The sequence below is a fragment of the Cobetia sp. Dlab-2-AX genome (genome assembly GCF_024124625.1).
In the GTDB taxonomy this organism is placed as follows: Bacteria; Pseudomonadota; Gammaproteobacteria; order Pseudomonadales; family Halomonadaceae; genus Cobetia.
Window position 1 is genome coordinate 287,713 of the sequence record NZ_JAMXRV010000002.1, and the last position, 57,671, is coordinate 345,383.

Here is a 57,671-nt window from a genome sequence, read left to right on the forward strand (position 1 = left end):
ATCGGGGTCGCGCCCTCCTCGCACTACACCATCGGCGGCATTCAGGTGGATATCAACGGCCAGACGCGACTGCCCGGTATCTACGCCTGCGGCGAGGTGGCCGGCGGGATCCACGGTGCCAACCGCCATGGCGGCACCGCCCTGGTGGAGGCCATCACCTACGGACGCATCAGCGGACGCCACGCCGCTCACCACCTTCGTCCCAGAACGCCCGCCAGCCTCGCGCGGGAGGATGCACCGGTCACGACAAGCGCCGGTACGCCGGCGAGGGTGGACGAGGCGCTTGATCGCATTCGCCGCATCAACCAGCACGCCCTGGGGCCCTTCCGGTCGGCAGCGCTGCTGCAGGCGGCGCGCGGCGACATCGCGGCGCTGCAGCGCGAGGTCGATGGCTTTGGCTGGCAGAGCCTCGATGAATACGCGGCCATCCTGCGCGTGAAGCGGGTGCTCATGCTGTCCGAGGCCATGAGGCAAAGCATGCTGAGGCGCACGGAGACCCGCGGCACCCATACCCGCTCCGACTACCCGGAGGCGAGCCGCGGCTGGCTGAAGAAACAGCTGGTCAGGCTGTCCCGGGACGACGGGCTGGTGTTGGACGACGTCATTCTCAGCCAGTACAGCGACTCGCCGGCAGGCTCCGTCCACGAGAGGGAGGCCAGCCAAGCCTGAGTCGTTCAGGGCCTGACAGCGCTCAGGCCCTTCCACAAGATCTTCTGGATCGCCCATGCACCACGACACGCAAGGAGACGTCATGAGCCTATCGGACGTCCAAGCCCTCACCTTCGACACGGGAGGCACGGTCCTCGATTGGCACCGAGGCTTTAAAGAGGCGTTTCATCGAGTGGGAATACGCCACGGCCTTGAGCGCGACTGGTCGTCTCTGACCAACGAGCTACGCCGCCGCTCCATGAACAGGATGCTGAATGCCGGAGAAAAGCATCCGCCGAGTCAGAACATGGATGGGGTGCATCGCGAAGTGCTGGATGCCTTGCTCGACGATGCCGGACTGGAGTGCTTCAGCGAGGCAGATCGCCACCACATAGCCTACGATGCGCCGCACGCCTTCGAATGCTGGACGGGCTTCGCCGAGATGCTTGGGGAATTGCGAGGCAACTTCATGGTCGCTTCGTTTTCCATCCTCAGCTACCGCATGATCCTGGATACGGCGAAGCACAATCGCCTCAATTGGGATGCAGTGTTCTCCTGTGAGGGCCTCGGCAAGTACAAGCTCCTGCCCCAGGCCTATCTGACGGTCGCCGAGTACCTGCAGCTGCAACCCGAGCAGTGCTGCATGGTGGCCTGCCACGAGTACGACCTGGACGCGGCACGCGCCGTCGGCTTCAAGACGGCGTATCTTCATCGCCCAGAAGAGTGGGGCACAGACATGCCCCCGCCACTGCCCACCGCGCCCGATATCGTGGCAGAAAGCCATGCGCAGTTACTCGACGCGCTCACGATTGGCCAGTGAGGTGCCGCATGAAGACACCATCAAGCGACATGGCGACGAGAAGTGTCAATGACCATCAGAAGTGAACCACCAGCGGTTGTTATTTACCAAGCGGGTGGTCAATCACACGGGACCCGACACCTAGAGATTAAAGATCCTGGCGAGGAGCCGATAGTGGGTCAATCAGACAAGAACGTGACCCGACCGCCACTCACAAGATTTGACGATAACTCATTTTTTTTATTGAACCTTTCCAGGTATGCGCCATTGCGGGGCGGTTGGTTACCAAAAGGTAACTAGTTGGAGCCCCGTGATTCGTCCGCTATATAGATACCTACACCCACTCCACTTGCAGCCCCCCACCCTGCCGCCGGTCCAGACGCATCGGCCGATAGCGGATGCTAAAGATGGGATTTGAAAACTTATGGGAAATCACATAAGCCACATTCTTTCAACATGGATCGGTTTGAAAGATACGACAGACTGGGTGCTCGGAACGGTATTCAGCACCGTGGGCTCCAGCTACCGCAAGCCCGGAGCGATGATGATGTTCAGCGGCCAGGGCCATCAACTTGGCTTGCTGAGCGGCGGCTGCCTGGAAAGCGACATCCAGCGACACGCCCGGCGCGTCATGCTCTCCGGTAAGTCTCTCCAGCTTGAATACGATGGCAACAATGAAGACGACATCTCGTTCCAGCTCGGCATTGGCTGTGGCGGGGTTGTGCGCATTCTTCTGCAGCCAGTCTCTGTCAGCAACGGATATCTGCAACTGGAAGACATGTTCTACGCCCTGGCCGGAAAAAGAACCGGCTACTACCACGTTGACCTCGCGCAACGGGTTAGTGAATTCACCAATCGATTTCAGACCGGATCCGTCGGCCAAGGGGACAAGGCGTCTCTGAACACCTCGGTTGGCGCCTCGGAGCTGCGCATTCCGGTGCGTCCCGTGCCTCACCTGTTGATCGCCGGTGGCGGCGTGGACGCAAGACCACTGGCACGGATTGCCACGGAACTGGGGTGGTCCGTCACAGTCTGGGACCCCCGCCCCGCCAACGCCAGAGAAGAGTACTTCGAAACCGTCTCCCACCTGGTAAGGGGTGACCTGTGGGCTCTCGCCACTCATGTGTCCACCCACCCGGTGAACGCTGCCGTCATTATGACACACAGCATATCGCTGGATGCTGCCGCGCTGGGCTTTATAGCCGACCTTAACCCGGCTTATGCAGCCTTGCTTGGGCCATCACACCGACGCCAGGAGGTGCTCGCTAAAGCCGGGCTTGAAAAGTCGGTAACGGCACAGATCCTGGCAGGTCCAGCGGGCCTGGATCTTGGAGGCGAGCTACCGGAAACCATTGCCCTGGCAATTCTTGCCGAATGCCAGGCGAAACTGAGCGGGCATTCCGCTGCAAGCCTGAGCTTTCAGCTCGCTACGCCCTCGCCCGCGTTCGATGCGGCCGAATCGTTCCATCCACATTTTCCGTATCAGGGGACTTGCCCAACCGGGCCGTCTTAAACCGCTAATAATTACGACGCCCTGATGGGCAAGGAGCACCTGATGATTGAGTTTATCCTGAACGGAGAGAAAGTTGTCTCCGAAGCGTCGGAAGACACCCCTTTGCTGTGGGTGATCCGTGATGAATTCAAGCTGAAAGGCACCAAGTTCGGCTGCGGCATTGCCATGTGTGGTGCTTGCACGGTTCATGTCAACGGCGGCGCAATGCGTTCCTGCTCGTTCCCGGTCGGTCAGGTACGAGGCGCCCATGTCACCACCATTGAAGGCCTCAATAACGAACATCCGGTCCAGAAAGCCTGGGTTGAAGAGCAAGTCCCACAGTGCGGTTACTGCCAATCCGGCCAGATCATGCAGGCCGCCACCCTGCTGGAATACAATTCCACGCCTTCTGAGAGCGATATCGTTAATCACATGAGCGCGAATCTTTGCCGGTGCATGGCCTACAAGCGAATCAAGAATGCAGTGAAACGCGCGGCGGCAGAAATAAATGCTGGTATTTACGACCCCAAAACCGACCAGCAGCGGGAGGCCTAAAATGCAATCCATTAAGGCACTGAAACAAAAAGGTACCAACCTGTCCCGGCGGAATTTCCTTATTGGATCCGTCTCCAGCGCTCTGATGATGGCGTTCGCTCCCGGAGCGTTGGCAGCCAGCGTGTCCGCTAAGGAGTCACTTCAAGAAAAGGTTTTCTCCCCGACCATCTGGTTTGAAATCGATCAGTCTGGTCAAGTGTTGGTGAACATTGCGAAGTCCGAAATGGGCCAGCACGTTGGCACCGCCCTCGCCCGCATCGTGGCGGATGAACTGGGAGCAGACTGGTCCAGAGTGGCCATCCATCACGTCGACACCGATCCGAAGTGGGGCTTCATGGTGACCGGCGGTTCATGGTCGATTTTCACCTCGTTCAAACCGCTGTCCCAGGCCGGCGCTGCTGGACGCATGGCACTAATTGACGCCGCTGCACGTATCCACGGGGTCGACCCCGCACAGTGCGACACCGAAAACGGCTTCGTTATCACTCCCAAAGGTCGGATTGACTTCGGCGATCTGGTGCAGACAGTCACCTTCGACCAGGTTTTTGATCAGGAAACCCTGGACCAGCTTCCACTCAAGCAAAAAACCAACTACAAGCTGATCGGAACCGACTTCCGGGCCCTGGATATTCCGGCCAAAACCAACGGCACCGCCACCTACGGCATAGACGTTGAAATTGACGGCATGGTGTACGCTCGTCCCATCGTGCCACCCACCCGTTATGGCAGCCGGGTGATAAAGGTAGACGATTCTGCCGCCACCTCCCTGCCGGGATATCTTGGTTACGAGATACTGCAGGACCCTTCCAACGAGCTTCAGGGCTGGGTATCGGTTCTGGCCGAGGATTACTACACCGCACTGAAGGTGGGCAACGCTGTCAAAGTCGACTACGAGGCCGGCCCCACGGCCAATGTGACCGAAGAGGATATCCTTGCCGAAGGCGAGCGCCAGGTACACGATCCGGACTCCGGCTTCCTCTTCGTCAAAGAAGGCGATGTGGAACAAGCCCTGCAGCAGGCCGAAAGCGAGATCAACAGTCTGTACCGAACCAACTCGGCACTGCATTTCGCCCTCGAACCGCTGAACGCTACCGCCCTGTTCAGGGACGGCACCTGGCATATTCACGGTGGCAACCAGTGGCAATCCCTGACCATTCCGAGCATTGCAGCCGCGCTGGAGGTGGATCCTTCGCAGGTGATTATTCACCAGTACTACCTGGGTGGCGGGTTTGGTCGTCGGTTGTGGGGGGATTACATGATTCCCGCCGCACTCACCGCGAAGCAGTTCGGCAAGCCGGTCAAATTGCTGTTCACTCGTGAAGACGACACCCGGTTCGATCAGGTCCGATCGCCCTCTGTGTCGCGTTTCCAAGCTAGCTTCGATGCCGGGCGCAAATTTTCAGGCATGGATCATGCGTTCTCGGCTGGCTGGCCGTCACTGGATATGGCGCCATCGTTCATGCCCGAGAGCCTGGACAAGAAAGGCAAAATCGACCCCTTCTCTGCCAGCGGTGCCGACCACTGGTACACCATGCCGAGTCACCGGGCTCGAGCTATCAACAACGAGCTAGCACAAAAGACCTTCCTGCCGGGGTGGCTGCGCTCCGTCGGCCAGGGCTGGATAGTCTGGGGGCTGGAGTCCTTTATTGACGAAACTGCGCACCACGCCGGCGTGGACCCTCTGGAATTCCGGCTGGGCATGCTCGATGGTGCAGGCCATCAGGCCGGTAAGGCGCCGGAAAGCGTCGGCGGCGCCACCCGCTTGCGCCATACCCTGGAGCTGCTACGGGAACGGATCGACTATGGTCGCGAGCTGCCGGCTGACGAAGGCATTGGCATCTCGGCCACTGCCGGCCAGGAGCGGACCATGCCCGCCTGGATTGCTACCGCGGCCCACGTCCACGTTGATCGTGGAACCGGTCGCATTACCGTTAAGAAAGTCACCATGGTGGTCGACGCCGGTGTGATTGTGCATCCTGACGGCGCCCTCGCCCAGCTCGAAGGCAGCGTTTTCTGGGGCACCAGTCTGGCCCTGCACGAATCCACCGAAATCCAGGATGGTGAGGTCAAGGATCTCAATCTCCATACCTATTTACCGCTGCGAATGAACGAAATCCCGGAACTGGACATCGAGCTGGTGGACAGTGAAGAGTTTCCGACCGGACTCGGTGAACCCGGGGTTATCGGCGTTGCGCCAGCCATTGGCAACGCCGTATTCAACGCCGTGGGCGTGCGCCTGCGGGATCTCCCAATGAGACCTCAGCACGTTCTCGATGCTTTGGCCAACAAGGTGAGCTGATCATGGAAAATAAACGCTTCGGGGGGATTGTGCCCGCCATAACCCTGATGATGGCCAGCCTGTTGACACCGCATCTGGCCCAGGCTGACGCTTATGAGGACTTTATGTCCGAGCCAAGCGAACAAACAGCCTTCTCGTACCTGCACCAGGTGGCCACCCACCCGCGCTGCGCCAACTGCCACGGAAAGATCATTGATGGCTACCACCGTCCCACTGTAGGTGACGAGCAGCGTCCGCATCCGATGAACATTACCTTTGCAAACAACCTCCGCCTTACAGTAGAGGGGCATGAATTCAAGGAGGTTCCGAACAGCAGTCAGCCGGTCAACTGTCGCAACTGCCACGCCGATACCAATGGCCAGAACGCTGGTATGCCGCCTGGAGCCGCAAATGATCTGATGCCCGGTTTCGTCTGGCACATGCCGCCCCCCACCATGATCATCGAGGATGGCATTACCCCTCAGCAGTTGTGTGAGAATTGGCTCGACCCGGCCAAGAACAGCAACCTGGCCTTCCGGGGTGGCAAGGATGATCTGGTGACCTTTGAAAAAGAGTTTGTTCACCATGTTCGCGACGACCCACTCGTTCGGTGGTCGTGGCAGCCCGGTCCCGGCCGCACGGCCGCGCCCGGTGAACACGCTGACTTTGTCCGCGCCATGCAACTCTGGATTGATGGTGGTGCGAACTGCCCTCAAACCATGTAGATGGGTGTTCCGGTGAGCATAGCCCACTCAACAATCTATCTTGATTACGCGGCAACAACGCCGGTCGACGATGCAGTCATTCAGGCGATGAATGACTGCATGTCATTCCGAGGGGCGTTCGGTAACCCTGCGTCCGATCATCACGAATACGGATGGCAAGCCAACGATCTGGTCCAGTTGGCTCGTGAACAGGTCGCTGGATTGATTCAGGCGCGTCCGGCGGAGATCATCTTCACTTCCGGCGCCACGGAGTCCATCAATCTGGCCCTCAAGGGCGCGGCCCTTCATGCCGGGCATAAACGGCGCCATATCATCACCTCGGCGGCGGAACACAAAGCAACTCTGGACACCTGCGCAAGCCTGGAGCAGCAGGGGTTCCGGGTTACCTATCTGAAACCCGGCGCGACCGGCCTGCTGTCCAGAGCACAGCTCGAACAGGCAATGACCGACGACACACTCCTGGTCAGCCTGCTTCACGTAAACAACGAAACCGGCGTGATACAGGATCTGTCTCACATCGATACGCTGTGCCACTCCCGCGGCATCCTGTTACACGTTGATGCTTCTCAGAGCGTGGGTAAGCTCCGTATCGATCTCGCCAACACCTCTATCGATTTCATGTCTTTCTCGGCACACAAGCTTTATGGCCCCAAGGGCATAGGTGCACTATACGTACGCAAATCGTCGAGAAAACACCTGACCCCAATTCTACATGGCGGAGGTCAGCAGTATGGTCTGAGATCGGGCACTCTACCGACACAGCAGATTGTCGGCCTTGGCAAGGCCTGCGAGATTGCAGTGGCCAGAATGCCACAGGACTTCGAGCACCTGAGGACACTGTATAACCTGCTGACTGAACGAGTTGCCGGCCTGGAAGGGATAGTGCTGAATGGCGATCAAATGTCGCACTTCCCCGGCATCCTCAATTTGTCTTTCATCGGACAGGATGGTGAGGCCTTATTGATGAAACTCAAGAGACTGGCCGTTTCAACAGGTTCCGCCTGCTCATCGGCTGATCGCTCACCTTCTCACGTCCTGCTCGCCATGGGGGCCAGCCGGGCTCAGGCTCACAGTTCTATTCGCGTAAGCTTTGGTCGCTTCACCAGTGCGGATGCCGTAACCCAGGCGGCAGATGAGCTCTGCAAGGCGCTGCAAAACTAGCTCTTGCTTCCGCTTGACCAGACATCGGTTGACTAGCGTAGTGTTTCACAATTAAGCAATATAAATATGGCCTATCCTTATACCAGAATTCCGCAGCACTTCTGAAGGTATCATGGCAAAGCGAGGTCGGCCTGCCACCCAAATAACCTTCACAACGATCAGTTGTCTGAGCTGAATCGCCGGGCCGCTGCCCTGAAATGGCGTGCCGATGAGCAGTTTCGCGCCTTGATCATATTGGGTTGCAAATACGGAGAGCCGGGCACGTCTATTGGCAAGAGATTGGGCATTACTGCACAAACGGTCTCGAAGTAGAGGCGTCGCTTTGCTGAGTATGGTCTGGACGGTCTGAATGATGAAGTTCGTAGTGGCCGTCCACGATCAATTTCCGACGAAGTGGCTCAGAAAGTCATTGATCGGGTCCGCCATGAAAAGCCCGAGGATGCCAGCCACTGAAGCCAGAAAACCATGCGCAGTTACTCGACGCGCTAACAATTGGCCAGCGAGGTGCCACATGAAGACACCATCAAACGACATGACGACGAGGGGATCCACCAGCATGGCCGCGATGCTACCGCGGCGTCTTCCCGACCCGCTTCCCACCATACACCCTGTGGCAGAGAGAGAGGCGGATGGGCCATTGCAGGCCACCTATGAAGACACCAAGCGCATACTCCAGGTGCCCTGGATGGGCGTCGTCACCATGGCGTTTGCTCACTATCCACGTTTCTATGCCACGCTCTGGCAGGGGCTTCGCCCCCTGTATGAGTCACGGCAATTCATCGAGGCCTGTCGGCGTCTCCGCACCCGGGTAGAGCACCATGCCAGCCAGCTGGCTCCCAGCCCCCTCGTCGCCGATCTCCTCGAGGAGGGATACTCGCATCGAGAGCTTGAGGAGATTCGAGCGCTCATCGAGGTGTTCTCCCACGGCAACATGCCCTACCTGCTGATCGCCAGCCAAGCGCGCACCTTGATGGAAGGCCTGCCACTCTCCAAGGCGACCGAGGTGACGCCCGCCCCAACGACGTCCCCAACGAAGACGGTAAGACTCATCCTGATGGAAACCCATCACGGCAACAGCGAACTGCAGGCGTTGTACCGGCAGATCCGAACGACGCTCGGATTGCCCTTCGTCAACACGGACTATCGCGCCCTGGCGCGATGGCCCGGCTACTTCACCCGCGCCTGGCACGACCTCGCCCCTCGAATCGATAGCGAGGCGTATCGAGCGATCACCCAGGACGTTCACGTGACCGCCCTAGAACTGGCTGCCGAACTTCCCAACCCCAATCAACTGCTACCCGAGCAGCTCACGGCAGCGGCGGTACAAGATGCCAGCCACGAGGAGGTACTCGAAGTCACTCGGCTGTTCCACTACCTGCTACCTGGCCTGGTGACCAACGTAGCCTTTTTCCGCGCTCAGCTTCTGTCTCCTGAATAGGGAGGGCCTGCCCTGCAGCCCGCAGTCCTGGAGCGGCAAAGCGGCAAAGCGGCAAAGCGGCAACCGAATTGCACCCGGCCCACAAGCAGATGTCACATCACATTCGCCGGTCTCGAGCGTGGCGCGGCACACGAAGAGCGCCGCGCCTAAGGCCTGGCGTATGCTCGTGACTGAGCGCGAGGCGCCCGACCGGCGCCGAAACGTGCTGTTCCCGATAGGACACATGCAAGAGCAGCAGAAGGTGTCGGTCCTTGTCAGCATTATTCGCGTTTCGAATATCCCTTATCGAAATTCATCAGTTCTCGAATACAGCCTCTCCCCTTAGCATGGAGACCAACAATGTCGCCGCCCCGGGCGGCGATCCCCCCTCAACGGCCATCACCAGGAGTCTCGCATGAGCCAACGCATTCTGATGGTACTGACCTCACACGACCGCCTCGGCGACACCGGCAAGAAGACCGGTTTCTAGCTCGAGGAGCTGGCGGCGCCCTACTACGCCTGCCGGGATGCGGGCGCCGAGGTGACCCTGGCCTCGCCCCAGGGCGGCCAGCCGCCGCTGGATCCGGCCAGCGATGCCGAGGACAGCCAGACCGAGTCGACCCGTCGCTTCAAGCAGGACGACGCGGCCCAGGCGCAGCTCGCCAGCACGCATCGCTTGGCGGACATCAACGCCGACGACTTCGACGCCATCTTCTATCCCGGCGGCCACGGCCCGCTGTGGGACCTGGTCGGCGATGCCTACTCGATTCGCCTGATCGAGACGTTCTGGGCACAGCAGAAGCCGGTGGCGGCGGTCTGCCACGCCCCCATCGTGCTGATCAACGCCAAGGACGCCGATGGCGAGCCGCTGATCAAGGGCCGTGAGGTCACCGGCTTCACCAACGGCGAGGAAGCCGCCGTGGGCCTGACCGAGATCGTCCCGCACCTGGTCGAGGACGCCCTGACCGCCGGCGGCGGCCATTACTCCAAGGCCGAGGACTTCGCGCCCTACACCCGCCGCGACGGTCGCCTGATCACCGGCCAGAACCCGCCCTCCTCCGAACCGGTGGCCCGGGCCCTAGGCCTCTGAGCGCCCTCGCCGGCGCCCGTTGCCGGCATCCGTCATCCCGCCCTTGAAGCCGGCGGGATGACCCCAAATTGTTTAGCACGCTATCGACATGGGTCGGGCCACGCCCGCCATGCCCCTTTCGCGATGACGGACACGGAGGTTGCATGACGACGCACACCGCCATTCCCAATCCCGGCCTCGGCACCTTCCGCCTCGAGGGCGATACTCTCAAGCAGGCCGTGACCACCGCCCTCGAACTAGGCTATCGCCATATCGATACCGCCCAGATGTACGGCAATGAGGCCGAGGTCGGTGAGGCGATCGAGGCAAGCCCGGTGCCGCGGGACGAGATCTTCCTGACCACCAAGGTCTGGCATGACAAGCTCGCTCCCGAGGCCCTCAAGCAGAGCGTCGACGAGAGCCTCGCCAAGCTCGGCACCGATCATGTGGACCTCTTGCTGATCCACTGGCCATCGCCGAACGATGCCGTGCCGATGCGCGACTACCTCACCGCCCTTCGCGAGGTACAGGAGGCCGGCAAGGCTCGCCATATCGGCGTCTCCAACTTCACCATCGCGCAGATCGACCAGGCGGTGGATATCCTCGGCGAAGGCGCGCTGCTGACCAACCAGGTCGAGGTGCACCCCTTCCTGCAGAACCGCCAGGTGATCGAGAAGTGCCGGGAGCACGGCATCGAGGTGACCGCCTTCATGCCGCTGACGGTGGGCAAGGTCATGGAGGATGCGACCCTCAAGCAGATCGCCGAACGCCATGACGCCAGCCCGGCGCAGGTGGCGCTGGCCTGGCTCAAGGCGCAGGACATCGTGACCTTCCCCTCCTCCACCAAGGCGAAGAACATCCGCAGCAACCAGGCGGCCTTCGACCTGACGCTCAGCGATGAAGAGATGCAGGCCATCGCCGCGCTGGATCGCGGCGAGCGCATCGCCGACCCGGACTTCGCGCCGGACTGGGATTGAGCCCCGGAGCCCCGACAAGGGCGTGATCGGGAAACAGGAGCGTAACGGGCGCGGTGTCGAAGGGAGAGTCGAGCCAGCACGCCACCGCGACAGAATGGCCAGGGAAGGCCATTCGCGCGACCCCATGGCCTAAGACGCAGCCGCTGCGACAAGGGCAAACATACCAAAGGTCGCCCCATCGAGGCCGTATCCCCCTCAGGCGTCTCTTGCCGCTAGCGCCTCGTCGATCCAGGTCTCCAGCTGGGCCTCGCTGACGCCCCGTGGGTCATAGATGACACGGTAGAACAGCGGCGCCAGCAGGCGGTCCGTCAGGCGCTCCAACAGCCGCTCCGGGCCCATCTCCGGCCCCCCCTCCGGCCGTGAGCGCGAGGCGGCGCGTTCCACGATGTGCTCCAGGCACTCGCGCGCATAGCGATAACAGCGCTCTCGTCCGGTGGGATCAGTGCTGGCCATGATGTCGCGCAACATCTGTCGACCCGGGACGGAGGTCATCTCTTCGAGATAGTGGCTAGCAAACAGCACCAGATCCTGCCTGAGGGTGCCGGTGTCCTTGGGCACCGCATCGGGCCGCAGACGCGACAGTGCGACATCCGCCAGCAGCTCGTTGAGGGTCCCCCAGCGCCGATAGATCGTCGACGGCGTCACTCCCGCGGTCCTGGCCACCAGAGGGATGCTCAGGCTATCGGACTGTGCCTGCAGGCGGCGTACCGCCTCATGCACGGCTTGCTGTATACGGGCGCTCCTTCCCCCGGGGCGCGCCATCACCTTATCCGCCATCCTTTCGTCTTGCCTTCGTTGGTCCTTGAAATGCCATGGATCGACTCTACTCCGCCGCCCTATCGCCCAGACGACGACCGCATCGGCCAAATGCTCGCACCCATTAACGCAAAATATTTGCGTTAATGTCGAGTGGTGAATACGCTAACGCGAAATTTTTGCGTTAGAAGGAGCGCAGTATGCCATTCACTCGGTCGCACAGCGATGCGCTGCCCTCGGGCTCCCCACGTGCCATGGGGCTGTCGCTGCTCTACGCGAGCACGCTCTTCGGACTGCTCGCCGCCGCCAGTGCTCCCACTCCCCTCTACCCGCTGTACCAGCAGACCCAGGGGTTCTCCGACACCATGCTGACCGTGATCTTTGCGGTCTACGCCCTCGCCCTGCTGGCGACGCTGTTGATCACGGGGGCCCTGTCCGACTTCATCGGCCGCCGACCCGTCATCGTGGCGGCCCTGCTGCTGCAAGGTGTTTCCATGTGGGTCTTCCGCGAGGCCGGCACCACGACGGAACTGCTGATGGCCAGGCTCCTGCAGGGCATTGCCACCGGGCTGGCCACCAGTGCCCTCGGGGCGGCGCTGGTGGATATCGATACTCGACTGGGAGGCCTGCTGGCCGTGGCCTGCCCCATGCTGGGGTTGTCATCGGGGATCCTGGGATCGAGCCTGCTGGTCGATAGCAGCGCCACGCCCTTCCAGAGCATCTACGACATCCTGCTGGCGCTGTACTCGCTGCAGGCCATGGCCATCATGTTCGATCGCGAGCGAGTCGTTCCGCGCCCGGGAGCCCTGAGTTCCTTGCGGCCTGCTGTGGCCGTGCCGCAGAGCATCAGAGCCGTGATCTGGCGGATTGCGCCCATCAACATGGCCGGCTGGGCGCTGTGTGGTTTTTACCTGGCGCTGATGCCGGCGCTGAGCGCCGATGTCCTCGCGAGCGACGACGCCTGGCGCAGTGGTGTGCTCATCTTCCTGCTGCCGTTGACCGGTGGGCTGGTAGCCGTTGCGCTGCGTCATCGAGGCACCGCGGTTATCGTGAGAATCGCGGGTATCGCCATGATCACCGGCTTGTCGCTGATGATCGCGGGCACCATCAAAGGTCACGCCTCATTACTGGCGCTGGGTGGAGTAGCGTCGGGCATCGGCTTCGGGGCTGGCTTTCTCGGCACCAAGAAGGCGATGCTGGCTCGTGCGCCGACCGAGCAGCGCTCTGGAGTCATCTCGCTGTTTTTCCTGCTGAGCTACCTGCCTTTCAGTCTCCCGGTCATCCTGGCGGGCATCGGCGCTCAGCGCGCGGGACTCGTCCCCACGACCATTGGCTTCGCCTCGCTGCTCGTCCTGATCTGCGCCTGGGTCCTGGGGAAGAGCCGATCGCTGGCGTCTGATACCCCGACCGGCGCGTGATGGGGGGCCGAGGCGAGCTCGAGTCACAGCCGCGCGCACCCTGGTCGAGGAAATCGCCGGCACAGCCGATTCGGGTCATTCTGACCGCGTCATCTGACAGCAGCCCAGGCGCGGCATCCCGCACGGGAGAGCTCTCCTAACCCTCTACTGCCGGGGACGGTTCCAAAGCGGCCTGGATCTGTCCACGCAGCCAACCCCGCAAGCGGTCCTCGTGCGTCCGCTGATGCCAAGTCTGGATCACCTCGATGCCGTCCAAGGACAGCGGGCAGGGGTGGATCACGAGTCCCGGAACATGGGCCTGGGCATGTGTCGCGACGCTCTCCAGGCAGGTCAGCAACAGGTCACTGCCGACCACCAGCAGGGGGGGCGCCATGAAGCTCGACAGCCCAGCCACTACCCGCCGCGAGCGTCCGATCTCGGCCAGCTTCTGATCGACGCGACCGTGCAGGTCGCCGGTCAGGCTGGTGACCAGGTGCTCGCAGGCCAGGTAGCTCTCCAGATCCAGCGTCTCGCCAATCCGCGGATTGTCCCGGGCCGCCAGTACCACGAACCCCTCGGTGTGAATGCGCTGCTGGTAGTAGCTGTCGGGAAGCCCCGCATAGAAGCCGGCGATCGCGATGTCGCACTCACCGTTCTCCAGCTCGGCACGAGGCAAGCGGCCGCGGGTGTTGTGGGTCACCAGCTGCAAACGGGGCGCCTCCCGGCGAATCACCGGCAGCAGGCGCGGTAGCAACAGCTGTTCTATGTAGTCGGTGGTGTAGAGGTGTACCCGATCCTCCCGGGCCAGGTAGTCGCTTCCGTCGCAGAAGTCGAAGAAGCCCTCGATTCCGGCCACCAGGTGCTGTACCCGAGGCGCCAGCTCGTGAGCCCGCGGGGTGGGGGCCAAGCCCCGCGGGGCCCGCACGAAGAGTGGGTCGGCGAAATCGTGACGCAGCTTGGCGAGCTTGTGGCTGAGGGCCGGCTGGCTAAGGGCCAGCCGCTCCGCCGCCGCCGACACGCTCTTTTCCTGGTAGAGCACGTAAAAGATCAGCAAGAGATTCAGGTCCTTCCCCGCAATATTCATTTTTTGAATACCTGATATAGAAAAACACGAGTTAACAAATACTGCACCCGTATCTAGCATGGGCACAACTCATGCCGAAGCCAGTTCTGGTGAGCATGTCCCAACGTTACGAGAGGTCCGTCATGTCATCGTTCTCCCCCTCCTTCACCTTCGCCATCATCGGCAGCGGCATGATCGCCGGAGTCATGGCCCGTGCCATCCAGGACGCGCCGCAGGCCGATCTGGTCGCGGTGGCCAGCCGTCGTGCCGAGAGCGCCCGCGACTTCGCCCGCGAGCACGGCATCGGCCGAGTCTTCGAGACCTGGCAGGAGCTATTGGCCGCCGACGGCATCGATGCCGTCTATGTCGCTACGCCCACTGCCGTGCGCGAGGAGATCGCCCTGGCGGTACTCGACAGCGGGCGCCACCTGATCAGCGAGAAGCCGTTCCTCGATGCGGCCTCCGCCGAGCGGCTGGCCGAGCACGCCATGGCGAAGGGGCTGGCCTTCATGGACGCCACTCACTTCACCCATCACCCGCGCACCCAGGAGGTGATCGAGACCCAGCGGACGCGGCTAGGCCACCCCGGCAGCGTCAACACCTCCTTCTTCTTCCCGTTCATGGACCGGGACAATATCCGCTTCGATCCCGCCCGGGAGCCCACCGGCGCCATCGGGGACATGGGCTGGTACAACATGCGGGCCATCGTCGAGTTCCTGCGCCCGCACGGCGCACCGGTCCGGGTCGCCGGGCAGGTTCGCCGCGACAAGGACAGCGGCGCGGTCATCCGAGGAGCCGGCCTGATGGTCTTCGCCGACGGCCAGACCTCGACCTTCGATTTCGGCTACGACGCCGGCGTCTGCCAGATGGACCTGACGATCCTCGGCGAGCATGGTCTGATCCGGCTCGACGACTACGTGCTCGACTGGAAGGACGGCTTCGCCTTCGATCATCCCGAGCACCCTACCGGCTTCGTGGTGCGCCAGGAGATGGCCGCTCCCCACGAATTCGAGCGCCACACAAGCGCCCAGGGCCCGCGCCAAGCGGTGCAGCTCGTCGAGCACTTCGTGGCCATGGCCCAGGCACCCAACAGCCCCGAGCGTGAACAGGCTCGCCAGCGGGCCGTGGCGACCCAGCGCCTGGTGGACGCCTTCGTCGCCAGCGTCGACCACGCCTGACCCAGTCCGTCACGCCAACCTGTCCAGGCCCCGCACACACCCACCGTCGTGAGGGGCCATCACTACGGTCATGGAGTCACCGAAATGAAAAAACTTACGTCTCTTCTTGCAGCACTCATACTGGTACCGCTGTCGGCCATGGCAGATGCCGATCCGAGAGCCTTGATTGTGGTGACCAGTCACAGCGTCATGGGCGACACGGACAAGCCGACCGGCCTGTGGTTATCGGAGATGACCCACCCGCACCATGAATTGACCACTGCCGGCATCGAGGTCGAACTCGCCAGCATCGATGGCGGCGCCGCTCCCATCGATCCCTGGAGCCTGGAAGGCGATGACCCGATCAATGCCGCCTTCCTGGCCTCTCCGGAAACGCGCCGACTGCTGGACAACACGGCCAAGCTGGCCGATGTCGACCCTGCCGACTATGACGCCATTCTCTTCGCCGGAGGGCACGGCACGGTCTGGGATTTCCCGGACAGCCCTGCCGTCGAGAAGATCGGCTCGGCCATCTACGCCCAGGGCGGCTATGTGGCGGCCGTCTGTCATGGACCGACGGCCCTTTTGAACCTGCGTGACGAGCAAGGGAACCTGCTGATCGACGGCAAGCGGGTGACAGGTTTCAGCAACGCCGAGGAAGCCGAGGTGGGCTTGACGGAAGTGGTGCCCTACCTGCTGCAGGATGCGCTGAGTGCAGGTGGCGCCCTCTATCAGGAGGGCGAGATGTTCCAGCCCTTCGTGGTCCAGGATGACCGCCTGATCACCGGCCAGAACCCCCAGTCCGCTACCGAGCTCGGCAAGACCCTGGCCGCCGCCCTGGCTGACAAACGCTGAACGGCCTGTCGCATCAGCCGGGATGATGATCGATATATCTCGTCCGAATGAGTCCGCCCGGCCCACGGGCGGATACTCGAGGGTTCTCCACAACATTTTACGAGGATGCTATGACCACACTTTTTTCTCCCCTGAAAATGGGCGCCAGTGAATTGGCCAACCGGGTCTTCATGGCCCCCCTCACCCGCGTCCGTGCCGACGCCGATCACGTTCCCACGGACATGATGGTTGAGTATTACGCCCAGCGTGCCTCTGCGGGCCTGATCATCGCCGAAGCGACCATGGCCATCGAAGGCAATTCGGCCTTCTGGCGCGAACCTGGCATCTATTCCGAGGCGCAAGTTGAAGGCTGGAAGAAAGTCACTGATGCGGTACATGCCAAGGGTGGCAAGATTTATCTGCAGATCTGGCACGGCGGCCGCGCCTGTCACCCGGTGTTAAACGACGGCAAGGATCCGGTAGCGCCCAGCGCCATTGCCATCACCAGCGATGAAGCGCACACACCGGAAGGCAAGAAGTCCTACACGGTTCCCCGCGCACTGGCCGACGACGAAATCCCGGCCATCATCGACGGCTTCCGCACCGCCGCCGAGAATGCCAAGCGCGCCGGCTTTGACGGTGTTGAGGTGCATGGTGCCAACGGCTACCTGCTGGACCAGTTCCTGCGTGATGGTTCCAACCATCGAGAAGGCCCCTACGGTGGCCCGATCGAAAATCGCGCCCGCCTGTTGCTGGAGGTGGTTGAGGCGGTATCCGGAGTGTTTGGCTCCGAGAACGTAGGTGTTCGACTGAGCCCCCTGAACAGTTTCCAGAGCATGAAGGACAGTGATCCGGTCGGCCTGGTGACCTGGCTCGCCAAGCGCCTGAACGACTACGGCCTGGCCTTTGTTCATTTGATGCGCAGCGACTTTTTCGGGGAGCAGCAAGCGGACGTGATCACTCCGGTCCGCGAGCACTTCAAGGGCAAGTTGATCCTCAACATGAGCTACACCGGTGAAGAAGCAGAACAAGCCATCGAATCCGGACTGGCCGACGCGGTCGCCTTTGGCGTGCCCTTCATTGCTAACCCGGACCTTCCGGAGCGCCTGAAGCTTGGCGCCGTGCTCAACGAAGCAGATTCCTCGACGTTTTACACCCAGGAGACGGAGGGGTATACCGATTACCCTTACCTCGAAGAATTAGCCGAAGCATAATACTGAAGGGGGCTATTAGCCCCCTTTTTTCGTTGCGGAGAAAACATGACCTTTATCGGAAATTGATGTGCAGGTTCATCTCCAGCTCACGATAAATGCGATACCTGTATGGACCCGGGCAGTAGTGCACAGGGGCTTCATGGAAGCGTCTGAGCACCGACGGCGTCATCTCTGTCGTCTGACACGCCAGGCCAGGTACGGCACAGAACGCCAGTTCAGCGGCATGTAGATCAGCCCGAGTTGCTGGGCCGCCAGCAAGGCGACCAGCGCATCCAGGTGTGAACGGGTCAGCACAGCCAAACGCTCACCCTGCGGCACTCCCTCTGCCCGCAACCGCGCAGCTAACTGGTCAGCAAGCTCGCGCAACTCAGCGAAGCACCATTGGCGCGAGCCATCGGCTCAGGCAATCGCCTGTGGTCGAGCGGGGCAGTGCCGCGCCAATTGTTCAACAATATGTCCTCTCATCAGGCCCTCTGCACTTACGGTAGTGAGCTGTGTTGTTCATTGTTATCGGAGTAGTGCAATACCTTGAGCAACGCCTGGCGCTGCGCCACCTGCACGCCACTCAGCACAAAGCCACGCAAGGCGCCCTGCGAATCACGAAATTCACCTTGCAGATCAACGCCAGTCCCCTGCCAATGCCACTCTCCGACTACAGCCGGTGGCGGCAGTACAACCATGGGGCAAACGGGTGTTTTGACGATGATGGGCATGGGTGGGTAACTCAGTACTGTGGGCTGGCCGGTCAGCGTGGCCGCCAACGCACGGGCCGCGCTCATCAGCGGCATCACGTAGGGCTGCCACAGCCCTTGCACCTCGGCGCAGTCGCCCAGGGCGTAGATATCCGGCTCGCTGGTGGCCAATTGAGCATCGGTACAGATGCCGCGCCCGCAGCGAAGGCCGGCAGTCCGCGCCAATCCCGTGCGTGGCGTCAGCCCTACAGCGCCAAGCACCAGATCGACTTCCGTCGTCTGACCATCGCTAAGGCTGGCTTGCAGCCTCCCCTGACTCGGCGCCAGCGACGCTACCCGGCGCCCCATATGAAAATGCGCGCCGGCCTGGGTCAGCGCAGTGGCCAGCGCCTGCCCGGCTCGCTCGGGCACTAAAGCGGCCAGCGGCGAGGCGAGCGGATCAACCAGCTCAACCTGTTTACCGGCAGCCAGCAGGTCGTTAGCAAACTCGCAACCGATCAGCCCGGCCCCCATGATCAACACCCGCCCAGCCACCTCAAGCTGCTCGCGAAACGGGCGGTAGTCGGTCAGCGAGTTGACCGACAACACACCGGGCAGGTCGATTCCGGGTATCGCCAGCGTCGTCGCTTCGGCGCCGACCGCTAACACCAACGCGCGATAGTCGAGCCGCTGGCCCTTGCACACCAACTGATGCTGAGCCGGCTCAATGGACACCACCCGGTTAAAGGGCAGGATGCGCATATTCAATTGCGCCGCCATGCTGTCGCAATCAGCACTGACCAGCGCATCGGCGCTTGTCCCCTTGGCGAGCGCATTGGATAGCAATGGCTTTGAATAGAAGGCACCATCGTCCTCCGTCAGCATCACCAACGGCGTACTGCTGTCGCGCTTGCGCAGCTCGCGCGCAACCGTATAGCCAGCCAGGCCACTGCCAACAATCACGATAGGCGCGCTCACGACAGCTCCACCATTTCGAACTCGTCCTTACCGACGCCGCAATCGGGGCACATCCAGTCAGGCGGTACATCTTCCCAGGCGGTACCCGGGGCGATACCGTCCTGCGGCCAGCCCAGAGCCTCGTCGTAAATGAGGCCGCAGACCACGCATTGCCACTTTTTCATCGTCTAACCCTCCACCGCCTCAGGCCAGCCGCGCGATGACGCCGTCATCAAGCGCCATCAAGCGTGCGTACTGTTCGTGAAACCAGGTCAGCGCAGATTCGAAGCGGCCAAAGTGAATCTCGTCGACCACTCCGCTGGCCATGTTGGCCTGAATGGTTTCGCCCAGCACCCAGTCTTCCATCAGAATCTTGTGAACCAGGTTGTGGTTGGTCTCGTGGATGGTCAGCTCCTGCTCTGACCACTGCTCGGCGCCCGATTGCGGAGGATCTACCAGCAGCACTTCTTCAATGCGGGTCTCACCAGCTGACAGCGGTACCATGCGAATCAGCGAGATGTTGTCCGGCTGGGCCAGTAACAACACCGCCGGCGTCAGCGTAAAAATGATGTTGGCCATCTTGCGCATGTCCCACGCCTGCTCCGGCAGCTCGGCGGCCTCCAAAATCGGCTTTTTCGGCAGAATCATGCGCATCTGCAAATCGCCCCAGCTTTCCCAGGTCGAGATGTTGCCAAGGAAGAACGGCGCCAGCGTGTTCTTGTGGGCCACATTGAAGTGATAGGCCTCAATGCCACCTTCCAGCAGGATCTTCCAGTTGGCCTTGATCACATAGCTGCGGCGCTTGTAGACCCGTTGGGCAGCAAGCTTGAGGTAGTCAAAGCCGGACGCCATTTCCGGCGCCAGCAGATCCTCGGGCACTTCGGCATTGCGGTCCGGGTGGAAGAACACCATGCCGCCCAGCTCCCGACAGTGAAACTCGACCAGCCCGAGCTTCTGCTGGTCCAGATCAGCAAAGCCGCGCTCAAAATCCGGCGCTCCGGCTAGGTTGCCCCGGGTGTCGTAGGTCCAGGCGTGATAGGGGCAGACAAAGCGCTTGCGACAACCGCTTTCACCGGTTGCTACCAGCCGGGCATTGCGGTGTCGGCAGGCGTTGGCAAACACCCGAACCTGCTGATCCTCACCCCGCACCAGCAACAGCGGTACACCCTTGACCCACTCCACACTGAGGTAGTCGCCGGGGTTGGGTATTTCGGCGCCAGCCGCAAGCGCAATAGGCTGGCGCTGAAACAGCATATCGTTCTCTCGCTCAAACCAGGCAGCGGAGATGTAGCGGTCAGTGGCGTGGGTCTGAGTCGATTCGTGGTACTGCGTCTCACCACGCGCCTTCAGCTCCAGCGCCTGCTTGATCAGTCGAATTTCCGTCTGGCGATCCATGGTCAGGTCCTCATCAGGTAGCCCTCCTGCGGCGCGGCCGCGGCGGGTCTTGGCGGTTGATGGGGCTAACTTTATCAATACTTAATCAACGCCAAATGACCATAAAAGACCACTTATCAACTTTTTAAGACATAATGGCTATTGCACCGCCAACCAACACCACCGGACAACCCCATGCCGCAGCCACCTACAGTCCCCACCGCACAACGCGCCATTGAGGTTGCCTACCTGATTCCCGAGCGGTTCTGGAGCAGCACAATCAGCAGCATGGCTGAGGTTTTCCAGGGCATGCAGCTGAGCGCAGGGCTGTTTAAAAACAGCGCCTGGCGTGGCTTTGGCGAGACGTTCCTGCGCTGCACACCAGAGCCGGTAAGCGGCTTCTCCGGCCTGCGTTTTGATACCCAGTACTTTGCCGACGTGGGCGAGCGCCAATTCGATGTGGTGGTACTGCCATCAGTCTGGGGGCTGTCAATGGACAATCTGGAGCGCACCCGCCCGGCACTGCAGTGGCTGAAACAACAGCACAGCGGCGGAGCGACTGTGGTAGGGCTGGTGACAGGTGTCTTTCATCTGGCCGAGGCCGGCCTGCTGGACGGTCGAGAGGCGACCATTCACTGGGCGTCGGAGAACATCTTCCGACAGCGCTACCCCAAGGTTCGCGTTAGCCCCCGCCTGCAGATGGTCGAGGCGGATCGCATCATCACCACCGCGACCACACCGGCGACCTTCGATGCGACCCTGCTGCTGATCCAGCGCTTTCTCGGCGACCGCTCAGCCGAGTTTGCCTCTCACTACTTCACCATCCGCGACAAGGACGCACCGCTGCCGGTATTTCTCGAGCCCAGCTGCAACGACACCCTGGTGGACGCCGCCCGCGACTACATGCGCCTGCATCTGACCGACGCGCTGACCCTGCCGCTACTGGCCCACCAGCTCAGTGTGACGCCCCGCACCCTGTCCCGGCGCTTTCTAGCCGCCACCGGCATGACGCCTATCCACTACCTGCAGCGTCATCGGCTGAACAATGCGCGGCGCCTGCTGGGCGCCACTGACCTGCAGATCCAGCAGGTAGCCGAGCAAAGCGGTTTTTCCTCGGCCACGGTGTTTTGCCGTAACTTCAGTAAAGCCTTTGGCCAAAGCCCGGGCGCCTACCGCCGCTCCCTGCCCAGCGCGAAATAACCAACGGCGTTTTCAGCGATTCATCGTAAGCGTTCGGGCATCACCGCTTGCGAGTGATGCCCGAACGCTTACGACTGATCGATATCCTGAATTACTCTTGACCGTATCAGCCTCCACTCCAGGAACCCGACGCCTGTGTCATCGCCTCGCCGTATCACTCTCAAGGAGCTAGCCACACAACTCGGCGTCTCCACTGCCAGTGTCTCCAACGCCTTCAACCGCCCCGACCAGCTCTCGCCAGCATTGCGTGAGCGGATTCTCGAGGAGGCCAAACGCCTTGGTTACCGTGGCCCGGACGCGAAGGCGCGCAGTCTACGCACGGGGCGCTCACGGATCATCGCCGTAGTACTTGCGGAGACACTGACCTACAGTCTCAAGGATGCGGTCGCCAGCGAGCTGCTGTCGGGCATCGCAGAAGTGCTCGACGCCCATGGCCATACCCTACTGCTGCTCTCGGGTCGCCAAGATGCCTCACAGGTACCAGGATCTTCCAGCATTGCCGATGGTTTCATTGTCTACGGGCTGATGGCCAGCATGGCGCTGGAGGAGGAACTCCAGAGTGCGGGTCACAAGCCCATCGTGGCAGTCGACTTCGATCTGGGCGATCAACCCGCCATCCACGTGGATAATGAGCCCGCTAGCTACGCCATCGCGCAACATGCCCTGAAGACACCCACCAGTCGCATCGGCATCGTCAACCTGCGCCTGACCGAAACACCCTGCAATGGACGTATCACCAGTGCCCACGCACTGCTTCCGACGGGTCAGACAATCACCCGCTCGCGTCTGGCAGGTTTTCATCGTGCGCTGGCTGAGCAGGATATCTCCCCCGATTCTGTGGCGATGTGGAACATCGAGGAAAACACCTACGAGGTCTGCGCACCGGTGCTGGCAGAGATTCTGGATCTTCCGGCCAGTGAACGGCCAGACCTCCTGCTATTCATGTCCGACCGTATCGCGTTGACCGCCGTGACCCTGGCCGAACAACGCGGCATCCGGATTCCCGAAGACCTGCGTATCACCGGCTTTGATGGTATCGAGGAAGGTCAATATCGCTCACCACGCCTGACCACGGTCCAGCAGGACAGTACCGAGAAAGGCCGCCTTGCCGCGCGAATGATTCTGGGGCTGGAACCCGCCTCGCCTGCTGACGACTCGGCTCATCAAGGGTGAAACCTGTCCGTGAGGAAGGAGCCATTGGCAGTCCTAAGATGTACAGCGCACCAGGCAGTCCTCTGATAGTCGCCTATATCAAGACTCCCAAGACAACAACCAATCCGCAAAACGACTGACTTTGGGGTCATGCTGCCCTGAGGGCACAACTACGTAATAACCACCGCACCTCAAGGGTGAGGGGCTTGCGACCACCAGGCGCCCCTCAGCAAGTTCTGGTGTCACGAAATAGCGCGGCAATATGGCTATCCCAAGCCCATGCAAAGCCGCTTCAAGAACAAACTGAAAATGCTCCAACCGCTGCCCTGGTAATGCATTGCACTCTCTGATCGATAGCCCCGCTGCTTCCAACCACAACTGAGTGGAAGACTTCATCAAAGGTGAATGCGCCACATGATGGAGAATCGGGTAACGCAGAATATCCTGCCGCTCAATGACAGGACCTTTTTCAGTCAGCAAGTCCGGTGTACACACAGCAAGTAGCTCACTGGACATGAGAAAACGTGCATCAAATCCTGGCCATTCACCCTCCCCAAAAAGGATGCCGACATCATAGCCTTCATGACTGTCATAAAGCCGGCGCAGATCATTCATGATCTCGAGCTCAATCTCGGGATTGAGTACTGCATATGACTTGAGTTTGGGCAATAACCAGCGAGAGGTAAACGAAGGTTCAGCTCCGATACGCAGATGGCCAACGTGACTGGTGCGGACATGATGAGTCGCTGTTTCAAGACTCTCCAACAACGGCGCTATCTCGTGCACATAGGCTTGCCCCAACTCATTGAGCGTAAGCCGCTGTCGAGAACGCGTTACCAGCGGGCAGCCCAGAAACTCCTCCAGATTCTTGATCTGGCGACTTACGGCACTCTGAGTGAGATTCAACTCTTCGGCGGCTCTTGTGACGCTGGAAAAGCGTGCGAAAGCGACGATGCACCGAAGAGATATCATGCTGGGGAGCTGTCGTTGCATGGCAGGTCATGACTTTTTGGAATGAACTTCTGGAGAATAAATCGATATCCGCTCTCTCACAAGCAACCTAGGATGCATACAAGGCCAGCCTGCCACAGGATGAGCACGCCCTTATCCCGTGTCCTGAGCCACACCACTGTCCCATGCCTTCCCGTCCGAGAGTGCGCCACATGCCAAAACCCGCGATTGAAGAAACCTTGAGAGTCGACCTGGCCGCCGCCTATCGCCTGCTGGAGCGAAATGGCTGGAGCGATCAAGTCTTCACTCATATATCCGTACGCCTGCCAGGCGAGACACCGGCTTTCCTGATCAATGCCTATGGCTTGCTACCAGAGGAGATTACCGCCTCCAATCTGGTCACTATTGGCATTGATGGCCAGAAACTGAACATTGATGATCCTGAGGTAAATCCTGCAGGCTTCACGATTCACAGTGCCATCCACATGCATCGTCATGATGCTGTATGCGTCATGCATACTCATACCTTGGCTGGCATGGCAGTCGCGGCATTGGAAGAGGGGCTTCTTCCTCTTAATCAAACCAACATGGCCTTTTACAATCGCGTGGCCTACTACAACTACGAAGGTATTCCACTCGATCTTGAAGTCCGTAATCGCATCGTGGCAGCACTTGGTGATCGGCAGTGTGCCATTCTGCGCAATCATGGATTACTGACCACTGGTCGCAGCGTTGCTGAGGCTTACTTCAACATGTTCTATCTGAACAAGGCTTGCGAGATTCAACTTGAAGCAATGAAAGCAGGCCGCCCACTCATAATGCCTTCTGCACAGGAATGTGAATACACCGCCCAGCAGTTTGAGAACCCACGCTACCACGCAGAGAGCGTAGATTTGACCTGGGCCGCAGAACTACGGCGTCTGGATAGAGAAGCGCCCGACTTTCGTCACTAGAACGGCACACCATTTCCGGATGAGCTTGGCAGAATTACTCTCGCTGGATACATCCACCCTGGCACGAGCTGCCTGCACGATGGCATCGTAAAAGCAACGATTGATGATTCATGACAACCATCAACTCGTCATTACAACTATAAAAAAGGTACGCGTCCCATGACCGACCGCCCGACTCCCGTCGCCTCAGAAGTCCCTCAATCTCGCTATAGCACGAAACAGCTGCTCAAATGCTTGATCCCCACGCTTCTCGGCGTTTTGCTTTTCTTTACGCCGATCAGTGTTGATGGTCGGATGACGATCATGATCGCGTTCGTCATCGACTACATAAATGATGTACTCAAACCCCTCATGGTGACAGCAACAGCCGCGGTCGCCATCATTCCTAGTCTGATGACCCTGGCCGTCACCTTCAGTCCATTACGCCACCGCAAGGGGCGTTTGATCACGCTATTCAATCCCGGCATGGGCTGGACCATCGTACGCGTCATCGGCGCCTTGTTGATGACGATGGTCTATTTCGAGGTAGGACCTGAGTGGGTATGGAGTCGCAATACCGGCGGCGTAATGCTCTATGATGTTGGCCCAGTCGTCCTGGCCATCTACTTCCTGTCAGCACTGCTATTACCTCTGCTGACTGACTACGGACTGATGGAGTTCGCCGGCACCTTGTGCAGCCGCATGTTCGAGCGTCTCTTCGGCCTGCCGGGGAGAGCAGCGGTGGACTGCCTCGCCTCTTGGCTGTCAGCCTCCAGCGTGGGCATCATCCTTACGACTCAGCAGTACCGTCAGGGGTTTTACAACAGTCGTGAGGCGTGCACGATCGCGACCAACTTCTCGATCGTCTCGATTGCGTATTCTTACTTGCTGCTAAAGCTGATCGGCCTCGAGGAGATGTTCATTCAATGGTACATCGCCGTTGCCATCACCGGCGTCCTGTGCGCCATCATTGTGCCCAAGCTGCCACCGCTTCGTAACAAATTGCCGATCTACCATCCCGCAGTCGGCAAGCAGCTCAAGACAGACCGTCGTCCTGGAGAAGGTGTACTGGCCCTTGGTCTACGCCGCGCCGTCGAACGTGCCGAGAAAGCCAACTCTCCCACAGAACAGCTCAAGCAAGGGCTTCAGATCAGCGCAGATGTGGCCTTCTCCATCTATCCGGCCATGATGTTGGTGGGATGTGTCGGATTGGCGCTGATCGAGTTCACCCAGTTATTCCAGGTGCTATCACTGCCATTGGTGCCCTATCTGGAGTTGTTGCGTCTTCCGGAGGCTGCTCAGGCAGCGCCCGCGCTACTCGCCGGAATTGTTGACAGCATCATGCCTTCCATTCTAGGTGCTGGAATCGAAAGCGAAGTGACACGCTTCGTGATGGCGGGTGTCGCTGTCACTCAAATCATCTTCTTTACCGAAGCTGCCATCATCCTGGTCAGAGCTGACATTGGGCTCACATTACGTGACCTGGTCATGATCTATGCCCTGCGAGTGATGATCTCGCTACCTATCCTCGCCCTGCTGGGCCATTGGATGATCGGCTGATGAACGGGCGTGTATCCCATCGTGATGCACGCCCGTGCCTCGCTCTTCTCTCGTGCTGTGCCTCCCCCTTTCGATTATGAGTTCATGATAATGATTACCTCCAGCACTCTGACGACACCTTCTTTTGTAGCGGCCTCTTCACCGGCAGAAACTGCCGATATCGTATTGATCAATGCCAACATCCATACCGTGGACGACAATACTCCCCGGGCGAAAGCCGTCGCGATTCGCAGCGGTCGCTTCATGGCCGTCGGTAATGAAGATGATGTGACGCCCTTCATTGGAGACCACACCAAGGTCATCGATCTTGAAGGTCGATTCGTGATGCCCGGTCTTTATGATATGCATACTCACCCCGACCTGGCATTGGCGCCCGGCTATGCCGACTATCTGAATATCGGTTTTGAGGATCCCACCCCAGAGGAGGTCAAGCAGGCAATACTCGACTACGCCGACAGTCATCCGGGCGATGGCTGGATCTACGGCCAATATTTCGTGCGCTATACCTTCAAGCAGGCTGGGTTGGTCGCTGATCGTGACTGGCTGGACAGCTTCATGCCTGATCGCCCTGTGGCCATTCTTGATCGCTCATGGGGCTGCATGATGGTCAACTCGCGCGCACTGGCGCTGGCAAACATTACCGCTGAGACCCAGGACCCACGTCATGGCTATATCGAGCGAGACTCCATTACCCATGAACCTTCCGGCATTCTGGTCGATGGTGCCTACGCCATCATCCACGCTACCATGCCACCAACACCGCAGCATGCGCTGACACGTGCCTATCGAGAGGGGCTGCATTTCCAGAGTGGACATGGCGTGGTGGGCACCAAGTACGTGCACGTCTGCGAACACCGCCTGAATGCACTTCGCAGTCTCGATCAAGATGGCAAGCTATCCGTCCGAGTAGAAGCAGCCATCAGCTGGCAGGATGATATCTTCCCGGTCAAACGGCGCTGGGAGCTACTGGCAGGAGAGCGTCATTACTATCGAAGCAATCGCCTGAATGCCAATGCGGTGAAGTTTCACTTCGATGGCACCCATGAATCACGTTCGTCCTATCTATCAACTCCCTGGCCAGGCGAGAAGAACTGGAGAGGACACCTGAATCTCACGCCAGAGCATATCGTCGACATGGTAGTCGACATGGATCGCAAAGGGGTTCGTGTCATCGCGCACTGCACCGGTGATGGAGCTTCCGATATCTTCCTGGATGCCGTCGCTCAAGCAAGAGCACGTAATGGCAATAATGGCGTGCGTCATCAATGCGCCCATAGCACAACGCTACTGGACACCAACCTTGTACGCTTCAAAGCACTGGATGTTACTGCCGAATTCTCGCCCGTGGGGTGGTTCCCCTCCTCCTTCGCGAATGCTCGCGCTGTTTTCGGCGAAGAACGCATGCAGCGTGCCTACAACTTCAAGGGCGTCATAGAGGCCGGCGGCAATGCCGTGATGGGGACAGACTGGCCAGTCTCCAGCCTGAACCCGTGGATCGGGTTCGAAGCCATGATTACCCGTCAAAACCCCTTCGGTGAAGAAGAAGGTCAGTTCTTTGGTCACCCCATCTCTCTAGAGCAAGCCATCCGTGTCATGACGATCAACGGCGCATGGTGCATGGGAATCGAACAACACGCGGGATCAATATCAGTCGGCAAGTCGGCTGACCTCATCGTGCTGGACCGTGACCTCTTCGATATCGCCATCAAGGGAAATCTGCATGCCACACAAGTGGAGCTGACTCTGCTGGAAGGAGAAGTGACATGGGATCGTCTGGGAGCCTTCACGGATACCGATATGGCTGCTACCTGGCAGGAACCACTGCCCGCCTTCTGACACCCGACTTCCTGACCACGAGCCAAGCGAAGCGGCTTGACTCAATAATGAGAAGAAACTCCCATGACACAACAACACAGCATTCCCGTCACGCTGGTCGCAGGCTTTCTCGGTGCGGGCAAGACGACGCTGCTCAATCACCTGCTCAACAGTGACCACGGTCGCCGCATGGCCGTGATGGTAAATGACTTCGGGGCTATCAACATTGATTCACAGTTGATCGTCAGCCAGACCCAGACCACCGTCAGTCTGGCGAATGGATGTATCTGCTGCACGGTGGAGGGTGACTTGATCGCGCAACTTTCCACGCTGTTGGCAGACCCACAGAAACGCCCCGAGCATCTGGTCATCGAAGCCAGCGGTGTCTCGAATCCTGTCAAGATCGCCAACACCTTGCGCTATCCTCAGTTTCGTCAGTCGCTCCATATCGATGGCATTCTGACTGTAGTCGATGCTGCTCAATTTGATGATCTGGATAGTGATATGACACGGCTTGCCACCGAGCAGCTAGATGCTGCTGATATCATCATACTCAACAAAACTGACCTACTAACACCAGATCAACACACTTCACTCAAGGCACGTTGGCTATATCCGAACGCGCGCGTGATAGAAAGTGAATATGGTGTAGTCCCACTGGAGCTGTTACTCGGTGTGGAAAGAAAGGTGACTGCTGAACCAGTCAGCCCTGATAGCGGTAACTCCCCAGCATCCACGATGGCGTTTGGAACGTTCAGGGCAGTCCCACTCCATCACGATAATCTATTCGATACATGGAGCTGGCAAAGCGATATCCCACTGAACCTGAAGGCTCTTCGCAAGGTGATGGCTAACCTCCCCGCCACTATTTACCGTGCCAAGGGCATTTGTCATGTCGCGGAAGCTCACGATCAGAAATGTATTCTTCATCTTGTAGGGGCACGTTGCGAGATCACACCTACAGAACCATGGAATGGACAAACGCCAGGCACTCAACTGATTGTGATTGGAAAGCGCGGCACTATGGATGCCAATAATTTGAGAATGCTCCTTGAGGCATGTCATGACGAAGTAGAGACGAAAGCAGCCATCCACTGATGCATTCAACAAAATAAAGTCAGAGGCTCTTCTGATAGGTGAACTCCTGATGGGCGCCTTGCAGAAAAGGTGTATAGCCAAGGCGCTCTCCCCGGCTGCCTACAGCCCTACCACTGCCGAATCGTGGCAGGTATCATCCCCAGCCCGTTCATCGCAGCCGAGGGAGGTTTCCATGCCGATCCTGCACAGCATCATTCACCGTATCGACAAGGGCAATAGCGAGACGCCAGCCCAGCTGGTGCCTGCCGACACCACCTTGGCAGCATCCGATGCATTGGAAGATCTGGTGTCCGGACTCAATGATGCCTACCACGGCAAGGCCAAGAACTGGGGGCGATTCAATGAAGACGCACCTGCCGCCTTCCCTGCCGAGCTGGCGTCTTTCCTCGCAGGTGAAACCGATTTCGCGAGCCTGACCCAGACGCTTGCCGGTCGACTCATGCCGTTGATCGATGACAACCTCCCGACAGGCGGCCATCTGCTGGTGGTGGATCACCAGCAGGGCGAGACGCGCCACCTGTTCATGGCGTTGCTGCACCATCGTGACGGCTTCGCGATCGACGAGTCCCTCGCGGTAACCCCAGCCCGACAGCTCAACCTGACCCAGATGTCATTGGCCGCACGACTGGATATCAGTCAGTGGCAAGGTAGCTCGACGTCTCACCCCTATCTGTCCTGGGCGCGCGATCGCGGACGCACCAAGCTCGCCGAGGCTTTCGCCGAAACACTGGGCGCACAGGAGCAGCGGGATGCCGGCCAGGAAACCCGCACCCTGCTCAAGGCGTTCAGCGACTATGTCGAGAAGGAAGACATGGCCGAGGAAGCCAGCCGCGAAAAGACCGATACCCTAGTCGATTATGCCACCGACCAGGCCAAGCTCGGCGAGCCGATCACTCTGGATCAGCTGTCTGAGCTGATCGATGAAGAGCATCCGCAGGCCTTCTACGACCACATTCGCAACAGTGACTACGGACTGTCACCGGAAATCCCGCCGGACAAGAAGACGCTCAACCAGTTCAAGCGTTTCACCGGGCGCGCCGCGGGCGTCTCGATCAGCTTTGACTCGCACCTGCTGGGCGACTCGGTGGAATACGATGAAGCAAGTGACCGTCTGATCATCAAACAGGTTCCGACAGGGCTGCGCGATCAGCTCAAGCAACGCTGAAGCCTCTGATCAGACAACCTCGCCTGATGTATATCCGTCAGACACACGAAGGCCAGGCAGATGCCTGGCCTTCGTGTGTCTGACAAGAAACCGTGTGCTCCGGCCTTTACAGCCCTTCGAGAATCTCATTCATCTGGGCGCGCACACTCTGCAAGCCATTGCCGGAGAGATACCAAAGCCCCGGGGATAGCACGGTGACACCAATGTCCGCCCCGCCAGCATCGGCCAGCGCAGCCTCAAGCGCGTCAGCATCCATCGGGGTCTGGCCAATGGCAGCACTGCGGTCGATTACATACAGTGCATCCGGCGCCATCTCGGCAATATTCGCTGGCGTCAGCGGGTAGAAAGTACGCGCACCACGGCTGACCGGCTCCACGGAGTTAGGCAGCGCCGGCTGATCGATCTGCAGCAGCTCAGTGACAATCGGCTCCTGGCGCAGAACATAACTACCGTCGTTATGGATCACAACCAACGCGTCAAGATCTTCCGCCAGCCCTTCACGCGCCGTCGCGATATCCGACTCGAGCGCTGCCAGCTTCTCACGTGCCTTTTCCTCAGCATGATACGGGGACGCCAAGCTCAGTACCTTGTCGCTCAGTGCTTCGAAGTAGTCACCTTCCTTGAGAGTGACATCTCGCGTTTCCGCCACAGCCTTGAGCGCCTCAAGTGATCCGGACTGACGGCCGGTGACCAGAATCAGGTCCGGCTCCAGGCCCGCGATCGCCTCGACATCAGGCTCCTTGAGCCCGCCGATATCTGCCCGACCTTTGACCAGGTGTGACACATAGGCGGGCGCAGACTGATGTGGTACCCCGACGAGGTGCTTGGCCAAGCCCAGCTCATCCAGCGTATCGGCAGCGCCCCAGTCCAAACTCACGACGGAAGGGCCATGCTCTCCCCCGGCGACTTCGTGTGCCTGGGTACCAATAGGTAAAGCAGCCAACAACAGAGTAGAGACAGACAAGGTGAGCCCAGCGACGTTCATCGACACCCCCTTTATTGAATAATAATTAATATCATTTGTGTTTGCGACCCTAGCACGGCTATTTCCTCAAAATCATGCAACTGTGCGTTGCACAACCCGCAATTTACGGACGACTCCATGCCACCACCGAGGGTTGCGCAGAACGCAACTCTGACAGCAAAGAAACATACCTAAACTAAAAAATACGAATGTTTATCATTTGTTTTCGTAAACACGAGAAAAATATCGACACTGATGCGATGACGCCTGTCGCATTCCCTACCCGAAGTCGACGTCAACAGAGCACTCAGTGGCCCACAACCCTAAAAAACCTCGTGGCTCAATAACGACATAATCGCGACCTCAAGGATTCAGGAACATGACAGTCCCCGCACTCCCCTTTGCTCGATCGGCCTTGGTCATCAGTATCGCCGCCGCTTGCCTACCTGCTGGCGTACAGGCTGACGACTCCAGCCAGTTGGAACCTGTGGTGGTGACAGCTTCCGGCTACGAACAGGTGATCTCAGATGCTCCTGCCAGTATCTCGGTCATTACCGGCGAGCAGCTCAACAAGCAGTCGTACACGGACATCACAGATGCCATGGATAATGTGCCTGGCGTCTATGTCACGGGGGGCGGGAATTCTCAGGACATCAGTATTCGAGGGATGGACAACAGCTACACGCTTTACATGATCGATGGCCGCCCTCTCTCGGCTGGCCGCTCCGTCAATACCAATGGCAATGACGAAGGCAAGCAGATTGGCCTCCCCCCGATCTCGATGATCGAGCGAGTGGAAGTGATTCGCGGACCGATGTCATCGCTGTACGGCTCACAAGCCATGGGCGGCGTCATCAACATCATCACCAAGAAGGTGGCGGATGAGTGGTCGGGATCTGTCACGACGGAATATACCCACTCGCTCAACGACATCAGCAACGACGGGCAGCAGCTGAGCTTCTATACCAGCGGGCCGCTCATCGATGGCCTGCTTGGCCTCAAGGTTCACGGCAACTGGACCGGTTATGAAGAAAGCGATTACCAGGGCGGTAGTGACAATGCCGAAAGCATGCCCGACAGCGACACACGTCAAGGAGGTGCCGAGTTCACGCTGACGCCGGATGAGGACAATGCGTTCACACTCGGCTATACCGCGTCCAAGAAGGAATATACCCACAATGCTGGCGTGAGCATCCCGGATGATTCCGAAACCAGTCGCTATCGCTACGACAAGGATGTCTATACCCTTGGCCACAAGGGAAGTTATGGTAGCTTCCTCACGGACACCTATCTACAGCACGACATTTCGGAGAACGTGCTGGACTCCGATGATGAGAAGCGCGAAGAAGTTACCACGCTCAACAACCAGACCACGTACTTCTGGGGCGACCACATGCTGACCTTCGGCGGTCAGTACAAATTCGAGCAGCTGACCGATGAGACCAATGGTTTGCTGGATTCGAATGTCCCGGGTGCCGTCGATAACGTCGATCGCTGGATTGCCGCACTATTCGTCGAGATGGAATGGAGTCTGACCGAGGACCTCAACGTCACCACCGGCTTACGCTACGACGATGACGAGCTGTTTGGCGGACATCTCTCGCCACGCGTCTATGCCAATTATCACCTTGATCCGCAATGGACGCTCAAGGGCGGGGTTTCCACAGGCTATAGTCAGCCGAGTCTATCCGCTGCGACAGAGGGCTTTGGGCGCCGAACCGGTCGGGGCAGCGCCGTCATCATCGGTAACGAGGAGCTGGATCCGGAAACCAGCACCAACTACGAGCTGGGCACCGTCTTCCAGAACCAGTCAGGCACACTCAGCGCCGGCGCCACCCTGTTCTACACCCAGTTCAAGGACAAGATCTCCGAAGACCGCCTCTGCCAGGGCCCGGATGCAGGTTTCTCTGACCCCGCCTTCCGTGAGTGCAACTATGCCGGCACTGATTACTATTTCGTCAGCACCTACCGCAACATCGACGAAGCTGTCATGCAAGGCATCGAGCTGTCACTGGACTATGCCATCACGCCAAGCGTGAACCTTAGCTCCAGCTACACCTACACCGACTCCGAGCAGAAAAGTGGTGAATTCAAGGGCGAGCCCTTGAACAAGATCCCGGAACATATGCTCAACGTGGCGCTGGACTGGCAAGCCACTCACGACCTCAACCTGTGGGCACAGGGGAACTACCGTGGCGAAACCAGTGATTATCTGTCACGTACCAGCATGAGCGAAGGCACCCCCAGCTATACCTTCTTCGATGTAGGCGTTGTCTATGCCTTGAACGAGAACGCCCGCGTCAAAGCTGGCCTCTACAACATCGCTGACAAGGAAGTCACCAATGACACCTACGGCGTGGTACTGGATGGCCGCCGGTTGAACCTGGGGCTGACCATGGACTTCTGACCCTCGGCTGGATTCACTCATGCTTACGCCACAAGGGGAGCCTCGGCTCCCCTTGTGGCGTTTCAGTTCATTACATCAGAGGTCGGTCAGCCACGCGGGCTGACACCTTTCTCTCCCCGATCAGGCATCCACGAAGATCACTTCCCCGGTGATGAAGCCATCGACAGAGCGCTCGAACGCCTTGCCGACCAGTGCGCCAGGCACGGGCTGGAAGCCCGGCATCATCTCGCCATACACGTCCCAAGCCTCTTCCAGCACGGTGGGATTGATGGCGTTGATGCGCATGCCACGCGGCAATTCGTAGGCAACGCATCTGACGAAGGTATCGATAGCACCGCTGGTAGTGGCATCCGCGATCGCCATGGGAATTGGCTTCACGTTGAGGATGCCGCTGATCAGAGTGAATGAACCGCCCTCAGCGATATAGCGCTGACCGATCCGCACTAGATTGATCTGGCCCATCATCTTGCTCATCACGGTGGTCATCCACTGGGATTCGCTCATCTCGTCAAATGTCGCGTACTCGCAGTAGCCGACAGTATTGACCACCGCATCAAAGTGCCCGACCTGCTCGTAGAGATTGATGATCGACTGCTCATCCGTGATATCGACGATATGATCGACCTCCCCGGAACGCCCTGCAGTGATCACCTTGTGGTTCTTCAGTCCGCTCAGTGCTGCTTGCCCCATCTTGCCCAGTGCACCTATCACGATGACGGTTTTCATATTGCGCTTCCCCTGTGGTGGAAAGGTGGTGTGTCTTTCGAGTTCGCACAGTGTAGAAAGGCAAAAACACAAACAGAAACAATCGTTTCGTGTAGATGATACAAGCTATATTGGTATCACTGGCACGACAGTGCGGCAGTTCTGATGCACTGATCTCACGAGGCACACCATGGCAAAGCTGGAACGATTGGACATCAAGCAACTGCGCGTCTTTCAGGCGTTGCTTCGCGAGCAGAATGCCTCCAAGGCCGCAGGACAGTTGGGGCTGACACAACAGGCAGTGAGCGAACAACTCAAGAAACTGCGCGATATCTTTGGCGACCGCCTGTTCCTGCGCAAGACGCACGGCCTGGTACCGACGCCTCTTGCGCAATCACTGGCCCCCAAGGTCGACGGGATCCTCCTCGAGCTACAGAGGTTGCTCACTCCACAGGAGTTTGACCCGGCAGCCGTGCAAGGCACCTTCATCATTTCCGCCACCGACTACGCGCAGCAGATCGTGCTGCCGGCCCTGCTGGCCGAACTACGTCGCGAAGCCCCGGGACTCAAGATCGTGGTGAGAGACTTCGAGATCGATACTCTGCATGCCTTGATGGAGAACAATCACGTAAACCTCGCCATCGCCTTTCCCGATTATCTTCCAGAGTCCTACCCCAGCCGGCACCTCTTCTCCGATCGTCATGTGTGCATGACCTCGAAGCACTCCTCGATCGCTGATCAATCGGTGACACTGGCGGACATTGCCCGCCACCCGAACATCATTGCATCGCCCTCGCGCCCGAATTTGAAGGACTCGCTGGATGACTGGTTCAAGGCGCAGGGCCTTGCCCGCAATGTCGCGATCTTCGCCCCCTGCTTCTCGGTCGTCCCGGCTTACCTGGAAGCCACAGACTCAGTAGCGTTTCTCCCAGCCAGAGCAATCACCGGAGGTGAGTTGGTAGAGCTCGTACTCGAAGCATTGCCGGAGCCCTTTGATGTCACCGCTGCCTGGCACCCTCGCTATAGCGACGACCCGCTGCATCAGTGGGTCGTGAGCCAGCTCATGGATGTGACTGGCTGATACCCCGCCAAGCCAGGCGTGAGACAAGCAAAAAGCGCCCGACAATATTGCCGAGCGCCTTGTGGCTTCATAGAGAGAAATCAGTCAGCGTTGATCGGTCGATTTCGTTCCACCATGCTGACGGAAATTGCCAGGAAGAGAATGTCCTTCACCAGGAAGAAGTTGGCGATCAGTACGCCATCCGTGACCTTCCAGACATCAGGAGTCGTGAACAGGAAACTCAAAGTGGAGAGGAAGATGACGCTGCCGGCAATCCCTGCATAGTAGCCCACCTGGCGATACTTCAGACCGACGATCATGGCGATCGCCACCAGGATTTCTGACAGCCCGACCAGATTGGACACCATCTGGACTGACATCACGTCATACAGCCAACTCATGGCAAAGTGATTGGCCACCAACGGCTCGATCAATCCCGCCTCTGTGGGCGTGAACTTGTAGATCCCCAGCCACAGGAGCAGGAGCACCACCCCGAATACACCGATGTAATAACCATAACGCCCTTGATTCACTGCCTGGGAACCCTGCTGCATGCTGATATCTCCGATTGCATCACTTCGCTGTGGAAGTCGATTGAGTATTCCGACAAGGCTGTCAGTTCAGCGTGTTGCATGTGCTGTTTTCATGACATCTTGCGTTCGATGCAGGGAGATACGGGCATGTCGTGCAGCCGGATGCAGCAATATCGGATTTTCGCCTTTTATTTCTATCAGGGGACATCGGGCACTTTGGAAGCTTCCCCAATGTGCTTGACCACAGAGCCATTCACGACGCTGGGGTGGAAGGTATTCGGCAACTGAGCCCGGCTTCTTCCAGCAACCATTCCCGGAATGACTGTACCTTGGCCACATGGGTGACCTCGGGTCGGTGGATCACGTAATAGGCCAGAGAGGAGGCACACATCACCTCATCAAACAGCCTGACCAGACGCCCCGAGACAATGTCATCGTGAACCATGACTCCACGTGCCAGGGCGACGCCCTGTCCATCGATCGCGGCCTGCAGCACTGCGGCAGAGTTGTTGATCTGCAGACCGCGCGATGAATCGGCATCCGTGAGACCCGCCTTCCTGAACCAGCCACCCCATGAAGGAAAACCGTCATAGCCTTCCATGGACAGGTCGTGAATCAGTGTTTCCTCCAGCAGGGCTGCGGGTGTCTTCAAGCGCTCGGGGTCACGCAGCAGCTGGGGCGAGCAGACCGGATAGACCTCTTCGTGCATCAGCTCCTGAGCCACCACGCCCCTCCACTTGCCTGGCCCGTAGCGTACCCCGATATCCACCCGCTCCCGTGAGAAATCGACCGGCTTGTGGTTGGTATCCAGATGCACATCGATGTCCGGCCACGCCGCCTGAAACCGATGCAGGCGTGGCAACAGCCATTTGGCGGCAAAGGCGGGGCTGACCGTCACCGTCAGCACGCTACGCCGAGTGCCATCCTTGAGGCGCTCCACCCCGAGTGACAATTTCTCGAATCCGGCACGGATATCCGGCAGTGCCTGCTCTGCAAGCTCCGTCGGGACAAGGCGTGTCTTGCCGCTGTTGGCACGATGAAACAGCGAGTCACCCAGCCACTCCTCCAGTCCCCGCACAAGTTGGCCGACAGCGGCAGGGGTCACGTGCAGTTCCTCTGCCGCAGCGGCAAAGCTCTTGTGGCGGGCGCTCGCTTCGAAGGCACGCAAGGCATTCAGATGATTGGGCGATGTCATGGCGATAAAGTTTTTCTTTCCCTACTGCCTAGTTAATCTCGTTTGTTGAATGTTCAGTCAGCTTCCAGAATACGCCGCATAGACGGATCGTGACAGCTCATAGGTGTCTGTCCTGCCCTGCTCATGCCATGGCGCTCGAGTGTGATGACCGCCAGACATGGAAAAAGGTTTTCTTCCCTCTCTCGCCCTCGTGGAGATGCCCTACATGCGCCTCAATGCCGACTTTTCACAACGTGCCAGCATTACACCGGACCATTACCAGTGGGTGCCGTCCCCCCAGGGAGGGGTCGAGCGCATGATGCTGGACCGTATCGGGGAGGAGAAGGCACGGGCCACCAGCCTGGTCCGATATGCACCAGACTCCCACTTTTCAGCGCATGAGCATCCACAAGGCGAAGAGATTCTCGTGCTGTCCGGCACCTTCACCGAAGATGGCGTGCGGGATTTCCCTGCTGGCTGGTACCTGCGTAACCCGCCAGACTCGCGCCACACCCCCAGCAGCACCGACGGCTGCGTGATCTTCGTCAAGCTGCGACAGATGCCGTCCGAAGAGCATGAAGCGGTACGCATCAACACTCGAGACCCGGCCAACTGGCATGAGCAGGATGGCCGCGAGATCTGCCCACTGTATACCAGTGCGACCGAGCAGGTGAGCCTGCAGCGCCTGACGCCACATGCCGAGCTTCCGCTGTTGGTCAACACTGGCGGTGCCGAACTGCTGGTGCTGGAGGGTTGCCTGCATCCAGGGCACGGGTCCTGCCCTGCCGGTAGTTGGCTGCGCTTGCCAACCAGCGAACCGCTGGCGCTTTCCGCCGGTGCAGAGGGAGCGACCTTCTACCTCAAGACGGGGCATCTGATCGCTCTGGAGGATGAATGAACACACCTTCGCCACGCGTTGCCATTATCGGGGCTGGTCTCTCAGGTCTCTATGCCGCGTGGCAACTGGATCAGCATGGCATTCATGACTATCGGGTGTTCGAAGCCCAGCACGTCATGGGAGGCCGTATCGCTTCCGCAGTGCCGTCCCTTGCCGGGACAGGGGCACAGCACCGCCTGGACCTGGGGCCTACCTGGTTCTGGCCGGAGCATCAGCGCGAAATGGCGCAACTGATGCAGACACTGGGCCTGGAATGCTTTGCACAACATGTGACGGGCGACAGCCTCCTCGAGCGCGCCACGGACAAGAGTCCACTGCGCACTGCTGGCATCCGTGATTCGCTGACCGCCATGCGGGTAGCGGGAGGGATGGAGACGCTGATCGAGCGACTGCGACGCGATATCCCCGCGGACAAGATACTGACTGGGCAAATCGTTCGTCATCTCGAGCGCTTGCCAGACGGGATTGCGCTGAGTGCCGAGGATGACAGCGGGCAACGCATGAGCTGCGAAGTGGAGCAGGTCTTGTTGGCTATTCCGCCACGTCAGGCACTCCAGCATATCCAGTTCACGCCGGCATTGCCGAGCGCACTGACGGCACAGTGGCAGCAGACCGCGACCTGGATGGCGCCCCACGCCAAGTATCTCGCGGTCTACGATCGTCCTTTCTGGCGCGAGGCCGGCTTGTCCGGCGTCGCACGCAGCGCGCGTGGCCCGATGGTGGAGATTCACGATGCCAGCCCAATGGAAGGCTTGGGTGCACTCTTCGGGTTCGTGGGAGTCCCGGCAGATCACCGACGTCAGATCACGCCGGACGTATTACGCCAGCACTGCCGCGCACAGCTGGCGCGCCTGTTCGGTGCTGAGGCGGCACATCCGCGGCAGGAATACCTCAAGGACTGGGCAACCTCACCCTTCATCGCGAGCCCGGCAGATCTGGAAGACGTGGCATCCCATGTCTCGGTGCCGCTGCTGGAGGCAAATGAAGGCCCTTGGCAGCAACGTCTGTTCGGTATCGCCAGTGAATGGTCACCGCGATTCCCGGGTCACCTTGCGGGCGCCCTCGATGCCGCCACCCGAGGTGTCGAGCGGATGCTAAGCGCACGCTAGACAGAAGGCAGAGAGATAACCAGACACCCGCATCGACAGACATTGAGCACGACCCACTCACTTTTCCCACTCGTCACTTCGACGAAGACACACAAGGATCCCCATGACTACCGTATTTTCCCCCGAGACACTGAACGCGCTATGGACCTGCTTCGTGATGGCCCTGGCAGCCAGCAGCATCGCGATCTCGATCACCCAAGGTGAACTGTTCGCGCCCTTGCGTCAGTACGCACAACGCTTTGGCCACATGACCGGCCACCTCTTCCAATGCTTCTTCTGCATCAGCCACTGGGTGGTCTTCGCTGGCATGGTGTTCTATCACCCGACCCTGACGAATAGCGGCTTCTTGCTGGTGGACTGGATCCTGGCTGGTTTCTTCACCTTGACGCTCTCCACCCTGGTAAGCGGCCTGCTGTTCAAGGTGCTGCTGACCGGCATGGCGAAGAAAGTACGCGACAAGGAAGTAAAGGAAATCTTCGCGGCCAAATGACCTCAGCCATCTCGAGCCACGGGCTGTAACACCACCCTTCCAGCACGTCATCGCAGTCTTGAGTGTAGTGACAGCCCAGAAGCAGATGGCCGACCGCTCTTCCCTCTTCGCTGGCCCCCAGACAACGTTGCTTGCCGGGGGCCAGTGTCGTTGACCGACGCTCTCGCTCCAAGTCGTTTCCTGCTGGAGCACCAGGTATCGACACCGACGAAAACGAGACGACAGGGACCATATCGACGCTCATCGGGAATTACTTCATAATCGCAACGCAGATGATAATGAGATGCAACCTGTCCCGCATCGAACACAGCCGTGCGGGCGACAACGCGCCCGATGAATTTTCCTTACCCTCCCAGCGAGTCACACATGAAGCCTCTGCTTTCCATGACAGCCGGCGGCCTGCTATTGGCCTCTAGCTTCGGCGCTGTCGCCGATGAGATCACTCTGACAGATGTTGCCGGCCGGCAAGTTACCCTCGACGCCCCGGTCGAGCGCATGATCCTGGGCGAGGGTCGCCAGGTCTACCTGTTGGGCGCGCTGGAGCCCGAGTCTCCCTTCGACAAGGTGGTCGGCTGGCGTGAAGACTTCTCTCAAGCCGACCCGGACAACTACGCCCACTATGCCAAGCGCTTCCCCGAACTCGAGAAGATTCCGACCTTCGGTGGTTTCAAGGATGGCACCTTCGATGTCGAGCAGGCAGCAGCCCTGAAGCCAGATGTGGTGCTGATGAATCTGGAAGCCCGTCAGGCAACCGAGGACGCGGCCTATGACGACAAGCTGGCACAGCTGGACATCCCGATCGTCTACGTCGACTTCCGTGAGGATCCACTCGCGAACACCACGCCGTCGATGCGCCTGATGGGCCAGTTGCTGGGCAAGGAAGACAAAGCCGAAGCGTTCATCGCCTACACCGAAGCGCAGATGGCTCGCGTCACCGATGTCATCGCGAAGCAGGACCCACAGCGCCCTGACGTCTTCATCGATCGCGCCGGCGGTTACTCCGACGACTGCTGCATGAGCTTCGGGCCGGGCAACTTCGGCGAATACGTTGATCTGGCCGGCGGCCACAACATTGCCGAAGGCATCATTCCCTCTACCTTCGGCACCCTGAATCCCGAGCAGATCATCGCCGCCAACCCTGAGCATGTCGTCGTGACAGGGGGAAGCTGGGACGCCTATGTCCCGGGCGGCAAATGGGTCGGTGTCGGTCCGGGGGCTGATCAGGATCTCGCTCGCGAAAAGCTCCAGGCCCTGACTCAGCGCACCGCCATGACAGGCATTCAAGCCGTGGACGACGCCGACTTCCACGCCATCTGGCATCAGTTCTACAACAGCCCCTACTACTTCGTGGCGGTTCAGAAGATGGCCAAGTGGTTCCACCCGGAGCTGTTTGCCGATCTTGACCCGGAAGCCACCATGCAGGAACTGCACGAACGCTTCCTGCCCGTGGACTACGCACCTGGCTACTGGGTATCGCTGAAAGATGAATGATGTCACCTCTTCCACTCCCCTCTCGCAAGGGGGGAGCCACTACCGCGCCTCGGTGGTCAAACGACAACTGATTCTGGTGTCACTGGGCGTGGCACTGTTCCTGAGTCTGTGTCTGGACCTGTCGCTCGGACCGGCACGCTTCCCGCTCGATGAGGTCATCGCGGCATTGATCTCACCAGACTCCGTCAGTGATCAGGTGCGGGTCATCCTGTGGGAAATTCGCATGCCCGTTGCCCTGATGGCGCTGGTGGTCGGTGCCAGCCTGTCGGTGGCCGGTGCCCAGATGCAGACCATCCTGAGCAACCCGCTGGCCAGTCCCTTCACCCTGGGCATCTCGGCCGGGGCCAGCTTCGGTGCCGCGCTGGCACTGGCCTTTGGCGTCGCGATCATTCCCGCCGCCATCGATTATGTGGTCCCCATCAATGCCTTCGTCATGGCCATGATCACGGCCTTCTTCATCCACGCCTTGAGCATGAAGCGTGGCGTGACGATCGAGACCATCGTGCTGCTCGGCATTGCCATGGTCTTCATCTTCAATTCGTTGATGGCCCTGATCCAGTTCTTCGCCAGCCAACAGGCCGTGGCCGCCGTGGTCTTCTGGACCATGGGCAGCCTGACCAAGGCCACCTGGCCCAAGTTCTGGGTCTCGCTCGGCGTTCTGGCGATCGTGCTGCCGCTGCTGGCACGTCATGGCTGGGCACTGACGGCCATGCGTCTGGGAGATACCAAGGCGGAAAGCATGGGCGTCAAACCCAAGGCGCTGCGCCTGGAAGTGCTGGTACTGGTCTCGCTACTGGCTGCCATCGCCGTCGCCTTCGTCGGCACCATCGGTTTCATCGGTCTGGTCGGTCCACATATCGCACGCCTGCTGCTGGGGGAAGATCAACGCTTCTTCGTGCCCGGCTCTGCCCTGTGCGGGGCGTTGATTCTCTCGATCGGCTCAGTGCTGTCGAAGATCATCCTGCCGGGCACGGTGATCCCGATCGGCATCATCACCTCACTGGTCGGCATTCCCTTCTTCCTGTTCCTCATCCTGCGACAGAAGTCATCCTCATGGTAACGCTCACGCTTGATCGCTTGTCCGCCCACTATGGTCGCCGCCAGATTCTGGCGGAGGTCACGACGCCCTGCTTCGAAGGGGGCCAGGTGGTGGCCTTGCTGGGGCCCAACGCCGCCGGCAAGTCGACCTTGTTCCGGCGCATCCTCGGGTTGATCGACGGCGGTGGAGAGGCACGTGTCGAGGGCGCGACTCGCCAGCGCCCCATCGGCTACATGCCACAGGACACCGGCGTCAATGCCGTGCTGACGGTCTATGAATCGGTACTTCTGGCACGCATGCAGGGCCGCAGCCTGAAGGTTCAGCCTGAGGACATGGCCGAAGTGGAGCGCGCGCTGGACGATCTGGGAATCAGTGCGCTGGGCGAGCGGGACATCAGTGATCTGAGTGGAGGCCAGCGACAATTGGTGGGGGCCGCCCAAGCGCTGGTGCAGTCACCCGAGATTCTGCTGCTGGATGAGCCAACCTCCGCACTGGATCTGCATCGCCAGCTGCAGCTGTTGACCATTCTGCGCCGCCTCGCCCGCGAGCGAGGCATGCTGATCATTGCCGCCTTGCACGACCTGGGCCAGGCATTGCGCTTCACGGACCAGGCCATGCTGCTTCAGAACGGCCGCCTCATCGCCAGCGGCTCGACCGCTGAGGTGGTCACCCCGGAGCGACTGCGTGAGGTCTATCGTGTGGCTGCCCGCATCGAGCCCTGCTCCCAGGGGCAGCCACAGCTCATCGTCGAAGAGGCCATCTGATCTGACGCCCTTCGAAGGCGGCCAGCCCTGCTCCTGCCAGCATCAGGGGCAGGGCAAACAGGAAGCCACTCGAGATGGGGGCATGGAAGATCAGCAGGTCCGCCAGAATCGGCCAGAGCAACGCGACATACTCGAAGGGTGCCAGGCGGGACGCCTCAGCGTAGCGCAATGCCAGTGTCATGCAGATATGCGCGGCACCCCCGAACAATCCCGACAGCACCAACAGCCCCAGCGCCTCCTGGGAAAGCGGCGCCCATCCCATCGGTAGCGTCGCCAGGCCTGCCAAGGCCGAGACCAGAATGAAATAGAAGGCGATCGCTCCGGCCGTCTCGGTACGCGAGATACGCCTCACCGTCAGCAACGCGCCAGTCGTCAGCAGTGCCGAGAGTACCCCCAGCACGTAGCCGGTCACATTGCCGGTACTGCTCTCGAGGTTCAGCGACGGCAGAATCAGCACCAATACTCCCGCCAAGGCCAGCCCCAGCGCCAACGCCCGTTGCCGACTGAACCGCTCCCCCAGCAAGACCACACCACCCACGGCCATCATGACCGGCGTCAGCTGTGCCAGCAGCGTCGCCTCCGAGATGGGCAGCAAGGCCACCGCCGCAAAGGAGGCAAACATCGCGGCCGCACCGAATCCGGAGCGCAGCAGATGCCCGCCCGGTCGACGGGTCGCCAGACCACGCGGGAACTCCTTGCGCCACATCATGAAGATCATGATCGGAATCAAGGCAAAGGCCGAACGAAAGAACACCGTCTGTCCCACTTCCACCGTCTCGCTGACCGCCTTCACACACACCATCATGCCGGTGAACAACACACCGGACAGCAATCTGAGAACAATTCCGGCCAAGGGCCGATCCACCAACTCCGTCATGACTATCGATTCGCTACGCGGCTGAAAGAAAGGCAGCATTCTCCCGATTCCCTCGACGGAATGCCATGGCAACGTGCCACGCCAGAGGCGAATTTTCACGATATTGAGGCCAACTTCGAATAGACGCCTCTTTTCCCGATGGGTGATATTTACGACCTCTCTTTCATCTGCTAGATTTGGTTTATCGAGGCAAAATCCTCGATCGGGTTTGGCGACTCGAAACCACAAAGGCGCATAAGCGCCCCGTACCATGGTTGGCGCTTTTTTTGTGTCTGCCATGCGTTATGGCGGTCGTGCGCGGGAGACCCTCGGGTCTGCCGGTGTCCTTTGTGGCCGGTTCGCCAACCCGTGTACGGCCGCCCCCATCACTGTTTGGCGACAGCGGGAGCGGCTCCAACACAAAGGAGCTTCAACCATGGTCCTTCAGACTACGGCATCCCCGCGTAGCCCCGATCTACCCACCCCCTATGGCGGCTATCCCGATCCCCCTTCCCAAGACTGTCGCTCACGCGTCATTGGCGACTGCAGCGAGGTGCTGTCATGACCTCGAATTCTTCTCACACCACACCAACACCCTCATCCACTCCTCTTGCGCCCTCTGCTACGGGCAAGGCAATAGCCGAGTCTTCCCAGACGCCTGAGACTTCGGTGTCACACGACTCGTCATCTACCATCACCTCAGAGAGCCAGCGTCGCTCTCCTCCCCCTCACACCTCGAGCACTCCCACACTCCAGGATTCCTCGACTGCCGCAGCTTATCGGCGAGGACAGTTGATCAAACAGCACTTCCAGCAGTGGCTGAAAGCCTTGAAGGATAAGCCGACTCATTTCACGAAAGTCAGCTGCCGCAACGAGCTGATGAAACATCCAGAGTTGGCGGGCTATAAACCCATTATTGTCCTGCAGCGGGTCGGTGACCTGATCGACCGCCTGGTCATTGATGGTCACGTTGTGCAATCCGACACCATCGGCAAGCGTCGCCGTGTCTATCAACTCACCGATAGCACTTCGGAGCGCTCACCGGATATCCCACTGCCGAGCAATCGACAGGATCTTGCCACGTCGAAAACCGATGGCATATCGCATCTACCGCTCGATGCAGCACTGCAGGAACAACGTCGAGCCTTGAAAAAATCCATGCGGGCCGCGAGCGCGGAAGCCGAGCACCTCTATCAATTGGCAAAGGACTATCCGGAGGCGAAACCCGACATCGCTCCACTCCAGGAGGATGCAATTCAGCGCGCCTGTGAACTCCAGGGACAACTGGCTGCCGTGCTGGCGCTCTCTGCAAAACGCCATGCTGGAGGTGCCTCATGACGCCGCGTCAGATCAATCGATTACTGCCCTCTCTGACAAGCCCGACACTCAGAGCCTGGCAAGCGCGTTGTATTGAGACAGCGCTTCAACGGCTTTCGGATCAGCAGCCCCATTTCCTGTGCCAGGCCACCCCGGGTGCGGGCAAGATGCTGATGGCCGCCGTCCTGGCTGAGGAGCTGATTCTCAACGGGAGCATTGATCACGTCATCTATCTCGGCCCCACCTCTGCCGTGGTGGAGCGTGCACGCGAGACGTTTTCGCAAATTCTGGGGCGGCCCATGCAGGGCAGGCTGGGGGACATCGGTATCGCGCTGACCTATCAAGCGCTCAGCTTCCGCCTGGAGGACCTCAAGCAACTCTGTCGCCAAGGGCGTGTCCTGCTGGTCTGGGACGAAAGCCACCATGCCGCCGGCGCGACAGCATGCGCCGCAAAAAACGCCTACACCAGTTCGGCAGCCACCGGCGCCAATCAATGGGGGTTGGCACTCTTGGCATTGGAGCGCGATGTTCGCTTTACGCTCGCCTTGTCAGGCACTCCTTGGCGCACTGATGGCAGCTGCCTTCCGATGCTGCGTTATATGGCACCGAGCCATGAAGCCGCCTCAGCGTCCGAGCCATCGGTGCCAACCCTGCCATCGGCCGACAATGACCGCCTCGCGCTGATCCCAGACTTCACGTATCCCCTGCGTGATGCCATCCAGGATGATGTCTGCCGTACTCCCCAGATCTATTTGATAGATAACGACGACATACGTCTGGTGGCAGAACAGCAGGCGCAGCGCGAGACACTGTATTACCAAAGCATCCCGGCCTTGCTGCGTCACCCAGCGGTGCATTACGCCGCCTTGCTGCGTCACCCCGGACCTCAGCAGCATTTGCTGGACGTCAGCTGCCAACGCTTGCGACAGCTTCAGGAGAAAGACCCGAGCGCCGCAGGATTGGTGGTGGCATCCAACATTTCTCATGCAGAAGACATCGCTGATTGTCTGAAACAGATGGGACAGACGGTGTGCCTGGTAACCAGCCAGACAGAAGGAGCGCACGCACGACTTGAGGCGTTTCGCTACGGTCATACTTCGTGGATTGTTTCCGTCAACATGGTCAGTGAAGGGATCGACATTCCCCGCTTGCAGGTATGTTGCTATCTCAGCCACGTCAGGACCGAACAGTATTTTCGCCAAGTGCTAGGCCGGATCATACGGCGTCGACATGCACAGGATGATGCGTGCTATTTCTATGCCCTCAACGAAAGCACGTTGCGACACTACGCCTATCGACTGTTTGACGACTTGCCCGACGAGCATGCTGCGATCCAACTGGATTCCTTCTCCTCCCCGACACTACCCGCCCCGATCGTCTCTCCAGCCACTGATTCGATAGCCTCCAACGACCCCGGCACATGCGGAGAACTCCCCACGATTGACATGCATGGCGCGCCACATGCTCAGGCCCCCATGAGTGAGTGTGTGAGCTTCTCAGAGGGAGTACGAGAGATCACTCTTGATCTGGCAAATGATGTGGCGTTCTCCAACGCCTTCTTGGCGCGCCTGGTATCGCTCTGATTACGGGAGGCGGCTCGGCAGTCACGCCCGCGCGATCACCAGATGATTTCACTTTTTTATAGCTTAACCCCAAGCATAACATCTACAAACCTCACATTTACCAGTGGGATTGCTCGAACAACCTTGCATATGCGTGACTCTCAACTCTCTATGCTTTCTAGGGCATGCATTTCGGGTTGGCTGATTTACGAAGGGTGATAGCGTGAAATTCGATGGCCACCTCACAGCGCATATCGGCCCTCATTCCAACTTTTCGACATCGATGGAGATCCCTCATGGTGTCCAGACCACCGACAGGCATCCACCCGCCTCAAAGACGGAGGCATCAGGCAATGCAAGTGATCCCCTATCAGGGAAACCAGGACTCTCTGCCGGGACTTTGCCTGACGGTCTCGGCACGAAAGCTGATCATGGCAAGCCTTGCACCGAGTACCATCCGAGCCTTCCAAAGCGACATACGGATGTTTCTCAGACGTGGCGGCACCCTCCCCAGCACCGACACGGAGATTGCCAACTACCTCACCCGGTGTTTCGAGGACGGTTATAAACCGAATACACTCAAGCGACAGCTGTGCTCGTTACGGCGTTGGCACCTTGTCATGAATTGCCCCACCCTGGGCAATGAGCAAATGATCAAGGGGGTCATGCGCGGCTGTGCACGCCTCAATGAAGTGCCGGTGAAACGTGCACCAGCCTTGATGCGAGACGACCTGCATCAGCTGCTGAATAGCCTGGATTTGAGCGAGTTGCGAGATCTGCGCGACGCCGCCATGTTCTGCCTGACGTTCTATGGAGCATTTCGTTACAGCGAAGTCCTCAACCTTCGTGTCGAGCACCTCACATGGGATACACGAGGCGTGTTGGTCAGGCTCTCCCGCAGCAAGACCAATCAAGAAGGACGACATGAAGTCAAAGCCATTCACCATGCGGATACCTCGCTCCCCTACTGCCCCGTCAATCTCCTGTATCGCTGGCTGGAAGCCGCCCATATCCAGAGAGGTGCGGTATTTCGCAGCGTCTCGCTGGGCGGCAGGCCAGGAGGCTCGAAACTCTCTCGAACGGCTTTTCAGAATGCGTTGATCAGGGGGCTTGAGCGGTCAAACCTGGCTTCACGCGGATTCAGCACACATAGCATGCGTGCTGGCCTGATCACTGAAGCTCATCTGCGGGGGAAGAGCCTGGAGCAGATACAACGTGTGACAGGTCACAGACATCTCAGCACCTTGACGGAGTACATTCGGGTCGCAGACCCCTTCGAAAACAGCGCCAACGACTTTTGATAAACATGAGCAATGCATTACCGTTCAATAATCGATGAATTGACAAAAGCAATCGCTCAAGAACTCGTAATACAAAATATCTACCAAGTTTGACGTCAAAAAGCCCTAATGCTCTCGAAACGGTCGATTTTGACGGTTAAAAGATACCTTAGATTCTTGCCACTTGAGTTATGCTATTAGTACACACTGATTCAGCTTGGATATATCAGGAGGCGGCACTCCCAGAAATATCGTTCTACAGGTCGGGTGTATTGCTCGACTGATCAGCACTACTCAAAGTTACTCGCGTTTGCTGGACATGAACTCGACGAATGATTCTCTCATACGTCTCGGCCCCCCTTTGCCTATCGTTGGAGTCATCAATATGCCAGAGGCTACCTATACACCGTCACTAGTGAAAATCAGCGCTGACAAGACGCTTGTCATCCATCAGCGAGTACTCGAGGTGGACACCGCCGAGCTTATGAGCGAGGAGCATGCTTTTCGACCAACGGTCGCGACAGAGAACCTGCCCCTAGCGCCTGTCCGCTTCCGCAGCAACGTTCAGTCGACTCACACTTCCGAGGAGTTCGTGAATTTTCATGTCATCAAAGCCATCGTATCCACACAGAAAGTGCCCGTCTCACAAAGTGTATTTTGCATCGAGATCGATATCGGCGGACTCAACGAAGATGAAGTCCAGGTGCTGAGATTCTATTACCAGGTGCTACAGCCTCTGCTCGAGCTTGGCTGGGAATGGATCAATATCCACAACCTACATACCACTGGCGATATCAGAATTAACGAAAAGAAGTTATGGAACACTATACTCAGAAACTTCATTAATGATGAAAGGTTACAACACGCATGGAGCAATGTAGTCACTCAACAAAACTTGCCAATAACACGCAAGCAAATCTCATCAATGTTCAGGCATCGTTATTCTGATGACTCGATCAGGAAATTTATGAACGAAATAAATAAAAATACAAATACTCACCAAAGCGGTGTATCTGAAGATAGGAATACGACACACGCTGCTACTGCTGCTGAAACAAATAATAAAAACGCTCATAGTAAACGAAAAGATAATAGGAAGCAGCAACCAGATATTAATAAGAAAAGCAACGCTAAAGAAAAAAGCAAGCACTCGAATAACAAGGAGGAAACCGACTCGCATCCGCAAATGGGACTTGCACTTTAAAGTTCGCTTGACTGATTAACAGGAGGCTCTCACGTGAGTGAACACCAACTACCTGACCAAATACTGGCTAATTATGACCTCAATGCGATCGGGTCCCGCTGGCCCCTTATACCGGAGTGGCTCAAGGGGAGCCTCCCTCCCTTGATTGCCTCAGAATATCGCCTCAGCGCTCGCCTCTTTGCCAACGATTACTCGATGCCAGACCTTGTGTCCCAAGTAGAGGAGTTCCTAGGAAGCCAATTTTTTATGGAGGACGAGACACATCGAAATCATAGAATGTCTCACTGCCTTCATTATACGGTAAATTACCGATTTAAGTCGCTCACTGATCCTCGCGTAAGCAGTATCCGAAAGCTGCTTAGACTGATTTTCGGTCAGCCTTATCATACTGTGACACGTGGCTCTGCCATAAAATACTACACCCAGATACTTGAGCTTAGAAAGACGCTCAAACGGCTACTTGACTGGGGTGACCTGGATGATATTCACAACAGCTTTCCCAGACCCATTTCACCTACTCTGGGGGAGCAGTTAGTTCCTCCTCCCGAGCATTTTTCCGATGCTGATTTGAAGATACTCGATCAGTTTCTTCATGCCTATGATACAGCAACGGACCGCTCATCGGAGCATCCCAATCATCTGCGCAATAAGAAAGCGACAGGTGCTTTGCTTAACGAAATCTATCAGTCGAGCAAGCTCACTCGTAGCCCAATAAGAAAACAGCGGAGAGCTCGCAACGAGAATCAAAAAAGGCGCCAACATGTCGATACCATTCTTCGTGATTCACCACTCTGGATCAGTGAAGAATCTCACCAAATTCACGCTGAATATACCGACTCTCTCTCACTGGATAGGTCAATCCAAGTACTTGATCATACCTTCATAGAAGATGATGAAGATCTCACGGATGGCAATGAACATCAGAATGAATCATCATCTAATGACCTAATCCAAAGCAGCATCTCACCCATCGACCCAGTGAAAGAGCTATTCCATAACACGCTGCTTTCACAAGGCGATCAGGCGCTTCACCTTGAACGCGTTCAGCTCTTGCAACAGGCCCGCAGTCTCAAGACATCTGCAGACATCAGCCTACGCCCACAAGAAGAGGTTCTAGCAGCTTTACGTATCTTCCAACCACCGAAAGATGAGGAATTTCTCATAGAATCTGAGAGTGTCATTGCAAACCGACAAGCCTTGGCATTTCTTAGCATTCTACTTTGTAGTGGAATAGCACCTGAGCGCTTGCTGCAGACGACGGTAATCTCCCGATCCCCCAAGCTGCCGCTCAATAGCGACAGCAATCGTGAGTGGATCATCTGCCAGACGCTGGATCAAATTCCCAGCTGGTCACCGGAGGAGGGGCTACTCCACTACTCTGTCAACAAGGCAACTACCGAAACCATCATCACGTTGCCATTGCCCAACGCTCTCAATCAGTCACTCATGGCCGAAAAGGTATGGCTCCCCGGAGCCCAGCCTTTCAAAGCACTGAAATCACTGATCGAGAAAAGACTCAAGCGCTGGGGGGATAACCGTCCCGGAAGTACTCTGACGTTAAGGCGCGTGTCCGCCAGTCATCATCATTGGGTGGTGCCTGCCTGTGAAGATGAAGTGATCGCGACCTGGTTGCGAGGCGAGCTCCCGCTCTCACTCTCTGCCCCGGCAACGTATCGAACGATACCTCTGCACAAGATTCAGAAGGCTTTTCTCTCGGCTCAAGCTGCGCTTGGCCTATTTCCCTTGTTAGAAGAAGACTGTCGTACACCTCGCGAAGATCACACCGTGGGATCCACAAAAGCCCAGGAGCCGAGCTATTTCAAACGTCCGCTTCATTTGCTGACGCAACTTACCAAGAACCACGCCATCCTGGTTACCTCATTGATTACCTCACAAGGGAATCGTAGTAGCGACTTACGGTCAGTCGGCGAAGCCATTGCCCGGCAAGGTCAGATACTGGGAGCGCTGACCTTACTTGCATGGCAGCTCTGCACCTTGGCTCGCCCAATTGGATCCAAAACCCAATGTGAGCAGCTGGAAAATACGCTCTGGCTACGCGACAAGAATTCGGCTCGGGCACAGGAAAGCCGCCAAATTCCACTTGTCCCCGCCCTTGGCGCATTGCTCCGGCTTCAGCATGAGTGGCGGGAGGAATGGCAACGATGGTGGAAACGCCAGGGTGGCAAGGGAGATTTTCTTGGGGATGAGCAAATCGCCTACCCCGTTCAATGGAAGTTCAATGACTCGACAATGATGTTGACGCAGCAATGCATGCAGCATGCTGACTGGCGGCAGTGGCTCAAGGATCTTCCAACATTCATGCCTTCGCCTTTGGCAACTGAATTGAGCCAGTGGGGCCGCCAGCCTTCCAATATCACGCGCCACAGTATGATCACCGCGCTCCAATCGCGACTTTCTCACGCTGAATTTAGCGCGCTCGCTGGACACACCACTCAGGGACATTCACTCCAATCCCCGTCCAGTGATCGGAACCTGATTCAATCGGCGACACGAAGCGCACTAACCGATATCGCCAGACTATGCGGCTTGACACCGGATCTGCTTCACAGAGACGACCTCCCATGGCCCATTGAGCACGCCGGACCAGCCATTCAAGGAGATAGAGGATGAGTGCTGTTACCCCCATTGACCTTCGGAAGAAAACCGATGTACCTGCCCAGGCCACGCACCAAGAGCTTACAACTCCGAAGCTGTCTCCGATCGAGCTTTCGAAAACACTGGGTAGGATATTCCGTCGCTGGGATGATCCAGATCATCGCCTTTTCTCCTCCTCTGAAGAGCTCAGACATTTCCGTATGAATGTCGCGCGCTACGCATGGCGACGGCATAAGAAAAAGGTAACCAGGACACAGGCTAGAGCGCAAAGTGCGCCTTCCACCAAGCCGCCTCGCGCTCGACACAATGCCACACGCTTGAACCAGCGAGATGTACAAGCCTTGATTCGCAACGCCATCCAGCTTGCCAAGGAAACTGAACTTGACTTCAGCTCCCGAAAGGTCACCAAGGAGGTCGCGCTTGTACTGACTCATCTCAACCGAGAGCCTGACTTCGAGGCTACGATTCCGACCAGTATCAAACGCCCGGTCAGACCCTCATCCGCGGCTACCTCATCACGAGATATCAAGGTTCAGCAACGGGTGCTGGATTCGGTACGCGCCCTGCAGCGCATTCCCGCCAACCAATGTACGCCAGAGCAGTCTCTTCTCTTCCTGGCCTTGAGCATGGGCACCCTGCTGGGGATGGAGGAAGAGGTGATTCGCCATACTCTGCTGAACTTGAGCTCAGAGCATCTGCCACGCCTGAACACCAAGCGCGGTCCCCACCATTGGTTCATCGGCTGCCTGCCAGGGTTACCTCGAACACATCCAGCCCATTACCGGCTAAAAATCCCGAATCATCTCAGGAGGCTACTCAGGGCTTGCCGTCAGTCCCCTGCCCCATCATCAGCCCCCTCCTCCCAGCGAGCAGATGTATGGTGGTTCTCCTCGGATGCTACGCTGGATCTGAACAGTCCATTGGAAGCGCGAGCTGCCCATCTGGATCAGCTCTTGGTCACCGGTCTGTCACAGCTGCTAGATAGCCAGGCACCACGCAGGACTGGTTCCTCCGCTTCGCTGAAGAGTGTCCGATCATTGCTTCGTCATGCCTTTCGATGCACGACATTGTTAGGCCCTGCGCCCCTCTGGTCACAGCTGCTTCGGCGCTACCCCCTACCAGTGTGTAGCTGGCGTTCTCCTTGGCAGCATGACGAAAGCCTCCTTTTATCGGCGGCCCCCCTCCCTACCTCCGGTACGTCGAGCGCTTCTGGAGCCATGGATGTCTCTGAACCGGAAGACATCGAGACCGATCTTCACACCCCTGAACTCCTTATGGGAGGAGGCGACAGGAGCAACGAATCGTCACCATCTACCTCTCCCCGATACCGGCAGGATCAACTATCAACAGACTGGTATGTGAAAGCAGGCAACCAACTATATGCGTATATCACCGAACTGGAGCATGAAGGTCTGATAACCCCCAGAGGGGGATCTGCGATCCAGCGGCATGACGCCATTACGTCTCGCTACGCGAAGAAGCTGATACACATGCTGGGCGAAGACAGCTACCCACTCTGGATACTGCTATGGCTGTCTTATCAATCGAGCACTCAAGGCAATAAAGCCAGCACGCTCAGGACTTACCTGAGTCGTCTGACGCCCACCTCCATGATGATGTTGCCCGATATCCCATGGTTGGCTCTCTGGGATGGAGAACTGATGGAGGCAATCAGCGAGCAGCTACCCACTCAGAAAGGCTGGGACACTTCGACGTCCCACAACTTCTTCCAGACGTTCAATCAGTTCATCAGTTTCTGCCAAGGCAACGATCGATTAACGGGTATTCCCCCCGTGCAGGGTGAGGGAGGTCGCTTCATCAGTACATTGCGTACACATCTGATCATGCCGCACGAGGCGGAACATCTGACCCGGGCGCTCTCCCGAAGACGGAGTGGATTGCGGCGCAGCTGGCTGATCGCCTTCCTCCTTGGCTACTACGGGGGCCTGCGAGCTGGAGAAGTCATGGCATTGACACTGCATGACGTCATCATCAATCAGCCAGGAGATGACGGCCCCACCTACTGTTACGTAGAAATCCATGCTGGGAAGACCGCAAATGCTCGGCGCAGCGTTCCTCTTCATCTTCTGATATCCCCAGAGTTGATGACGCTGGTGAGAGAGTGGATTGATAGACGCCGAGAGTCCTTTGCTGGCCAGCAGCGTTTGAAGAACATTGCCTTGCTGGGGCCAGAAAGCTCTCCGCTGGGCTATTCAAGAGAGAGCCTGCTGACCCCGCTCATGGCATGGGCCCGGCAGTCTCTCCGCGGTGCTCTTACACCCGGATTGGAGCTGGAGGACATCCACTTCGACTTTCATCTCTTGAGGCACAATGCAATCTCGTGGCTCGTACTGCGCCTCTACAGCGACGACTACCCTCAGCTTCTGGATCGCCTTTCCTCCGCCTGCCGAGGACATTGGTCCTTCACTCCTGCAGCACTAGCGAACTGCCGCCGAGCGGTCTACGACGTACTGGAAAAAGATGCCAAGGCACGAGGTCACCGTCTCGAGTTACTCGCCAAGTTGATCGGGCACCGCAACTCTCAAACACTGACACATCACTACACGCACGTGCTGGGTGAGATACATGGTGAGGTACTTCTAGAGCTGATGAAGCGACGCTGAAGGCTAAGGCCGCATACTCGCATACTGGCTGTCGCCTATCGAAGCCAAAGCGCAGGTGGTCGGTGGGCTAGAGATAGCCCAACCTCGATGCATCACCCTCCATCACTTGCGGTGTTGCACTCAGAGTCCGCCTGCGCCGAATAATTGCCGCACTGGCTCCATAAATCCGTGGCATCACACCGCCTGGGTCGCTCGGCACTCCGGATAGGCCGAGCATCCCCAGAATTGCTGGCCCTCACGCACACCGGATTTGACAGTGCGCAGCACCATCCGGCTGCCGCATTTCGGGCATTCACGTCTGGCCTGTGGAGCATTGCGCTGCTTGAGGTGCTGTACATGGGCACGCTGCGTCGCCCGAGTCGGCGCCAGTCGCCCCGTCAGTAGCGCCTCATGCATGGCCTCGACCTGCGCCTCGCTGAAAACGGGAGTCTTGAACGACTGCACGAAGGAAACGAAGTCAGTCCCGCGCGTCACGTTGGCTGGCATCTCACCCTTGAGCCTGGCGCTGCCTACGAAGACGATCACCGAATGCAGATGCTCGGGAGTCACGCCAAGCGTCGTCTCCAGTGCCTTGAGATGCTTGTAGTTCTGACGTAGCGGGTTCTGGAAGCTGAACGACTGGCGAGGAAACTGCTGGGTCCAGTTCGCCTCGTGCTCACTGCCGAAGATCCAGCCTTTCATGTTCTTGGTTTCCAACACGAAGCAGCCGAAACGCGACAGCAGCACATGATCGATCTGGGTGGTGCCGCTCTCGGTCTTGAGGGTGACATTGTGCAAGGCCCGATAGCCCTGCTTGCCGAGTCGGCGCGCCATCCAGCGCACTCGCCACTCGCCGATGCGGCCTTTCATGCGGGGGGACTTGAGGTAACGACTGATGCAGGAGGCCAGCACGAGGCATAGCAGTACACCCATCACTGGCGCAACGTTCGAAGGGACAACCACTGTCTTGACTCCTGGTGCAGCCTGTACGGAAAGGAATCAAGCGAGGTGATTCGTCCAACCGGAGTACTGAGTCTTGATAAGGGAAAGGAAATGCTGCACCGCGCCCGATGGAGAAGCGCAGTGCAGCAAGCTGCCGAATTCTAACTATCCGGCGAACGCCAAGCTACTGTTCTCTATCGGTTTATCTCTGAAGCAGAGCACGGCGGAACCTTATGCGCCGACAAGAGAATCACGTTGGCCGCGAGTCATTCACCTGAATCACTCCATTTCCAACGTAACCTTGTCGGTATCGAACGCCAATCGCCCGGCGATCGCCTGCATCTCCTCGATGGGCTGGTTGTAACTCCAGGCGATATCCGGAAGATCGGGCAAGGAGTAATAGGTGCTGTCGCCCTTGAAGGGACAATGGGTGACGGTGTGAGAGACCGTGAGCTTCGCCATCGCCACATCGGCGCGCGGCAAGTAAAGCCTCGGTGGATAGCCCTTCTCGCGCAATTCCAGCGCGTTGCCGGTGTCAGCGATCACTGTCTCACCGACCAGGATTCGCACCCGCGAAGATAGCGGGTGCAGCGTGATACGCGGTTCGGGGTGGTCGGCCATGAAGACTCCTTTACGGGTTGGCGGGCAAAAGCCGCAGATGAAAGTGCCTGGGGGCGCGTTCTGGAAGAGTCAGCCCCTCAGACCCCACCGTCCCTGGCGAGACGGAAGCCGGAGAACGCCCAGCGCGCCTCGGGCGGGAAGAAGTTGCGATAGGTCACGCGGATGTGGTCGGCGGGTGTGGCACAACAGCCTCCGCGTAGCACCATCTGACCGGACATGAACTTGCCGTTGTACTCGCCCAGGCTGCCTGGCAGTTTGCGAAAGCCTGGATAGGGGCGATAGGCGCTGCCCGTCCACTCCCAGACATCGCCGAACATCTGACCCGGCATGCCGTCGGCTTTCGCGGCGGCGATTGGTTGCAGATGGTCCTGATCGACGAAGTTACCCGTCAGGGGGACATCCTGAGCGACTGTCTCCCACTCGGCTTCAGTCGGCAGACGCGCGCCGGCCCACTGGGCGTAGGCGTCGGCCTCGAAGAAGCTGACGTGGCAGACCGGCGCCTTCAGATCTACCGGCACCAGACCGCCCAGCGTGTAGTGATGCCAGACGCCGTCGCGCTCGACCCAGTAAAGCGGTGCCCGCCAACCTTCCGCCTTGACCATCGCCCAGCCATCCGCCAGCCAGTGCTCGGGAGTGGCGTAACCACCTGCCTCCATGAAGGCGAGAAACTCGCCGTTGGTCACTGGACGATCCGCCATCTGGAACGCTTCGACGAACTGACGGTGGCGGCCCATCTCGTTGTCGTAGGCGAAGCCACCCTCGGATGCATCATGGCCGATCTCGCGAATCCCGGCGGGATAGTCCAGCCATCCCAGCGGCGGCACCTCCTGCGCGGGGGCTGGTGCCAACCCCGGCGCCAGATCATCCCGATAGGCCGGACACAGCGGGTTCTGCGCCAGGATGTGCTTGATATCCATCAACAGCAGCTCCTGATGCTGCTGCTCATGCGGTAGGCCCAACTCCAGACGACGCAGAATCTCCGGCAGATGTTCCTGGGGTGGATTCTCCAGCAAGGCCTGCATGGCCTGATCGACGTGTGCGCGATAACGATAGACATCGTCGACGGTCGGGCGCGAGATTGCGCCACGCTCGGCGCGCGGGAACGGCACGCCATGGGTCTCGTAGTAGGAGTTGAAGAGATGATCGTAGGCGGGATCGAGCGTCTGATAATCAGATTGAAACGGTTTCAGGATGAAGGCTTCGAAGAACCAGCTGACATGGGCGATATGCCACTTGGGCGGGCTGACATCCGCCATGCTCTGCACCATGTAGTCTTCCTTGTGCAGCGGCGCACAGATCGCCTCGGTGGCGGCTCGCACCCGCCGGTAGGTATCCAGCCAGGCCCTGGTCTGCTCAACATCGTGAGTGTCACTTGAGGATTGCGGTGCATATGACATCGAGACGTCCTTTTGGGTGTTGCAAATCCATTGCCGAATGACTGATGTCGGGAGGTCGTGGCCGACTTTCAAGGGCTGCCCCGCGTAGAGACTTGCCCTGCACGCTGGTCAGTTGCGACATACCTCCTGCAGGCACACCTGTCTTCACTGATATTTCTGATGCCAACTCTTCACGGCGATGCGCTCCTTGAGCAACTCCAGCATGTCGATCAGCACCTGCTC

The 57,671-nt window shown here is 58.7% G+C and carries 49 protein-coding genes and 3 pseudogenes (2 of these 52 only partly in view); 36 read left to right on the forward strand and 16 right to left on the reverse strand.

The annotated features are described in order from the left end of the window. The 11 genes and pseudogenes from NH396_RS04325 to dkgB form a co-directional block, all read left to right on the forward strand. Nucleotides 1-669 carry the end of an FAD-dependent oxidoreductase gene (locus NH396_RS04325; protein WP_253061969.1) on the forward strand. It extends 1,020 nt beyond the left edge of the window, so 669 of the gene's 1,689 nt are visible here — the last part of the coding sequence; the start codon falls outside the window, past its left edge; it ends in the stop codon at nt 667-669. 82 nt (nt 670-751) lie between these two features. Next, nucleotides 752-1,468 carry an HAD family hydrolase gene (locus NH396_RS04330; RefSeq protein ID WP_253061971.1) on the forward strand — a complete coding sequence of 239 codons (717 nt, stop codon included), beginning with the start codon at nt 752-754 and terminating at the stop codon, nt 1,466-1,468. A gap of 403 nt (nt 1,469-1,871) precedes the next feature. Next, entirely contained in the window at nt 1,872-2,960 is a 1,089-nt protein-coding gene (locus tag NH396_RS04335; protein ID WP_253061973.1) for an XdhC/CoxI family protein, read from the forward strand. Between the two features lie 42 nt (nt 2,961-3,002). Then, a complete protein-coding gene (locus tag NH396_RS04340; RefSeq protein ID WP_253061975.1) occupies nt 3,003-3,494 on the forward strand; it encodes a (2Fe-2S)-binding protein in 492 nt (163 codons plus the stop codon). A gap of 1 nt (nt 3,495) precedes the next feature. Then, nucleotides 3,496-5,793, forward strand: coding sequence for a molybdopterin cofactor-binding domain-containing protein (locus tag NH396_RS04345; protein ID WP_253061977.1), 2,298 nt, complete (start codon nt 3,496-3,498; stop codon nt 5,791-5,793). Between the two features lie 2 nt (nt 5,794-5,795). Continuing rightward, nucleotides 5,796-6,497, forward strand: coding sequence for a hypothetical protein (locus NH396_RS04350; protein ID WP_253061979.1), 702 nt, complete (start codon nt 5,796-5,798; stop codon nt 6,495-6,497). 12 nt (nt 6,498-6,509) lie between these two features. Further along, complete coding sequence (locus NH396_RS04355) at nt 6,510-7,658, forward strand: aminotransferase class V-fold PLP-dependent enzyme (RefSeq protein WP_253061981.1); 1,149 nt, start codon at nt 6,510-6,512, stop codon at nt 7,656-7,658. A gap of 324 nt (nt 7,659-7,982) precedes the next feature. After that, nucleotides 7,983-8,111 (forward strand): annotated as a pseudogene (locus NH396_RS17135) (IS630 family transposase); the annotation flags it as partial. 58 nt (nt 8,112-8,169) lie between these two features. Further along, entirely contained in the window at nt 8,170-9,096 is a 927-nt protein-coding gene (locus NH396_RS04360; RefSeq protein WP_253061983.1) for a halocarboxylic acid dehydrogenase DehI family protein, read from the forward strand. A gap of 394 nt (nt 9,097-9,490) precedes the next feature. After that, nucleotides 9,491-10,165, forward strand: a pseudogene (locus tag NH396_RS04365) (type 1 glutamine amidotransferase domain-containing protein). A 143-nt stretch (nt 10,166-10,308) separates the two neighbouring features. Beyond that, nucleotides 10,309-11,121 (forward strand): 2,5-didehydrogluconate reductase DkgB, encoded by an 813-nt coding sequence (dkgB, locus tag NH396_RS04370; protein ID WP_253061985.1) that lies wholly within the window; start codon nt 10,309-10,311, stop codon nt 11,119-11,121. Nucleotides 11,122-11,316: 195 nt separating this feature from the next. On the opposite strand, the gene NH396_RS04375 is transcribed toward dkgB, so the two are convergent. Then, entirely contained in the window at nt 11,317-11,898 is a 582-nt protein-coding gene (locus NH396_RS04375) for a TetR/AcrR family transcriptional regulator (protein WP_253061987.1), read from the reverse strand. A 179-nt stretch (nt 11,899-12,077) separates the two neighbouring features. Here NH396_RS04375 and NH396_RS04380 point away from each other — a divergent pair, with 179 nt between their 5' ends. Beyond that, complete coding sequence (locus tag NH396_RS04380) at nt 12,078-13,295, forward strand: MFS transporter (RefSeq protein ID WP_253061989.1); 1,218 nt, start codon at nt 12,078-12,080, stop codon at nt 13,293-13,295. A gap of 136 nt (nt 13,296-13,431) precedes the next feature. On the opposite strand, the gene NH396_RS04385 is transcribed toward NH396_RS04380, so the two are convergent. Further along, nucleotides 13,432-14,418: a LysR family transcriptional regulator gene (locus tag NH396_RS04385; protein WP_253061991.1), complete on the reverse strand. Its 987-nt coding sequence runs from the start codon at nt 14,416-14,418 to the stop codon at nt 13,432-13,434. Between the two features lie 62 nt (nt 14,419-14,480). Here NH396_RS04385 and NH396_RS04390 point away from each other — a divergent pair, with 62 nt between their 5' ends. The 3 genes from NH396_RS04390 to NH396_RS04400 all read left to right on the forward strand — a co-directional run bounded on the left by NH396_RS04390 (nt 14,481) and on the right by NH396_RS04400 (nt 17,542). Next, nucleotides 14,481-15,515: a Gfo/Idh/MocA family oxidoreductase gene (locus NH396_RS04390; protein ID WP_253061993.1), complete on the forward strand. Its 1,035-nt coding sequence runs from the start codon at nt 14,481-14,483 to the stop codon at nt 15,513-15,515. A gap of 84 nt (nt 15,516-15,599) precedes the next feature. Then, nucleotides 15,600-16,349: a type 1 glutamine amidotransferase domain-containing protein gene (locus NH396_RS04395; RefSeq protein WP_253061995.1), complete on the forward strand. Its 750-nt coding sequence runs from the start codon at nt 15,600-15,602 to the stop codon at nt 16,347-16,349. A gap of 110 nt (nt 16,350-16,459) precedes the next feature. Continuing rightward, nucleotides 16,460-17,542: an alkene reductase gene (locus NH396_RS04400; RefSeq protein ID WP_253061997.1), complete on the forward strand. Its 1,083-nt coding sequence runs from the start codon at nt 16,460-16,462 to the stop codon at nt 17,540-17,542. A 165-nt stretch (nt 17,543-17,707) separates the two neighbouring features. Here the strand turns inward: NH396_RS04400 and NH396_RS17140 are convergent. The 4 genes and pseudogenes from NH396_RS17140 to NH396_RS04415 all read right to left on the reverse strand — a co-directional run. Beyond that, nucleotides 17,708-17,923 (reverse strand): annotated as a pseudogene (locus tag NH396_RS17140) (AMP-binding protein); the annotation flags it as partial. Nucleotides 17,924-18,021: 98 nt separating this feature from the next. Further along, nucleotides 18,022-19,191, reverse strand: a complete 1,170-nt coding sequence (locus NH396_RS04405; protein ID WP_253061999.1) for an FAD-dependent oxidoreductase — start codon at nt 19,189-19,191, stop codon at nt 18,022-18,024. Beyond that, entirely contained in the window at nt 19,188-19,355 is a 168-nt protein-coding gene (locus tag NH396_RS04410) for a rubredoxin (protein WP_176676787.1), read from the reverse strand. The genes NH396_RS04405 and NH396_RS04410 overlap by 4 nt, the downstream gene beginning before the upstream one ends. A gap of 19 nt (nt 19,356-19,374) precedes the next feature. Further along, complete coding sequence (locus NH396_RS04415) at nt 19,375-20,565, reverse strand: SRPBCC family protein (protein ID WP_253062001.1); 1,191 nt, start codon at nt 20,563-20,565, stop codon at nt 19,375-19,377. Between the two features lie 267 nt (nt 20,566-20,832). Here NH396_RS04415 and NH396_RS04420 point away from each other — a divergent pair, with 267 nt between their 5' ends. After that, nucleotides 20,833-21,744 carry a helix-turn-helix domain-containing protein gene (locus tag NH396_RS04420; RefSeq protein ID WP_253062003.1) on the forward strand — a complete coding sequence of 304 codons (912 nt, stop codon included), beginning with the start codon at nt 20,833-20,835 and terminating at the stop codon, nt 21,742-21,744. A 135-nt stretch (nt 21,745-21,879) separates the two neighbouring features. Beyond that, nucleotides 21,880-22,917: a LacI family DNA-binding transcriptional regulator gene (locus NH396_RS17145; RefSeq protein WP_253062005.1), complete on the forward strand. Its 1,038-nt coding sequence runs from the start codon at nt 21,880-21,882 to the stop codon at nt 22,915-22,917. A 78-nt stretch (nt 22,918-22,995) separates the two neighbouring features. Here the strand turns inward: NH396_RS17145 and NH396_RS04430 are convergent, their stop codons facing one another. Next, nucleotides 22,996-23,889 (reverse strand): LysR substrate-binding domain-containing protein, encoded by an 894-nt coding sequence (locus tag NH396_RS04430; RefSeq protein ID WP_253062007.1) that lies wholly within the window; start codon nt 23,887-23,889, stop codon nt 22,996-22,998. A 170-nt stretch (nt 23,890-24,059) separates the two neighbouring features. Here NH396_RS04430 and NH396_RS04435 point away from each other — a divergent pair, with 170 nt between their 5' ends. The 5 genes from NH396_RS04435 (at nt 24,060) to yejK (ending at nt 30,417) form a co-directional block, all read left to right on the forward strand. After that, complete coding sequence (locus NH396_RS04435; protein ID WP_176676783.1) at nt 24,060-24,800, forward strand: class II aldolase/adducin family protein; 741 nt, start codon at nt 24,060-24,062, stop codon at nt 24,798-24,800. A 159-nt stretch (nt 24,801-24,959) separates the two neighbouring features. After that, on the forward strand, nt 24,960-26,339 hold the full coding sequence (locus NH396_RS04440; protein ID WP_253062009.1) for a YjiH family protein: 1,380 nt from the start codon (nt 24,960-24,962) through the stop codon (nt 26,337-26,339). A 90-nt stretch (nt 26,340-26,429) separates the two neighbouring features. Continuing rightward, nucleotides 26,430-28,175, forward strand: coding sequence for an amidohydrolase (locus NH396_RS04445; protein WP_176676781.1), 1,746 nt, complete (start codon nt 26,430-26,432; stop codon nt 28,173-28,175). Nucleotides 28,176-28,238: 63 nt separating this feature from the next. Beyond that, the gene (locus NH396_RS04450) at nt 28,239-29,252 is read left to right on the forward strand and encodes a GTP-binding protein (protein WP_176676780.1); all 1,014 of its coding nucleotides are present in this window, start codon (nt 28,239-28,241) and stop codon (nt 29,250-29,252) included. 172 nt (nt 29,253-29,424) lie between these two features. After that, on the forward strand, nt 29,425-30,417 hold the full coding sequence (gene yejK, locus NH396_RS04455; protein WP_253062011.1) for a nucleoid-associated protein YejK: 993 nt from the start codon (nt 29,425-29,427) through the stop codon (nt 30,415-30,417). Between the two features lie 106 nt (nt 30,418-30,523). On the opposite strand, the gene NH396_RS04460 is transcribed toward yejK, so the two are convergent. Beyond that, a complete protein-coding gene (locus tag NH396_RS04460) occupies nt 30,524-31,294 on the reverse strand; it encodes an ABC transporter substrate-binding protein (protein ID WP_253062013.1) in 771 nt (256 codons plus the stop codon). A gap of 466 nt (nt 31,295-31,760) precedes the next feature. Here NH396_RS04460 and NH396_RS04465 point away from each other — a divergent pair, with 466 nt between their 5' ends. Next, entirely contained in the window at nt 31,761-33,788 is a 2,028-nt protein-coding gene (locus NH396_RS04465) for a TonB-dependent receptor (protein WP_253062015.1), read from the forward strand. Nucleotides 33,789-33,908: 120 nt separating this feature from the next. On the opposite strand, the gene NH396_RS04470 is transcribed toward NH396_RS04465, so the two are convergent. Beyond that, nucleotides 33,909-34,514 carry a short chain dehydrogenase gene (locus NH396_RS04470; RefSeq protein WP_253062017.1) on the reverse strand — a complete coding sequence of 202 codons (606 nt, stop codon included), beginning with the start codon at nt 34,512-34,514 and terminating at the stop codon, nt 33,909-33,911. A gap of 169 nt (nt 34,515-34,683) precedes the next feature. On the opposite strand from NH396_RS04470, the gene NH396_RS04475 reads away from it, so the two are divergent. After that, nucleotides 34,684-35,574, forward strand: a complete 891-nt coding sequence (locus NH396_RS04475; protein ID WP_253062019.1) for a LysR family transcriptional regulator — start codon at nt 34,684-34,686, stop codon at nt 35,572-35,574. A gap of 80 nt (nt 35,575-35,654) precedes the next feature. On the opposite strand, the gene NH396_RS04480 is transcribed toward NH396_RS04475, so the two are convergent. Both NH396_RS04480 and gcvA read right to left on the reverse strand, forming a co-directional pair. Next, nucleotides 35,655-36,107, reverse strand: a complete 453-nt coding sequence (locus tag NH396_RS04480; RefSeq protein ID WP_253062021.1) for a DUF417 family protein — start codon at nt 36,105-36,107, stop codon at nt 35,655-35,657. A 232-nt stretch (nt 36,108-36,339) separates the two neighbouring features. Then, a complete protein-coding gene (gene gcvA, locus NH396_RS04485; RefSeq protein ID WP_253062023.1) occupies nt 36,340-37,281 on the reverse strand; it encodes a transcriptional regulator GcvA in 942 nt (313 codons plus the stop codon). Nucleotides 37,282-37,486: 205 nt separating this feature from the next. On the opposite strand from gcvA, the gene NH396_RS04490 reads away from it, so the two are divergent. The 6 genes from NH396_RS04490 (at nt 37,487) to NH396_RS04515 (ending at nt 43,051) form a co-directional block, all read left to right on the forward strand. Continuing rightward, a complete protein-coding gene (locus tag NH396_RS04490; protein ID WP_253062025.1) occupies nt 37,487-38,158 on the forward strand; it encodes a cupin domain-containing protein in 672 nt (223 codons plus the stop codon). Next, on the forward strand, nt 38,155-39,267 hold the full coding sequence (locus NH396_RS04495) for an FAD-dependent oxidoreductase (RefSeq protein WP_253062027.1): 1,113 nt from the start codon (nt 38,155-38,157) through the stop codon (nt 39,265-39,267). The genes NH396_RS04490 and NH396_RS04495 overlap by 4 nt, the downstream gene beginning before the upstream one ends. 103 nt (nt 39,268-39,370) lie before the next feature. Beyond that, a complete protein-coding gene (locus NH396_RS04500; protein ID WP_253062029.1) occupies nt 39,371-39,757 on the forward strand; it encodes a DUF1360 domain-containing protein in 387 nt (128 codons plus the stop codon). Between the two features lie 366 nt (nt 39,758-40,123). Next, nucleotides 40,124-41,248, forward strand: a complete 1,125-nt coding sequence (locus NH396_RS04505; RefSeq protein WP_253062031.1) for an ABC transporter substrate-binding protein — start codon at nt 40,124-40,126, stop codon at nt 41,246-41,248. Further along, entirely contained in the window at nt 41,241-42,308 is a 1,068-nt protein-coding gene (locus NH396_RS04510; protein ID WP_054555807.1) for an iron ABC transporter permease, read from the forward strand. Before NH396_RS04505 ends, NH396_RS04510 begins: the two co-directional genes overlap by 8 nt. Next, nucleotides 42,302-43,051 carry an ABC transporter ATP-binding protein gene (locus NH396_RS04515; RefSeq protein WP_253062033.1) on the forward strand — a complete coding sequence of 250 codons (750 nt, stop codon included), beginning with the start codon at nt 42,302-42,304 and terminating at the stop codon, nt 43,049-43,051. Before NH396_RS04510 ends, NH396_RS04515 begins: the two co-directional genes overlap by 7 nt. Here NH396_RS04515 and NH396_RS04520 read toward each other — a convergent pair. Further along, on the reverse strand, nt 43,029-43,928 hold the full coding sequence (locus NH396_RS04520; protein WP_176676769.1) for a DMT family transporter: 900 nt from the start codon (nt 43,926-43,928) through the stop codon (nt 43,029-43,031). The genes NH396_RS04515 and NH396_RS04520 overlap by 23 nt on opposite strands. A 771-nt stretch (nt 43,929-44,699) precedes the next feature. Here NH396_RS04520 and NH396_RS04525 point away from each other — a divergent pair. From NH396_RS04525 to NH396_RS04550, 6 genes are all read left to right on the forward strand, one after another. Then, complete coding sequence (locus NH396_RS04525; RefSeq protein WP_253062035.1) at nt 44,700-45,245, forward strand: hypothetical protein; 546 nt, start codon at nt 44,700-44,702, stop codon at nt 45,243-45,245. After that, the gene (locus tag NH396_RS04530; RefSeq protein WP_253062037.1) at nt 45,242-46,807 is read left to right on the forward strand and encodes a DEAD/DEAH box helicase family protein; all 1,566 of its coding nucleotides are present in this window, start codon (nt 45,242-45,244) and stop codon (nt 46,805-46,807) included. Before NH396_RS04525 ends, NH396_RS04530 begins: the two co-directional genes overlap by 4 nt. Nucleotides 46,808-47,139: 332 nt before the next feature. Further along, nucleotides 47,140-48,087 carry a site-specific integrase gene (locus NH396_RS04535; RefSeq protein ID WP_024952250.1) on the forward strand — a complete coding sequence of 316 codons (948 nt, stop codon included), beginning with the start codon at nt 47,140-47,142 and terminating at the stop codon, nt 48,085-48,087. 364 nt (nt 48,088-48,451) lie between these two features. Beyond that, the gene (locus tag NH396_RS04540; protein WP_253062039.1) at nt 48,452-49,270 is read left to right on the forward strand and encodes a hypothetical protein; all 819 of its coding nucleotides are present in this window, start codon (nt 48,452-48,454) and stop codon (nt 49,268-49,270) included. A 33-nt stretch (nt 49,271-49,303) separates the two neighbouring features. Further along, nucleotides 49,304-51,901: a hypothetical protein gene (locus NH396_RS04545; RefSeq protein WP_253062041.1), complete on the forward strand. Its 2,598-nt coding sequence runs from the start codon at nt 49,304-49,306 to the stop codon at nt 51,899-51,901. Continuing rightward, entirely contained in the window at nt 51,898-54,510 is a 2,613-nt protein-coding gene (locus NH396_RS04550) for a site-specific integrase (RefSeq protein ID WP_253062043.1), read from the forward strand. Before NH396_RS04545 ends, NH396_RS04550 begins: the two co-directional genes overlap by 4 nt. A gap of 174 nt (nt 54,511-54,684) precedes the next feature. Here the strand turns inward: NH396_RS04550 and NH396_RS04555 are convergent, their stop codons facing one another. The 4 genes from NH396_RS04555 to NH396_RS04570 form a co-directional block, all read right to left on the reverse strand. Continuing rightward, on the reverse strand, nt 54,685-55,452 hold the full coding sequence (locus NH396_RS04555; RefSeq protein ID WP_253062045.1) for an NERD domain-containing protein: 768 nt from the start codon (nt 55,450-55,452) through the stop codon (nt 54,685-54,687). Between the two features lie 258 nt (nt 55,453-55,710). Next, on the reverse strand, nt 55,711-56,052 hold the full coding sequence (locus NH396_RS04560; RefSeq protein WP_253062047.1) for a DUF427 domain-containing protein: 342 nt from the start codon (nt 56,050-56,052) through the stop codon (nt 55,711-55,713). Nucleotides 56,053-56,129: 77 nt separating this feature from the next. Beyond that, a complete protein-coding gene (egtB, locus tag NH396_RS04565) occupies nt 56,130-57,449 on the reverse strand; it encodes an ergothioneine biosynthesis protein EgtB (RefSeq protein WP_253062049.1) in 1,320 nt (439 codons plus the stop codon). A 144-nt stretch (nt 57,450-57,593) separates the two neighbouring features. After that, on the reverse strand, nt 57,594-57,671 hold the 3' end of the coding sequence (locus NH396_RS04570; RefSeq protein WP_253062051.1) for an ion transporter. The gene runs 918 nt beyond the window's last position; the window shows 78 of its 996 coding nt (coding positions 919-996); the start codon falls outside the window, past its right edge; it ends in the stop codon at nt 57,594-57,596.

Coding starts and splice junctions, on each gene's coding strand:
- NH396_RS04435 (WP_176676783.1), top strand. CDS start 24,060: ATGCCAAAACCCGCGATTGAAGAAACCTTGAGAGTCGACCTGGCCGCC.
- NH396_RS04340 (WP_253061975.1), top strand. CDS start 3,003: ATGATTGAGTTTATCCTGAACGGAGAGAAAGTTGTCTCCGAAGCGTCG.
- NH396_RS04550 (WP_253062043.1), top strand. CDS start 51,898: ATGAGTGCTGTTACCCCCATTGACCTTCGGAAGAAAACCGATGTACCT.
- NH396_RS04510 (WP_054555807.1), top strand. CDS start 41,241: ATGAATGATGTCACCTCTTCCACTCCCCTCTCGCAAGGGGGGAGCCAC.
- NH396_RS04515 (WP_253062033.1), top strand. CDS start 42,302: ATGGTAACGCTCACGCTTGATCGCTTGTCCGCCCACTATGGTCGCCGC.
- dkgB (WP_253061985.1), top strand. CDS start 10,309: ATGACGACGCACACCGCCATTCCCAATCCCGGCCTCGGCACCTTCCGC.
- gcvA (WP_253062023.1), bottom strand. CDS start 37,281: ATGACATCGCCCAATCATCTGAATGCCTTGCGTGCCTTCGAAGCGAGC.
- NH396_RS04415 (WP_253062001.1), bottom strand. CDS start 20,565: ATGGATCGCCAGACGGAAATTCGACTGATCAAGCAGGCGCTGGAGCTG.
- NH396_RS04490 (WP_253062025.1), top strand. CDS start 37,487: ATGCGCCTCAATGCCGACTTTTCACAACGTGCCAGCATTACACCGGAC.
- NH396_RS04475 (WP_253062019.1), top strand. CDS start 34,684: ATGGCAAAGCTGGAACGATTGGACATCAAGCAACTGCGCGTCTTTCAG.
- NH396_RS04395 (WP_253061995.1), top strand. CDS start 15,600: ATGAAAAAACTTACGTCTCTTCTTGCAGCACTCATACTGGTACCGCTG.
- NH396_RS04380 (WP_253061989.1), top strand. CDS start 12,078: ATGCCATTCACTCGGTCGCACAGCGATGCGCTGCCCTCGGGCTCCCCA.
- NH396_RS04375 (WP_253061987.1), bottom strand. CDS start 11,898: ATGGCGGATAAGGTGATGGCGCGCCCCGGGGGAAGGAGCGCCCGTATA.
- NH396_RS04465 (WP_253062015.1), top strand. CDS start 31,761: ATGACAGTCCCCGCACTCCCCTTTGCTCGATCGGCCTTGGTCATCAGT.
- NH396_RS04450 (WP_176676780.1), top strand. CDS start 28,239: ATGACACAACAACACAGCATTCCCGTCACGCTGGTCGCAGGCTTTCTC.
- NH396_RS04330 (WP_253061971.1), top strand. CDS start 752: ATGAGCCTATCGGACGTCCAAGCCCTCACCTTCGACACGGGAGGCACG.
- NH396_RS04345 (WP_253061977.1), top strand. CDS start 3,496: ATGCAATCCATTAAGGCACTGAAACAAAAAGGTACCAACCTGTCCCGG.
- NH396_RS04400 (WP_253061997.1), top strand. CDS start 16,460: ATGACCACACTTTTTTCTCCCCTGAAAATGGGCGCCAGTGAATTGGCC.
- NH396_RS04335 (WP_253061973.1), top strand. CDS start 1,872: ATGGGAAATCACATAAGCCACATTCTTTCAACATGGATCGGTTTGAAA.
- NH396_RS04505 (WP_253062031.1), top strand. CDS start 40,124: ATGAAGCCTCTGCTTTCCATGACAGCCGGCGGCCTGCTATTGGCCTCT.
- NH396_RS04445 (WP_176676781.1), top strand. CDS start 26,430: ATGATTACCTCCAGCACTCTGACGACACCTTCTTTTGTAGCGGCCTCT.
- NH396_RS04520 (WP_176676769.1), bottom strand. CDS start 43,928: ATGACGGAGTTGGTGGATCGGCCCTTGGCCGGAATTGTTCTCAGATTG.
- NH396_RS04495 (WP_253062027.1), top strand. CDS start 38,155: ATGAACACACCTTCGCCACGCGTTGCCATTATCGGGGCTGGTCTCTCA.
- NH396_RS04530 (WP_253062037.1), top strand. CDS start 45,242: ATGACGCCGCGTCAGATCAATCGATTACTGCCCTCTCTGACAAGCCCG.
- NH396_RS04500 (WP_253062029.1), top strand. CDS start 39,371: ATGACTACCGTATTTTCCCCCGAGACACTGAACGCGCTATGGACCTGC.
- NH396_RS04390 (WP_253061993.1), top strand. CDS start 14,481: ATGTCATCGTTCTCCCCCTCCTTCACCTTCGCCATCATCGGCAGCGGC.
- NH396_RS04540 (WP_253062039.1), top strand. CDS start 48,452: ATGCCAGAGGCTACCTATACACCGTCACTAGTGAAAATCAGCGCTGAC.
- NH396_RS04440 (WP_253062009.1), top strand. CDS start 24,960: ATGACCGACCGCCCGACTCCCGTCGCCTCAGAAGTCCCTCAATCTCGC.
- NH396_RS04470 (WP_253062017.1), bottom strand. CDS start 34,514: ATGAAAACCGTCATCGTGATAGGTGCACTGGGCAAGATGGGGCAAGCA.
- NH396_RS04360 (WP_253061983.1), top strand. CDS start 8,170: ATGAAGACACCATCAAACGACATGACGACGAGGGGATCCACCAGCATG.
- NH396_RS04420 (WP_253062003.1), top strand. CDS start 20,833: ATGGCTGAGGTTTTCCAGGGCATGCAGCTGAGCGCAGGGCTGTTTAAA.
- NH396_RS04480 (WP_253062021.1), bottom strand. CDS start 36,107: ATGCAGCAGGGTTCCCAGGCAGTGAATCAAGGGCGTTATGGTTATTAC.
- egtB (WP_253062049.1), bottom strand. CDS start 57,449: ATGTCATATGCACCGCAATCCTCAAGTGACACTCACGATGTTGAGCAG.
- NH396_RS04350 (WP_253061979.1), top strand. CDS start 5,796: ATGGAAAATAAACGCTTCGGGGGGATTGTGCCCGCCATAACCCTGATG.
- NH396_RS04385 (WP_253061991.1), bottom strand. CDS start 14,418: ATGCTAGATACGGGTGCAGTATTTGTTAACTCGTGTTTTTCTATATCA.
- NH396_RS04430 (WP_253062007.1), bottom strand. CDS start 23,889: ATGCAACGACAGCTCCCCAGCATGATATCTCTTCGGTGCATCGTCGCT.
- NH396_RS04560 (WP_253062047.1), bottom strand. CDS start 56,052: ATGGCCGACCACCCCGAACCGCGTATCACGCTGCACCCGCTATCTTCG.
- yejK (WP_253062011.1), top strand. CDS start 29,425: ATGCCGATCCTGCACAGCATCATTCACCGTATCGACAAGGGCAATAGC.
- NH396_RS04535 (WP_024952250.1), top strand. CDS start 47,140: ATGCAAGTGATCCCCTATCAGGGAAACCAGGACTCTCTGCCGGGACTT.
- NH396_RS04410 (WP_176676787.1), bottom strand. CDS start 19,355: ATGAAAAAGTGGCAATGCGTGGTCTGCGGCCTCATTTACGACGAGGCT.